The 54,299-nt window shown below is 68.1% G+C and carries 63 protein-coding genes and 1 pseudogene (2 of these 64 cut by a window edge); 15 read left to right on the top strand and 49 right to left on the bottom strand.

Annotation, left to right across the window (positions count from 1 at the left end; translation table 11 throughout):
• From ACTWPB_RS07470 to ACTWPB_RS07360, 23 genes are all read right to left on the bottom strand, one after another.
• On the bottom strand, window positions 1-629 hold the 5' portion of the coding sequence (locus tag ACTWPB_RS07470; protein ID WP_446224947.1) for an AAA family ATPase. It extends 676 nt beyond the left edge of the window; only the first 629 of its 1,305 coding nucleotides appear in the window; it begins with the start codon at window positions 627-629; the stop codon falls past the left edge of the window.
• Window positions 626-1,489 (bottom strand): helix-turn-helix domain-containing protein, encoded by an 864-nt coding sequence (locus ACTWPB_RS07465; RefSeq protein WP_446224946.1) that lies wholly within the window; start codon window positions 1,487-1,489, stop codon window positions 626-628. The genes ACTWPB_RS07470 and ACTWPB_RS07465 overlap by 4 nt, the downstream gene beginning before the upstream one ends.
• Complete coding sequence (locus ACTWPB_RS07460; RefSeq protein WP_446226257.1) at window positions 1,486-1,839, bottom strand: ECF-type sigma factor; 354 nt, start codon at window positions 1,837-1,839, stop codon at window positions 1,486-1,488. Before ACTWPB_RS07460 ends, ACTWPB_RS07465 begins: the two co-directional genes overlap by 4 nt.
• 68 nt (window positions 1,840-1,907) lie before the next feature.
• Window positions 1,908-2,645, bottom strand: a complete 738-nt coding sequence (locus ACTWPB_RS07455; RefSeq protein ID WP_446224945.1) for a hypothetical protein — start codon at window positions 2,643-2,645, stop codon at window positions 1,908-1,910.
• Window positions 2,642-3,004, bottom strand: coding sequence for an HNH endonuclease (locus ACTWPB_RS07450; RefSeq protein WP_446224944.1), 363 nt, complete (start codon window positions 3,002-3,004; stop codon window positions 2,642-2,644). The genes ACTWPB_RS07455 and ACTWPB_RS07450 overlap by 4 nt, the downstream gene beginning before the upstream one ends.
• A complete protein-coding gene (locus ACTWPB_RS07445) occupies window positions 3,001-3,363 on the bottom strand; it encodes a hypothetical protein (RefSeq protein ID WP_446224943.1) in 363 nt (120 codons plus the stop codon). The genes ACTWPB_RS07450 and ACTWPB_RS07445 overlap by 4 nt, the downstream gene beginning before the upstream one ends.
• Complete coding sequence (locus ACTWPB_RS07440) at window positions 3,360-4,022, bottom strand: hypothetical protein (RefSeq protein WP_446224942.1); 663 nt, start codon at window positions 4,020-4,022, stop codon at window positions 3,360-3,362. The genes ACTWPB_RS07445 and ACTWPB_RS07440 overlap by 4 nt, the downstream gene beginning before the upstream one ends.
• On the bottom strand, window positions 4,019-4,867 hold the full coding sequence (locus ACTWPB_RS07435; protein WP_446224941.1) for a PD-(D/E)XK nuclease family protein: 849 nt from the start codon (window positions 4,865-4,867) through the stop codon (window positions 4,019-4,021). Before ACTWPB_RS07435 ends, ACTWPB_RS07440 begins: the two co-directional genes overlap by 4 nt.
• Window positions 4,860-5,078 (bottom strand): hypothetical protein, encoded by a 219-nt coding sequence (locus ACTWPB_RS07430; RefSeq protein ID WP_446224940.1) that lies wholly within the window; start codon window positions 5,076-5,078, stop codon window positions 4,860-4,862. Before ACTWPB_RS07430 ends, ACTWPB_RS07435 begins: the two co-directional genes overlap by 8 nt.
• A complete protein-coding gene (locus ACTWPB_RS07425) occupies window positions 5,056-5,253 on the bottom strand; it encodes a hypothetical protein (protein ID WP_446224939.1) in 198 nt (65 codons plus the stop codon). The genes ACTWPB_RS07430 and ACTWPB_RS07425 overlap by 23 nt, the downstream gene beginning before the upstream one ends.
• A complete protein-coding gene (locus ACTWPB_RS07420; RefSeq protein WP_446224938.1) occupies window positions 5,250-5,678 on the bottom strand; it encodes a hypothetical protein in 429 nt (142 codons plus the stop codon). Before ACTWPB_RS07420 ends, ACTWPB_RS07425 begins: the two co-directional genes overlap by 4 nt.
• Entirely contained in the window at window positions 5,675-6,064 is a 390-nt protein-coding gene (locus ACTWPB_RS07415) for a hypothetical protein (RefSeq protein ID WP_446224937.1), read from the bottom strand. The genes ACTWPB_RS07420 and ACTWPB_RS07415 overlap by 4 nt, the downstream gene beginning before the upstream one ends.
• Entirely contained in the window at window positions 6,057-6,341 is a 285-nt protein-coding gene (locus ACTWPB_RS07410; protein ID WP_446224936.1) for a WhiB family transcriptional regulator, read from the bottom strand. The genes ACTWPB_RS07415 and ACTWPB_RS07410 overlap by 8 nt, the downstream gene beginning before the upstream one ends.
• The gene (locus tag ACTWPB_RS07405) at window positions 6,334-6,531 is read right to left on the bottom strand and encodes a hypothetical protein (RefSeq protein WP_446224935.1); all 198 of its coding nucleotides are present in this window, start codon (window positions 6,529-6,531) and stop codon (window positions 6,334-6,336) included. Before ACTWPB_RS07405 ends, ACTWPB_RS07410 begins: the two co-directional genes overlap by 8 nt.
• The gene (locus ACTWPB_RS07400; protein WP_446224934.1) at window positions 6,531-6,809 is read right to left on the bottom strand and encodes a hypothetical protein; all 279 of its coding nucleotides are present in this window, start codon (window positions 6,807-6,809) and stop codon (window positions 6,531-6,533) included. Before ACTWPB_RS07400 ends, ACTWPB_RS07405 begins: the two co-directional genes overlap by 1 nt.
• Window positions 6,806-7,057, bottom strand: a complete 252-nt coding sequence (locus ACTWPB_RS07395; protein WP_446224933.1) for a hypothetical protein — start codon at window positions 7,055-7,057, stop codon at window positions 6,806-6,808. Before ACTWPB_RS07395 ends, ACTWPB_RS07400 begins: the two co-directional genes overlap by 4 nt.
• On the bottom strand, window positions 7,057-7,293 hold the full coding sequence (locus tag ACTWPB_RS07390; RefSeq protein ID WP_446224932.1) for a hypothetical protein: 237 nt from the start codon (window positions 7,291-7,293) through the stop codon (window positions 7,057-7,059). Before ACTWPB_RS07390 ends, ACTWPB_RS07395 begins: the two co-directional genes overlap by 1 nt.
• Window positions 7,290-7,520, bottom strand: a complete 231-nt coding sequence (locus ACTWPB_RS07385) for a hypothetical protein (RefSeq protein WP_446224931.1) — start codon at window positions 7,518-7,520, stop codon at window positions 7,290-7,292. The genes ACTWPB_RS07390 and ACTWPB_RS07385 overlap by 4 nt, the downstream gene beginning before the upstream one ends.
• Window positions 7,517-7,906, bottom strand: coding sequence for a hypothetical protein (locus ACTWPB_RS07380; protein ID WP_446224930.1), 390 nt, complete (start codon window positions 7,904-7,906; stop codon window positions 7,517-7,519). The genes ACTWPB_RS07385 and ACTWPB_RS07380 overlap by 4 nt, the downstream gene beginning before the upstream one ends.
• A 68-nt stretch (window positions 7,907-7,974) precedes the next feature.
• Complete coding sequence (locus ACTWPB_RS07375) at window positions 7,975-8,280, bottom strand: hypothetical protein (RefSeq protein ID WP_446224929.1); 306 nt, start codon at window positions 8,278-8,280, stop codon at window positions 7,975-7,977.
• On the bottom strand, window positions 8,277-9,014 hold the full coding sequence (locus ACTWPB_RS07370) for a phage antirepressor (protein WP_446224928.1): 738 nt from the start codon (window positions 9,012-9,014) through the stop codon (window positions 8,277-8,279). The genes ACTWPB_RS07375 and ACTWPB_RS07370 overlap by 4 nt, the downstream gene beginning before the upstream one ends.
• Window positions 9,011-9,157 (bottom strand): hypothetical protein, encoded by a 147-nt coding sequence (locus ACTWPB_RS07365; RefSeq protein ID WP_446224927.1) that lies wholly within the window; start codon window positions 9,155-9,157, stop codon window positions 9,011-9,013. Before ACTWPB_RS07365 ends, ACTWPB_RS07370 begins: the two co-directional genes overlap by 4 nt.
• Window positions 9,154-9,393 (bottom strand): helix-turn-helix domain-containing protein, encoded by a 240-nt coding sequence (locus ACTWPB_RS07360; RefSeq protein WP_446224926.1) that lies wholly within the window; start codon window positions 9,391-9,393, stop codon window positions 9,154-9,156. The genes ACTWPB_RS07365 and ACTWPB_RS07360 overlap by 4 nt, the downstream gene beginning before the upstream one ends.
• 130 nt (window positions 9,394-9,523) lie before the next feature.
• Here ACTWPB_RS07360 and ACTWPB_RS07355 point away from each other — a divergent pair, with 130 nt between their 5' ends.
• The 3 genes from ACTWPB_RS07355 to ACTWPB_RS07345 all read left to right on the top strand — a co-directional run bounded on the left by ACTWPB_RS07355 (window position 9,524) and on the right by ACTWPB_RS07345 (window position 11,330).
• On the top strand, window positions 9,524-9,793 hold the full coding sequence (locus ACTWPB_RS07355) for a helix-turn-helix domain-containing protein (RefSeq protein WP_446224925.1): 270 nt from the start codon (window positions 9,524-9,526) through the stop codon (window positions 9,791-9,793).
• Window positions 9,794-10,227: 434 nt separating this feature from the next.
• Window positions 10,228-10,539 (top strand): helix-turn-helix domain-containing protein, encoded by a 312-nt coding sequence (locus ACTWPB_RS07350; RefSeq protein ID WP_446224924.1) that lies wholly within the window; start codon window positions 10,228-10,230, stop codon window positions 10,537-10,539.
• Between the two features lie 56 nt (window positions 10,540-10,595).
• Window positions 10,596-11,330 (top strand): hypothetical protein, encoded by a 735-nt coding sequence (locus tag ACTWPB_RS07345; RefSeq protein WP_446224923.1) that lies wholly within the window; start codon window positions 10,596-10,598, stop codon window positions 11,328-11,330.
• Between the two features lie 43 nt (window positions 11,331-11,373).
• On the opposite strand, the gene ACTWPB_RS07340 is transcribed toward ACTWPB_RS07345, so the two are convergent.
• The 3 genes and pseudogenes from ACTWPB_RS07340 to ACTWPB_RS07330 form a co-directional block, all read right to left on the bottom strand.
• Window positions 11,374-13,053 (bottom strand): recombinase family protein, encoded by a 1,680-nt coding sequence (locus ACTWPB_RS07340; protein WP_446224922.1) that lies wholly within the window; start codon window positions 13,051-13,053, stop codon window positions 11,374-11,376.
• A gap of 289 nt (window positions 13,054-13,342) precedes the next feature.
• Window positions 13,343-13,786 (bottom strand): annotated as a pseudogene (locus tag ACTWPB_RS07335) (DUF4131 domain-containing protein); the annotation flags it as partial.
• A gap of 639 nt (window positions 13,787-14,425) precedes the next feature.
• Complete coding sequence (locus ACTWPB_RS07330) at window positions 14,426-15,439, bottom strand: ComEA family DNA-binding protein (protein ID WP_446224921.1); 1,014 nt, start codon at window positions 15,437-15,439, stop codon at window positions 14,426-14,428.
• A gap of 179 nt (window positions 15,440-15,618) precedes the next feature.
• Here ACTWPB_RS07330 and ACTWPB_RS07325 point away from each other — a divergent pair, with 179 nt between their 5' ends.
• On the top strand, window positions 15,619-16,581 hold the full coding sequence (locus ACTWPB_RS07325) for a DUF2332 domain-containing protein (protein WP_446224920.1): 963 nt from the start codon (window positions 15,619-15,621) through the stop codon (window positions 16,579-16,581).
• Between the two features lie 5 nt (window positions 16,582-16,586).
• Here ACTWPB_RS07325 and lexA read toward each other — a convergent pair whose 3' ends face one another.
• From lexA to ACTWPB_RS07265, 12 genes are all read right to left on the bottom strand, one after another.
• Entirely contained in the window at window positions 16,587-17,237 is a 651-nt protein-coding gene (gene lexA / locus ACTWPB_RS07320; protein WP_446224919.1) for a transcriptional repressor LexA, read from the bottom strand.
• A gap of 33 nt (window positions 17,238-17,270) precedes the next feature.
• A complete protein-coding gene (locus tag ACTWPB_RS07315) occupies window positions 17,271-17,765 on the bottom strand; it encodes a GNAT family N-acetyltransferase (RefSeq protein ID WP_446224918.1) in 495 nt (164 codons plus the stop codon).
• A 72-nt stretch (window positions 17,766-17,837) separates the two neighbouring features.
• A complete protein-coding gene (locus ACTWPB_RS07310) occupies window positions 17,838-18,680 on the bottom strand; it encodes a DegV family protein (RefSeq protein ID WP_446224917.1) in 843 nt (280 codons plus the stop codon).
• Between the two features lie 3 nt (window positions 18,681-18,683).
• Window positions 18,684-20,363 (bottom strand): diglucosylglycerate octanoyltransferase, encoded by a 1,680-nt coding sequence (gene octT / locus ACTWPB_RS07305; RefSeq protein ID WP_446224916.1) that lies wholly within the window; start codon window positions 20,361-20,363, stop codon window positions 18,684-18,686.
• Window positions 20,353-21,012, bottom strand: coding sequence for a histidine phosphatase family protein (locus ACTWPB_RS07300; RefSeq protein ID WP_446224915.1), 660 nt, complete (start codon window positions 21,010-21,012; stop codon window positions 20,353-20,355). The genes octT and ACTWPB_RS07300 overlap by 11 nt, the downstream gene beginning before the upstream one ends.
• Window positions 21,009-21,425 (bottom strand): ribosome silencing factor, encoded by a 417-nt coding sequence (rsfS, locus tag ACTWPB_RS07295; protein WP_056821472.1) that lies wholly within the window; start codon window positions 21,423-21,425, stop codon window positions 21,009-21,011. Before rsfS ends, ACTWPB_RS07300 begins: the two co-directional genes overlap by 4 nt.
• A gap of 46 nt (window positions 21,426-21,471) precedes the next feature.
• On the bottom strand, window positions 21,472-22,113 hold the full coding sequence (nadD, locus tag ACTWPB_RS07290; RefSeq protein WP_194828710.1) for a nicotinate-nucleotide adenylyltransferase: 642 nt from the start codon (window positions 22,111-22,113) through the stop codon (window positions 21,472-21,474).
• A gap of 44 nt (window positions 22,114-22,157) precedes the next feature.
• Window positions 22,158-23,234 (bottom strand): hypothetical protein, encoded by a 1,077-nt coding sequence (locus tag ACTWPB_RS07285; RefSeq protein WP_446224914.1) that lies wholly within the window; start codon window positions 23,232-23,234, stop codon window positions 22,158-22,160.
• A gap of 161 nt (window positions 23,235-23,395) precedes the next feature.
• Window positions 23,396-23,737, bottom strand: coding sequence for an MmcQ/YjbR family DNA-binding protein (locus ACTWPB_RS07280; protein WP_446224913.1), 342 nt, complete (start codon window positions 23,735-23,737; stop codon window positions 23,396-23,398).
• A gap of 11 nt (window positions 23,738-23,748) precedes the next feature.
• Window positions 23,749-25,140 carry a vWA domain-containing protein gene (locus tag ACTWPB_RS07275; protein ID WP_446224912.1) on the bottom strand — a complete coding sequence of 464 codons (1,392 nt, stop codon included), beginning with the start codon at window positions 25,138-25,140 and terminating at the stop codon, window positions 23,749-23,751.
• A gap of 2 nt (window positions 25,141-25,142) precedes the next feature.
• On the bottom strand, window positions 25,143-26,021 hold the full coding sequence (locus ACTWPB_RS07270) for an AAA family ATPase (RefSeq protein WP_378922548.1): 879 nt from the start codon (window positions 26,019-26,021) through the stop codon (window positions 25,143-25,145).
• Complete coding sequence (locus ACTWPB_RS07265) at window positions 26,018-27,283, bottom strand: glutamate-5-semialdehyde dehydrogenase (protein ID WP_446224911.1); 1,266 nt, start codon at window positions 27,281-27,283, stop codon at window positions 26,018-26,020. The genes ACTWPB_RS07270 and ACTWPB_RS07265 overlap by 4 nt, the downstream gene beginning before the upstream one ends.
• Here ACTWPB_RS07265 and ACTWPB_RS07260 point away from each other — a divergent pair.
• From ACTWPB_RS07260 to ACTWPB_RS07215, 10 genes are all read left to right on the top strand, one after another.
• A complete protein-coding gene (locus ACTWPB_RS07260) occupies window positions 27,282-27,452 on the top strand; it encodes a hypothetical protein (RefSeq protein WP_446224910.1) in 171 nt (56 codons plus the stop codon). The two genes, ACTWPB_RS07265 and ACTWPB_RS07260, sit on opposite strands and share 2 nt — an antisense overlap.
• Before the next feature lie 104 nt (window positions 27,453-27,556).
• Window positions 27,557-28,423: a ribokinase gene (locus tag ACTWPB_RS07255; protein ID WP_446226256.1), complete on the top strand. Its 867-nt coding sequence runs from the start codon at window positions 27,557-27,559 to the stop codon at window positions 28,421-28,423.
• Window positions 28,424-28,503: 80 nt separating this feature from the next.
• Window positions 28,504-29,721: an RtcB family protein gene (locus ACTWPB_RS07250; protein ID WP_446224909.1), complete on the top strand. Its 1,218-nt coding sequence runs from the start codon at window positions 28,504-28,506 to the stop codon at window positions 29,719-29,721.
• A 141-nt stretch (window positions 29,722-29,862) separates the two neighbouring features.
• Complete coding sequence (locus tag ACTWPB_RS07245; RefSeq protein WP_446224908.1) at window positions 29,863-31,986, top strand: RecQ family ATP-dependent DNA helicase; 2,124 nt, start codon at window positions 29,863-29,865, stop codon at window positions 31,984-31,986.
• Window positions 31,987-32,061: 75 nt separating this feature from the next.
• A complete protein-coding gene (locus tag ACTWPB_RS07240) occupies window positions 32,062-32,451 on the top strand; it encodes a hypothetical protein (protein WP_446224907.1) in 390 nt (129 codons plus the stop codon).
• Between the two features lie 216 nt (window positions 32,452-32,667).
• On the top strand, window positions 32,668-33,627 hold the full coding sequence (gene ligD, locus ACTWPB_RS07235) for a non-homologous end-joining DNA ligase (protein WP_446224906.1): 960 nt from the start codon (window positions 32,668-32,670) through the stop codon (window positions 33,625-33,627).
• 254 nt (window positions 33,628-33,881) lie between these two features.
• On the top strand, window positions 33,882-34,832 hold the full coding sequence (locus ACTWPB_RS07230) for a D-isomer specific 2-hydroxyacid dehydrogenase family protein (RefSeq protein ID WP_446224905.1): 951 nt from the start codon (window positions 33,882-33,884) through the stop codon (window positions 34,830-34,832).
• Window positions 34,833-35,186: 354 nt separating this feature from the next.
• Window positions 35,187-35,918 carry an ESX secretion-associated protein EspG gene (locus ACTWPB_RS07225; RefSeq protein ID WP_446224904.1) on the top strand — a complete coding sequence of 244 codons (732 nt, stop codon included), beginning with the start codon at window positions 35,187-35,189 and terminating at the stop codon, window positions 35,916-35,918.
• Window positions 35,919-35,954: 36 nt separating this feature from the next.
• On the top strand, window positions 35,955-36,329 hold the full coding sequence (locus ACTWPB_RS07220) for a hypothetical protein (RefSeq protein WP_446224903.1): 375 nt from the start codon (window positions 35,955-35,957) through the stop codon (window positions 36,327-36,329).
• The gene (locus ACTWPB_RS07215) at window positions 36,326-37,945 is read left to right on the top strand and encodes a hypothetical protein (RefSeq protein ID WP_446224902.1); all 1,620 of its coding nucleotides are present in this window, start codon (window positions 36,326-36,328) and stop codon (window positions 37,943-37,945) included. The genes ACTWPB_RS07220 and ACTWPB_RS07215 overlap by 4 nt, the downstream gene beginning before the upstream one ends.
• A gap of 557 nt (window positions 37,946-38,502) precedes the next feature.
• Here the strand turns inward: ACTWPB_RS07215 and proB are convergent.
• From proB to ACTWPB_RS07170, 9 genes are all read right to left on the bottom strand, one after another.
• The gene (gene proB, locus ACTWPB_RS07210) at window positions 38,503-39,618 is read right to left on the bottom strand and encodes a glutamate 5-kinase (protein WP_446224901.1); all 1,116 of its coding nucleotides are present in this window, start codon (window positions 39,616-39,618) and stop codon (window positions 38,503-38,505) included.
• Between the two features lie 106 nt (window positions 39,619-39,724).
• Complete coding sequence (gene obgE, locus ACTWPB_RS07205) at window positions 39,725-41,188, bottom strand: GTPase ObgE (RefSeq protein WP_062985264.1); 1,464 nt, start codon at window positions 41,186-41,188, stop codon at window positions 39,725-39,727.
• A gap of 92 nt (window positions 41,189-41,280) precedes the next feature.
• On the bottom strand, window positions 41,281-41,547 hold the full coding sequence (gene rpmA, locus ACTWPB_RS07200) for a 50S ribosomal protein L27 (RefSeq protein ID WP_056821498.1): 267 nt from the start codon (window positions 41,545-41,547) through the stop codon (window positions 41,281-41,283).
• A gap of 24 nt (window positions 41,548-41,571) precedes the next feature.
• Window positions 41,572-41,883: a 50S ribosomal protein L21 gene (rplU, locus tag ACTWPB_RS07195; RefSeq protein WP_056821499.1), complete on the bottom strand. Its 312-nt coding sequence runs from the start codon at window positions 41,881-41,883 to the stop codon at window positions 41,572-41,574.
• A gap of 262 nt (window positions 41,884-42,145) precedes the next feature.
• Window positions 42,146-45,313 carry a translation initiation factor IF-2 N-terminal domain-containing protein gene (locus ACTWPB_RS07190; RefSeq protein ID WP_446224900.1) on the bottom strand — a complete coding sequence of 1,056 codons (3,168 nt, stop codon included), beginning with the start codon at window positions 45,311-45,313 and terminating at the stop codon, window positions 42,146-42,148.
• A 522-nt stretch (window positions 45,314-45,835) separates the two neighbouring features.
• Window positions 45,836-46,252, bottom strand: coding sequence for a nucleoside-diphosphate kinase (ndk, locus tag ACTWPB_RS07185; RefSeq protein ID WP_266298471.1), 417 nt, complete (start codon window positions 46,250-46,252; stop codon window positions 45,836-45,838).
• A gap of 108 nt (window positions 46,253-46,360) precedes the next feature.
• Entirely contained in the window at window positions 46,361-46,756 is a 396-nt protein-coding gene (locus tag ACTWPB_RS07180) for a DUF4233 domain-containing protein (RefSeq protein ID WP_446224899.1), read from the bottom strand.
• A complete protein-coding gene (gene folC / locus ACTWPB_RS07175) occupies window positions 46,753-48,123 on the bottom strand; it encodes a bifunctional tetrahydrofolate synthase/dihydrofolate synthase (RefSeq protein ID WP_446226255.1) in 1,371 nt (456 codons plus the stop codon). Before folC ends, ACTWPB_RS07180 begins: the two co-directional genes overlap by 4 nt.
• A gap of 107 nt (window positions 48,124-48,230) precedes the next feature.
• Window positions 48,231-50,909 (bottom strand): valine--tRNA ligase, encoded by a 2,679-nt coding sequence (locus ACTWPB_RS07170; RefSeq protein ID WP_446224898.1) that lies wholly within the window; start codon window positions 50,907-50,909, stop codon window positions 48,231-48,233.
• Between the two features lie 298 nt (window positions 50,910-51,207).
• Between ACTWPB_RS07170 and ACTWPB_RS07165 the strand changes: the two genes are divergently transcribed.
• Complete coding sequence (locus ACTWPB_RS07165; protein ID WP_446224897.1) at window positions 51,208-51,906, top strand: AAA family ATPase; 699 nt, start codon at window positions 51,208-51,210, stop codon at window positions 51,904-51,906.
• A gap of 9 nt (window positions 51,907-51,915) precedes the next feature.
• On the opposite strand, the gene ACTWPB_RS07160 is transcribed toward ACTWPB_RS07165, so the two are convergent.
• Window positions 51,916-52,863, bottom strand: coding sequence for a diacylglycerol kinase family protein (locus tag ACTWPB_RS07160; RefSeq protein WP_446224896.1), 948 nt, complete (start codon window positions 52,861-52,863; stop codon window positions 51,916-51,918).
• Window positions 52,864-52,939: 76 nt separating this feature from the next.
• Window positions 52,940-54,299: the 3' portion of an FAD-binding oxidoreductase gene (locus ACTWPB_RS07155; protein ID WP_446224895.1), read on the bottom strand. Its footprint extends 269 nt past the window's final position; the window shows 1,360 of its 1,629 coding nt (coding positions 270-1,629); the start codon falls outside the window, past its right edge; the stop codon is at window positions 52,940-52,942.

Genomic DNA, 54,299 nt, shown 5'->3' with positions numbered 1-54,299 from the left:
ATGCAGCAGGCGAGCTGGCTACACAGGACGGTCTTGCCGCCACCCTCCGCGCCCGTGAGGACGATGCGTTCCATCCGCTCGAGCAGGCCGGGAATGATCCAGGACCGCAGATCCTCGATGGCGAGGAAGTCGCCCATGGGCATCGGCGGGGGCAGCGTCAGGTCCGCGGTGCGTCGCTCGGCATCGTCGCAGGCGCGGCGCACCTCGGCGATGGCCGCGGCGATATCGGCGGGATCGTCGCCGGTGGTCCATGCCGACTCCATCCGCTGGGCCAGGCGGGTACCGATCCCGGACAGTGCACGCGCGGTGGCGAGGTTGCGCAGCCGGTCGACGAGCATCGGCACCGACGCCGGAAGCGCCGCTACCTCGTGGCACTTCATCAGCTTCATCACGTCGACCCGGTGCGGGACGAGCCCGCGTGACTGCGCCTCCACGAGGACTGTCTCCGGGGTGACAGGGCGATCGGTGGTCAGCAGGCCGGTGATTACCGCGGCGATGTGGCGGTGGACCGGGTTGAACCAGTCGTCAGCCAACAGCGACACGAACAGGTCGCGGTGCTCGGGCGAGTTCATCGCGGCACCGAGGATCGCCTGCTCGGCGGTCAGGTCGTAGGACTGTGCGTCGCTCATTCCTGCCACGCCCGACCCGACTCGATGGCCCCGGCCTTATGGGTGCCGACCAGTCGACTGGTCGCCTTGAGGCGCAGCTGCTCGTACTGGCGGCGGAACGTGGCCATGGAGCGGATGTTCGCGCGCCAGAACGGATCGTCCTGGCACCAGTCGATGAGCCGCAGCGCCTTGTCGAGCTTGTAGCCATCGCGGTCGAGGAGCAGGCGAGCCTCACGACGCCAGGCGGTGGTGATCGTTGGAGGCTTGCACCCGTTGTCGATCATCCGGTCGGCGAGACGGTTGCAGAGGGCATCCACGTCGGCTCGGTCAGGCTCTGCCGACTCTTCCTTCGGCGGCGTCGCCGACGAGAGTATTTCTATTGGAACTACTTCTCTAAGAACGTGCGTCACCGGTGGCCCTACCCGTCCGGTCACCGGTGTCCCTACCCCCGCGTCACCGGTGTCGCTACCCGACGCGGGTGTCCCTGCTTCCGGGAGGGGTTCGTCGTCGGCCACGGGGGTGGGGACACCGGTGTCGCTACCCGACACCGGTGACGCGGTTTTCAGGACGTAGCCGCTCGGCGCACGCACCGAATGTTCGGCGTCGCGGGTGAACGAGTAAGACGACCCGGCCGCGTTCGCCCACCGTGCGTGCACCGTGATGGCACCGGCTGCTTCCAACTCTCGCAGGGCGCGGTCGATGGACTTCACCGATGTGCGCAGCCGGGTGGCCAGCTTGGTGCGCGACTCTCGGGCGAAGCCGGTGGACTTGTCCGAGCGTCGGCGCAGCACGGCCCACAGACGGAAGGCACGGTCGGAGATCTCGGCGTCGATCACCCACTCGGGGACGACGGCGAAGTAGTTGTCGGCGGCGAGGTTCACGCGCACTCCCCGAATTCGATTCCGGGAGTGCCGGCGGCGCGGCCGATGGCCTTCTTCACGCCCGAGGCAGACATGCCGACAACCTCGCCAATCTCGGCGTTCGTCATGCCGTACTGGCGAGCGAGCGCCAGGTATCGGGCGCGATTGACGTTGAGGAGTTCTTGCTGCCGTCGAACCTCATCGAGCATGGCTACGAGATGAGTTTGGGCCTGGTCGTGCGAAGTGTCCCCGAGCACAGATAGCATGGGGTCACCTCCCTTCCGCGGTGATGCGTGGTTGGGGGCTAGGCCTCGATCGGTGTTACCAGCACCGGCCGGGGCCGCTTTCGTATTCGTTTGTCCCGCCAGCATACCCGACCGATCGCCCTGAATCCTGGTGCCGCGCACCAATTTCTGTGAGGTCAGCGATTCATCAGCGATCACTCGGCAACCGCCCGTCGGTACGCGGTGAGCCTGCAATGAACGCCCCAGAACGTGGCGTGATGGGGAGCGCGGCTGATCTCGGTCCACTCCGCGGCGAGCTGGTCGTGGAAGATCTGGTCGCCGGTGCACCCGCCGTCCCCTTCGCCCGCGTAGATCACGAGGTCGCCGGCATAAGCTGCGAGCGCATCGGTAGCCATCGCGGTGCCGTAGGGCGGCCACACCAGCAGCAGAGCCCGATCCGGATGCAGCGCAGCGGTATCAGCACCGCCGTGCTCCACCGGCGAACATGAGTTCGGAAACGTCCATGTTCCGTTGTCGACCGCGGCAATCTGCACGCCGAGCTGGCGCAGCTGCCACGCCCAATAGCCCGCTCCCGCCCCGATCTCGACCACGTCGCGGCCTTCGAGCAGGTCGAGCATCCAGGCCAGGTCTGCTGGGGACGGGATCGACCAGGCGAACACGGTCTGCGGCTCACGATGGAGCAGCGACGGCTTGCCCTCGCCGTACCCTTGGTAGCTCTCGACCGCCCACGGGTCGCCGTAGGGCGCCGTGTCGCGTGGCAGGAGACGCACAAGCTCCCAGTACGGATTGTCTGTCGTCTTGCCGCTGTCGCACTCGGTGTCGGCGAGACGCGCGAATGGTTCGGTGGCGTTGGCGGCGGCGTACAGCGCGGACAGATCGGCGGTGGTCGTCTCGATCTTGTTGCGGCCCTGGTAGTAGGTGATCGCGGTCATGCTGTCGCCTCCTTCGGCGCGGGAACCAGGGAGCCGTCATCGCCGAGCAGGACGACGCCATGGAGCACTGAGTGGATGGGGATCTCGGCCGGGTTGTGGCGGCGCAGCACCAGCCAGCCCCCTTCCATCGCCGACGCGCGGTAGGACTCGACCCATTGGTGGCATCCACCGCACAGCCGAACGAGGTTGGGTGGGCGGTTGATCCACTCGGCGCGCGAACCTCCCATCTGGCGAGGCACCCGATGGTGGGTCTGTCCGCCCGCGTGGAGCAGCCAGGCGCAGCGCTCGCAGCGCAGACCAGCACGAGCAAGGACCAGCTCCAGGACGGCACGAGACGGGCCGGTGTTGCGGCGCTTCATGATCCGTACGCCCCCGATCCGGACAGGGCGATCTCGCTCCGGACGGTGGCCGAGAACGTGCGGCCGACGTCGATGCGGGTCTGCAGCGTGCGGCTGGTGCGTTGAAGTCCGCGCACCAGTGCCTCGGCAACCTCGGCGGCAAGGCGAACCTCGTGGGTAGCGTTGACTGCCATCGCCTTGCGAGCGTCGACCGAGCCCTCGGCGCGCAGGAATGCCTGTGCTTCGGCCAGCTTCGCCGCTTCCTTGGCGTTGACCGCGGCGACATCGGCTTCGTTCAGCTCGGCAGTCACGGCGTCGAGCTGACGGGCCAGCTCGGCCAGGTGGTGGACGACCGCGTTCGGCGTGGTTGGCGCGCTCACTTGCCCTCCTCGTAGTGCGCGATCAGCTCACGGATGGGATCCGGGTTCTGCGACTTGGCGAGATCGCCGTGGCCGAGCTCGGCGAAGCGAGCTACCGCCAGGGCAGGGTCGATTCCCCGGTCGTCAAGCAGGGCGCGCAGTTCCGTGCGGGCGGCATGCGCGGCCTGCGCGGCAAGGTCGGCCGCGCTGGGCGGTGTCCCGCGCTTCTGCTCGGCCTCGTGCAGGTCGCCCTTGTGCCACAGGTCCAGCGCCGCACCGAACCGCATGGCTGCGTTACGCAGTGCGTCGCCGATGGCTTCCTTGATCGCGTTGCCGCCGGACTTGCCGTCGGCGTCGCCGTACCCGTAGCGGGTCACGCCGCACACAGTGAGTCGAATCCACAGCCCGCCGTTACGATCGAGCCGCGGCAATCCGGTGTCATCCATCGCGACCGGTTCCCACGTCCACATCGGGTCGACGTCGAGCAGGCGATCGGTGAGTGCGGCGTGGCCGACGTAGTTCAGGTGCATGGCGGGCAGCCCGTGATAGCCGCCGCACTGACGGCAGTCGGCCTTCGGTGATTCCTTCTTGTAAGGCTTCGGGAGCTGTGAGACCTGGTGGTCAGCGAACGGAAGCCGCATCAGCTCGAGGCCTGTCGGCTTGATCATCTGCTCGGTCACGCGAACGCCTCCAACTTCGGCATCCGACGGGCTTCACGCACGGCGAGAGCGGTCTTGGCCAGCTCCCACCCGCGCGCCAAGTCCAGCGGGTACAACGTGGCGCGGGGCTTGCCGGTGCGGATCGGGACGTGGATCAGCACGCCGTGCGCCAGGTCGATATCGACATGGAGCGGGGAGCGGGCGCCGGTCTCCTGGTCGTAGCGTTCGCTGTGCGCGTAGATCGCGGTCTGGATGGTGACCTTGAGCGGATAGTCGGGGTCAGCCTTTCCCGACTTGATGTCGGCGATCACCACCCGGCCTGTCCCGCGATGGCGGAGCAGCCGGTCGTAGGAACCCGCGGACTGGACTTCGTCGGACACGACGAACCCTTCGGCGTCGATCACTTCCCACGGCGCCATAGCCTCGCTGTACCTGTCCAGCCACGGGATCAGCGGCGGCGGAACGAATTCGGGCGTCTTTCCCGCGTCGATCTGCTCGGCGAACGAGTGGAACGAGGTACCCAACCCGGCGGCTTCGCTCGCGCCGGCCATCTGCTGGGCGCGCTCGACCAACGGTTTGAGTTCGCGTTTGGCCTCAGGCACATTCCACGGGTCGCGATGTGCCGACGCGAGGGCGGCGATCTGGGCGTACAGCGACGGGTCACGGACCACGCCGATGGTGGCGTTCGCGCACTGCCAGGCGGTGAGGTTGGACTTGTCGTCCAGGGTCTCGGCCAGCGTGGAGACGCGGGTGTAGCCGACAGCATTGACGGGGGTCTTGCGACCGTCCTCGTAGCGCAGCGGGCCACAGTCTTGGCTGACCCAGGGCCTGCCGTAGAAGTCGCGCTTGATGCTGTAGTCAGTCATTGCCAGCCTCTCGGGAGTGGGCGGCCATGAGCCGCAACGCTTCTGCCATGTCGACCGCGTCGGCGGCCGTGTGGCTGGTGCAGTGCATGAGGTCGGAACCGTCGTAGCCGCGGACCAGGACACGACCGGTTTCCTCCAGGGCCAGCTCGGTGGAACTGGTGCCGTCGGCCCAGGTCTCGCGGTAATCGTCAGCGCCAGGAACGGCGGGCATCGGCCACCTCCTTCACTGCGTCGATGACGGCGAGGGCGAATGCCTCGGCCTGCGCGGCGGACAGGGTTTCGCGGAACGCGGGCAACTCCCGGTCGTATCCTTCGATCGCGATCCGACCGTCAGGCTCGACCGACACCGCGAGGTGGTTCCAGGAGGAGCCGAAGGTGCGACTCATAGCGCCCCCAGCAGGTCGAGGAGATCGGTTGGCTCGGCGGCGGCCGTCGTGCGAGGCCGGTAAGCGGCCATCCGCACGCGGTGCTTCTCCCACACCGGTCCGGCCTCGGCCTCGCGAGCGGCGTCGAGCAGTTGCGCGGCGAGGTGACGTGCCTCGGCCACCGTCAGCTGCCGCTTGAACAACGCCACACCGACGATGTCGCTGGCCTTTCCGACTGCCAGCTCGGCGACGCCAGCCACCATCCATGACAGCCCGGTGCCGTTCCATGCTGCGTCGCGCGCGATGTTGACGACACCGAGACCGTGGTCGGATGCGATGCAGTGCGCCAGATGTGCGGCGAAGTCGCGGTCGGCCTTGGTGTGCTGCATGCTGACCAGGAACCGGCGGACCAGGTGGCCGTGGACGCTCTCAGTTTCGCGGCTCATGCGGCAGCCTCATCACTGCCGATGTTGCGGAATCCCCAGCGCATCAAGGTCCTCTCGTCGACCCGGTACCCCGACAGCAGCCAGCGGATCGCCGACAGGTGGCCGAGGCCGAGGAGTTCGCGGGCAAAGTTGTAGTCGTGGTGGGCGCACCGGGCCTTGTCGAGGGCGTCGAGCTTCATCCGCCCGCCACCCCAGACGGCAGACGACGGCAGCGGCAGCGGGTGCGAGATCCCGGCAGCACGAGGCAACGACATCTCCACCACCCACGCCGAGTAGTCCTCGTTCGGTTCGGCCAGCACAGTCATGCCCTTTGGCAGGATGCCGAGCTCGGTGTAGGTGTCGCAGCGGATCTTCAGCGCGTGTGTCGTCGACCCGTTGTCAGCCATGAGTCACCGACTTCAGGTCGTCGATCAGCGCCTTCAGCTCCTGGCGGGCGCGGGCGACCGTGCTGCCCGAGGTGGCGGCGCTGTCGCCGAACCACACCCCGGCATGCACACCGCTGGTGATGCGCGATGCCTCTACGGTTTCGGCGCATTCGAGGAGGACGGGGCAGCGCTCGCACACCGCGATTGCGTCCGCTGCCTTAGCTCGGGTGCGGACGAAGAACACGTCGGGGCCGACGGTCGTGCATCGCCCCTGATCACGCCAATGCGGGTCAGCCACGACGGCACTCCTTCCGATCGCAGGTGATGGCGCCGCGCTTGGCCAGCAACATGCCCACGCGCGCCGTGGTGGTCTTGCCGCACCGGGTGCACTGGGCGGCGACCAGCGACGACCGGGCCGCCTCGACGTTGACCTCAGCCAGGCGGTGCACAGCGCAGGACTCGCAGGTGCAGGTGATGATGTCGGCCATTACGCCACCCCCAGCTCACGGGCGATCTGCAGGTCGCGGATGTGGTCGGGGTCCGGGGTGTGGTCGGTCTCGACGGGCTCGCCGTCGTCCTCGTCGTCGCGGTCGAGGGCGGCGATGTAAGCGCGGGTCTCTGCCGTGCCAGCCCATGGCGCGGGCAGCTTGGCCCGCGCCGGGTTGGCGCGCAGGTCAGCGCGGATCAGGACGAGGAGGAAGTAGCAGATCGCCAGCAGGGTGCCGCCGACGATCGCGGCCTGGATGAAGTGGGCGACAGGATTCACTGGCACTCCTTCGACAAGGCCAGGCGCGCAACGGCTTCGGTGAGCAGCGCGGCCAGGGTTTGGGCATCGAACTCGCCGAGGAGCTGCTGGGCGAGAGTGATCATGTGGCTCATGCCGTCCACGTCCCCATCGCATGGGCAGTCGAGGTGCCGGGAGAGCAGCCAGCCGACGATGTGGTCGAGCTGGGCGGAGAGATCGGCGCGGATCTGGTTGTACTCGGCGACCATCGCGGGTTCGGGCCAGCTCATCAGGCACCGCCTTCGCTGTATGGGCTACCGGTCATGGTGTCGCCGATCGTGTTGACGATCCGCTGCACGGTCACCGGGGCGGTCGCCTCGACCAGCTCGCCGAGGCGGGCCTCGATGGCCAGCAGCGCGCCGGCGTTCGCCATTGCCGCAAGGAGGGTCGCCTGCTCGGGGTCGGCGCCGTACGCCCGGCTGAGGTAGTTCACCGCGTCGCGGCGGTGCTTATCGGCTGCGCTCATCGCACACCGCCTTCGAGGCCTGTGACCGAGACGAGCACCGCGGTGCCGTCGGCGCGCTGCTCGATCTGGCGCAGCGTGAACCGGGGGTACGTCGCGGTCGGATAGTCCTGTGGCGCAGGCGGTGCGGGCACGTCCATGGCGTCGATGCGGGCGAGCAGTTCCTTGACGGTCTCGCGCCCCTCGGCGAAGTCGTGGCGGGCGTGGCGCCCGAAGATGCGGAGCTTCATGCCTGCGCCGCCTTCGCCTTGGCCACCTCGAGCTGGGATTCCAGCTGCGCGATGCGCTCGGCCATCGCGGTGACGACCGTGTCGTGGTGAGCCCTGGTCACCGTCGGCTCAGGAGCGGGCTCGGTCTCGATGTGCAGGCGCTCGACCAGCCGTTGGGCCAGGCGGGTCACCGCCAGGTAGTCGTTGTGATCGGTCTTGGCCTGGTGCTCACCCAGCCAGTGGTTGTCATCGTCGAAGCCCTGGAAGTGCAGCGATACTCGGGCGTCGGTCAGGGCGTCGACGACCATCGGGGCCGCTACCTCGGAGGGGTGAGTGGTCGCGGTATCGACGGCATCGGCCAGGTGGTTGCCGATATCGGCGCGAGACTTAGACTGCTGAGGCGTCATGGGTAGACTGCTCCTTGAGTAGATGTGATGCACGGCCGTCGGGATGGACCCCCGGCGGCCGAACTCGTTTACGGGGTGGTGAAGTTGGTGGGCCCTGCCGCGTCCCCTGCGGCAGGGCCTTCCTCACGTCGGGGCTGCACGAGCACCAGGCGTGAGGACGATCGGGGCGTGCCCCGCCGGGAGCTCGACACGGCGTGATGGCCGCGGGCTACACCGACGGGACGCGCCCGACCCGCTTCGGCGGCAAGGGGGTGCGCCGGGCGGGGGTTCTTGGCGAGGTTGCGCACGATGCGGGCGAAGAGCCAGCAGATCGCGGCAGCCGCGAGGCACCAAAGCCCTGCGGCGAGAAGGCCGTAGCCGAGGACGGTGCTCATGCGGATACCGCCGCGCGACGCTTCTCGATCAGCTCGATACCGCGGGGCAGGATCATCAGCGTGTAGTGGGTGCAGGAACCCCACGTGTGGTTGACGACGTGCTCGGTGGCCTGGAAGTGGTGTCCGAACTGGGCGTAGTGGTCGTACTGCACTGCGCCACACGGGGAGTGCCTGACAAAGACGAGGCCCTCGTCGATGAGAAACCGGCGAAGGTCCTTCTCCTTCATGGCCAGCAGCTTCGCCACCTCGCGCACCAGACGAGCACCGCCGGACGCGGTCAGGAAGTCGTCGGCCATCGCGGCCTTCGGTGCCAGCTCGGCGACCTTCTCGGTCAGCTCGGCCACTCGCCGCGCGGACACGGTGAGCGCCTGATGGATCAGTTCGTCGTCCGTGAGCGCCGGTACCGAGGTGTAGCCGCCGGTCTTGCGGATCGCAGGCAGTACCTGGCTGGTGATCCAGCGGCGGAACGTCACGGCGCCTGGCTTGTCGGACCGGATGACGACTTCGTACATGCCAGACTCGGACACCACGGTGACGTTCGGGTTGCCGCGGTTACCCTCCGCCAGGCGGAGGGAATTCACGGTGGCCGGATCCAGCCGTGCGACCACGTTGCTCGGGTTGGAGACGCCGAGTACTGCGCACAGATCGGCGAGGACGAACCATGGTTCGCCGTCGATGACGACGGTGCGCACGGTTGCGCCCTCGTAGATGAAGGGCATCAGGTCGGTGCTCATGCTGCAGACTCCTTGCCGTCGAGGGCGGGCTCGCGGAATGCGTTGCGGATGACGAGGGCCTGACGCTCGGACAGCGGCACCCACTTGGCGCGCTGCGCATCGAGCCAGCGCTGCTCTGCGGGGGTGACCACCGGCGCACTCATGCCGCATCCATGGATGCAGGCTCGGCGCCGTCAATGAGGGAGGACGGGAGGACTTGAAGCGCGCGAGCAATCCGAATCAACTGCCCGACTCGAGGATCGCGAACGCCCCGCTCGAATCGGGTGATGGAATTCGCGCTGACGCCCGAACGGTGCGCCAGCTCGTCTTGGGTGATACCGGACCTAGCACGGGCAGCCCGCAGATTCGCGGACACCCACCCGGTTGAACTGGTCTCCATAAGAGACAGTCAATCACCCAATCGGGTGTACGTCAACACAAAACGGGTGAGTGTCTTCGCAATAATGCGTCTGGGACAATCGCGTGTCCTGGGTTGCCTAATCACCCATTTGGGGGTCACAATCACCCATATGAGCGCAGAAGATGACACCGTCGCGCCCGGGCCGGACCACATCGAGGCGGCCCAGCGGGCGGTAGCGGCTCACCTTCGGGCAGAGCGCGCACGGGCAGACCTGAAACAGTCCGAGCTGGCCGCGGCCGCAGGGTTGAGCACCAACACGATTAGCCGGATCGAGACCGGGTCCCGGGACATGACGCTAAGTCAGCTGTACGCCATCTCGGCCGCTCTCGGCGTCAGCGCCGGCGCCTTCATTGACGCGGCCCAAGCTGCGATGAAGTAGCCCACTCGCCCTGACGCCTCGCAGGTTTGCAGTGACGATAAGGGCTGCCACGCTGTCAAGCCGCGGACCGCGCTGAATCCTCGCCCACCCCTTCGCGTCCTTCATATTTCCGGCTGGAAGGCGTGACGCGACATCCGCTTGAGTGGAAACACCGGCTCCGAGATGCGTCGTTGAATCCGAGCCTGGCGCTGAATCTTTCACTGAGAACCCCTCGCAACGTTCGTCCCGATCGCGACACCCGATCAGTGCACCAATATTTCGAACCCTAGTCCGCTTTATGTTTCAAGTACACAAATATGGGTACGGTTCGCGTAACATTTCGGTAACTGCGGCATATCCCATGGGTTGCCACGCGACTATGCCAAGATGCTGAACAGTCATATGACTGTGCGCATACACACGAGGTCACGATTCTACGAGAGGCGTGTGACAAGTTGGACCAGCCGAAGGACCGCCGCCGGAGACTACGTGTCGCACATGCCATTACGATTCAGGCGCACCGCGAAGCAGCTGACCTAACTCAGCGCCAGCTAGCGAAGCTGGCCGACATCCCGCTGAGCATCTTGCGCAACATCGAGCAGGGACACAGGCCAGTCACGGCCCCGGAGATGGATAGCATTGCGCACGCAGTTGGAATAGAGCCGGAAGTCCTCACTATCGAGGGTCGCCAACTTATCGCCCGCGGCGAAATCCCTGATCGCGCACAGCGAGCCGCCGATGTATGGCGAACTGCGCTCGGTGACTGAAAGATTCCCACGCGATTGCCGATCAATAACTCGACTTTCCCGTTAGCCTACGAAAGATGATGTACGTCGTACTCCTCGTGACCTTGTTGGCCGTCCTTGTGCGCCTGACGCTTCGACACGACGCAGACCAAGAGACGACGTGGGCATTCACCGCAGGGTTGATCGCACTCGTCGCTGGCTGCGTACTCGGCACCGAATATGTCGGAGACCACGGAATCGACAGGGCCGCGCCAAACCTGTTCGGCGAGAACATCTCCGACCTACTGCGAAGCGTGTACCTCATCGCCGGGTGCGCGTGCATCGGCCTGACCGCGCTGCACGGAATCTACGGAGAGTGGGCACCAGACTCCCTGACCGACTACCGCCGACGATGGCTCATCACCTGCGGGGTGGCCGGCCTCATCCTGATCGTCACATCGCGGGCAGGGCTGGCCCGCACGATCCCTGTCAGCGACGAGCTCGAGCTCCCCGATATCGCCAGCGGAATCTACAGCGCCACCTTCTACGCCATGGCAGCGGCGACCGGAGGCCTGATCGCCACCGCTTCAGTGCTGACGATCCGCCTCGACGGGTGGCGAATCGTGCCTGTCGCCACAGGCCTGGTTGGTGTGCTCGGTGGCAGCAGCGCGGCTGTCACACTCCTCCTGCTCCTGATGCATCGCGAGTGGCTGGCGGTGAATCACGCCGCGGTTACCACCGGATGGGCGCTGCCGCTGATCGGAATCCTCACTGCGGCGGGGTTATGGGGGATCATCCGCGCAGCGGTCGTGGCGAGGAGGCAAAGCACCTGACCCTCGCCGCGCACAGGCTGATCGAACTTCCCTGGATTCGAAGTCAACTCCCATCGCTGAATATGACAGCGCGCGTCGGGCTCAGGCTGCGGCGGACGATGTCGTAGCGTTTCTGCCCATCTCGCTCCAGCTCGATGATGCGGACCCTCTCTTCGAGGTCGGCGGTTTGCAGGTACGCCTGCACCTCCCGCACCCGGAAGTCGATCGGGTCTCCACCCTCGGCGAGTGGGACCGGAGGCGGCAACTTGGTCGGCACCGGCTCATCCGACCCAACCCACCGCAGGTGGACACGACGAGGATTCAAGACGCGGGTGCCAACGCCGCCCCGGAACAGTCGCACCTCTACCAACGCCCTCACCACCGATCGCCTGTCCGTCATCGCCAGCTCCTCCCACTTCGCACCCGCCTGTGGACCGGCAAGCTCGGCCACCAGCGGCGACGGAATCGCGGCCCGCGCACGACGTTTGGCAGAGGCGATCTGAGGCATCAGCTTGCCTTCCAGCCGTGCGAGCGTGGCAGGTGAGATCGATCCATCTGCGGCCTGGTCGATCAGGCTGTCGAGTCGGGCCTGCAGGGCGCGCTCCTCGTCGAACGCCGCCGCGGCTACCTCGTCACCGACAGTCAGGAGCTTGAGTACGTCAGGTGACTCCAGTCGATCAAGTACTGCCCGCTCCACCAACTTCTCGACCGGCCGGACTAGAGCAGCCGTACAGAAGTTGTCACCACACGTGAGCCCCTTTCCCGGCTGGCCGGACTTATCTATCTGCCCCCGCCGGATCACAAGCCCCCCGCCGCATTCTCCGCACAGCCCGACCGGCGCAGTCAGGAGCCAGACAGGCGTCACGCCGCGGTGTGTCACCCGCGACGAATCGTTGAGAATTGTCTTGAGTCGTTCATGCTCGTCGATCGTGAGGATTGCTGGCCAGGTGGCTGGCCCGGTTACCTCCCCTCGGGTGACGCGCAGCGCGGCGTAGGTCGGGGAGGTGATCAGGGTGCCGATCGTGTTGGATCGCCACCGTCCCGGGTTCCCTTTATTCGGTCCGGTCCGAGCAGGTCGGGGCGCTGCGATGCCAGCCTCGTTCAGGCGGACGGTAATCGAGTGGACCGACTCCCCCGCCAGGATGCGGCGGGCGATGTCACGGACCACGACAGCGTGCTCCTTGAAGATCTCGCGCCCGATCGACTTGCCGGTGCGCTCATCACGGATGATCTTGTACCCGTAAGGAACTTTCCCATGCGGTCTGCCATCGGCCGCGACCTTGCGCATGTCGCGCATCACGCGCTTGCGGGTCTTCTCCACCTCGTACTCATCTTCGATCGCATCCTGAGCCGTCCGCTTGCGATCATCTGGGTCGCGCATGTCGTAGATGCGACCGCCGTACATCCACAGGGCGCCCGCCTCTTCGAGCGTCTCGCGTAGCTTGATGTGCCATTTCAGTTGGCGCGTGGACCGCGACGACTCCCAGGTGATGAGCATTCGTTGCTTGGTCGACTTCTGCCGCAGCAACTCCATTGCACGCTCATAATTGGGGCGGGCCTTGCGCGAGTACCGGGATGCGCCGATGTCGTCCTCGATCAAGGTCTCGATAATGTTGACACCCCGCTCCGCACACCATGCGACCGACTCGTCTACCTGCTCTTCTGTCGAGTCGCTGCTGCCGTCGCGGTCGTCGGATACGCGAGCCAGGATGATGGCCTCGATATGGCTCCAGTCCAGTTGCATGAGGCGATGCTACATCTGGGTATTGACAATTCGCCCCACTGACAACACAAAGGTGCTGCAGCCCAGCAACTTCGAACGCGTCCCGCACTTCTTCGGACAGCGCGGTGGTATCGCCGACAACGAGCGCGGGCAGCAGCCCTGCCGCGGCGGGTGGCAGTGCCATGGCGGATGCGTCGACCAGATCCGTTCGGATGCTCGCCGCGAGCCGTTGCCACCACGGCGGCTCGCCGATCCGCTTCGGCGCATCGGTTACGTGCAGCGTGGCAACAGTCAGATCCGCGCGGTTCGGCTCGCTGACCTCGGCCCGGAACCGTACCAGCTGTCCAGGCGACAGCTCGGCCCATTCGCTACCCTGCGCGAGCACCACGATCGAACCGCCGGCCTGCGTCCACTCCTGGCCCTGACCGAACTCGCGCAGACCTGCCCGAACAATCCACCGCCGCTCGCCACCGAACCCACCGGCGCGCATGGGCTTCGCATCGTCGGTGACGACCGCGAACACGTTCACCGATCGACCGAACGACTCCCGCAGCGGGTGCGACTGGACATGATGCTCCTGCCAAGCACCCGCAGCCCCGAAGCCTGCCCCGAGCAACATCGTCGCCAACCCGGTCACCGCGACAACCCGCCATCGCTCCCGCCGATGCGCCATCGCCCACAGCAGCACCACCCACAGCCCGATCGCCACCACCACGGCACCAACCGCCAACGCCGATCCCGCAACCCACCCCATGGTCACCGCGACGATCGTTGCCACCCAACACCCGAGCGCCGCAGGCACCAGCCGCATATCGAGCACCTGCTGCCCAGGCTCCTCCTCCCTCACCGCTCCGTGCTGCTTCGCGCCTGTCCGCCAACCCTGCGCCCGTTTTTCCACTGCCACCGGCAGCCACGCCGACCACGTCCGTCGACTTTGCCCCGACTCCTCCTGCGACCTGCCCTCCCGTTCCGCCGTACCCGTCCGTGTGTGCCCCTGTGCCGCTGTCTGTTCAGCCCCCACGCGTTGCACCACAGTTGTTGCTCGGTGCCGTGCCAACGCCTCCCGCAACGTTCCCTCGCCCGGCGCGACCCTCATCCGTCAGCCACGTCGTCATATCCGGGCGTACCACTGCCCGCGCCTCCCGCAGGCCGGTCTGCGGCACAGCAGGTTTCGCCCAGCGTGCTCAGACATGTCGGCCCGACGATGTCGTCCGATCGGGGCGCGCAGTCCTCCGACGCCTGCAAGGTCTGATCTGTGGCGTGCTGAGTCCCGTGCCGCGCGCACAGCCACACCGGGCAGCTCATGCCATCGCCTCCACACATGCGGCACTCCGGTGATAATCGCCAGCGGTGCGCGAACTTTCACGCTCGCCGCTGCGATACGTCCGAAAGATCATGTCGTCACCAGGTCGCGCAATCGGGCCAAGCGAGCGGGGCCGATGCCGTCGACCTCGCCGAGTTGAGCGACGTCGGCGAAGCGACCGTTGGTCGAGCGCCACGCGAGGATCGCTTTGGCGGTGACCGGGCCGACGCCTGGTAGCGCGTCCAGTTCCGCTTCGGTGGCGGTGTTCAGATCGATGCGAGATTTGCCTGTCGTCCCGCCGCCGGAGCTGGGGCCTGCGGTACTCGAACCCACCGTGCTCGACCTTGCCGTGTTCGAGCTCGCGTTGTTCGGGCTGGCGGCGGGTGCGCGACCCGCGCCGATCATGATGCTGCCGAGGCGGGGTTGTCCGACTTGGGGGTCGGTAGCGCCGACGACAACCTGGTCGCCGTCGGAGAGCCGTTGGGCCAGGTTCAGGCCCGCCAGGTCAGCGCCTTCGCTGGTGCCGCCTGCCTTCTCGAGTGCGTCGGCGATCCGAGAGCCGTCCGGCAATCGGTGCAGCCCTGCCCGTTCGACCAAACCGACCACACTGACGACAACATCAGCGCTCGCGGTCGGGCCCTGACCGGCTATCGCCGCCGGCACGGTGGTCGGGCCTGGCTCAACCGCAATGCTTTCCGCCCGCAGTACCGGCACCGGCGGCACCGCCCGGGCAATGGGCTGATCGCGCAGCACCATCACGCCGGTCAGCACCACCGCGATGACGCCGACCAGGCCGAGCACCAGCACACCGCGACGCCCCGGATCCAGCCGTGCTTCACGAAAGCGCTCGGGCACCAGCCGATTTCGCCCACGCGAGGCACCGTCGTCGAGCCACCCCGGCGCCGCGACCGCTCCCGCCGGCCCCGACGACGGTGCGAGTTCGTCGTCGTCCCAGTGCCCTGCGTCGTCATCAGTGCGCGAATCATCCGTCCCGGAACCCATCCCGGACTCGCGCAGCGGCTGACGGCTCGGCCGCTCTCGCTCGCGGACCGCCAGGCCACCCAGCCGCTGCCGTACCCGCTCGTGCTCTTCGTGTCGTGACATGGCAGCGACGTTATGCCGACGCCGACCTGACGAACCCACGCTGACCTGGGCCGGAAAGAAGCCTGTGGATAACTCCTGCCCTGTGGATAACTCACCGCTCAGCAGACCTCGCACCCGGGATCCGGCCTGCCCGAATAGATACCGTGCGCTCATGGCCGATTCGACGTATTCAAGTACCCATGGATCTCGCACAACGATTCCGCGACTTCGCACTCCGCGAGGCGCGCGACAATTCCGCGCTCTATCACCGGCGAGCACTGGATATCAGCACCGACCCGGTGGTGCTGGCGCTGATCGCCCAATTGCCCACGGACAAGCAGCAACCCAACCTGATCCTGGCTGCCGCGCGAGTGAACGGTGCGATCGCGGTTCCCTACAGCGAGTTCAGCGAACAGCTGCGGGAGAACTGGCCGGCGATCTCGGCCACGGCACTGACCCGGCGGACCCAGACGAACGAGGCGGGCCGGGCGGCGACCTTACTGCCGGTGCTGGCCCGGCTACCCGGACCGCTGTCACTCGTCGAGGTGGGTGCCTCGGCCGGATTGTGCCTGTACCCGGACCGTTTCAGCTATCGGTACGACGCAGCCGCGCTGGATCCGCCCGACGGTCCGTCGCCGGTTGTGTTGACCTGCACGACAACCGGTCCGGTGCCGATCCCAGACCAACTCCCCCGAGTCGTCCATCGAGCGGGAGTGGATCTGAATCCGCTCGATGCCGGCGACAAGGACGACCAGCAGTGGCTGTCTGCCCTCGTCTGGCCGGGTCAGGACGAGCGGCTGGCTCGGCTGCGCGCGGCCTGTTCGATCGCCGCCGCGGATCCGCCGACCATCGTGGCCGGCGACCTGAACGAGCAGATCACCGAGTTGGTGCACGCGGCACCGCACGACAGCACGGTAGTGGTTTTCCACAGCGCCGTGCTCAGCTATCTCTCGCCGCGGGCGCGGGCGGACTTCCGGGCAATGGTGCGGGAGCTGCCCTGCCACTGGGTTTCGCAGGAGGGCCCCGGGGTGCTCGCATCGCTCGTCGACCGGTTGCCGGCGCGCGAGTCGGCGGCGGCTCAGCTGGTGCTCGCTCTCGACGACGAGCCGTTGGCTTTCGCCGGGCCGCACGGCCAGTCGCTGGACTGGTTCGGCCCGGCGTAGCGACCTCAGATTCGGCGCATCACCGACACGACACGGCCGAGGACGACTGCTTCGTCGCCGTCGATCACGGAGTAGGCGGGGTTGCGCGGTTCGAGTTGGACGTGACCGTTGCGGCGGCGGTACACCTTGACCGTGGCTTCCTCACCGATCATGGCGGCGACGATATCGCCGGAGTTGGCTTCGCGCTGACTGCGGACCACGACGAGGTCGCCGTCGCAGATCGCGGCGTCGATCATCGAGTCACCGCGCACCCGCAGGCCGAAAACCTCACCGCGGCCGACCAGTTCACGCGGCAGGGTCATGACGTCGTCGGGGTTGTGCTCGGCCAGGATCGGGGTACCCGCGGCGATGTCGCCGACGACGGGCACCGACACCGAGGCGTCGGAATCGGCGGCGGGTCCGCCGCGCAGGAACAGGCGCACGTCGATGGGACGGGCCATGGTGGCGGCGCGGCGCAGGAAACCGTCCTCCTCCAACGCCTTCAGGTGTTGGGAGACCGTGGATGTGGAGCGCAAACCCACCGCGTCGGCAATCTCCCGAGTGCTCGGTGCGTAGCCGTGGGCGAGCACCGAATCCCTGATCACGGCGAGGATGTGTTGCCTGCGAGGAGGCAGGTTCGCGGCGTCGAGGTGGTCGAAGTCGTCGTATCCGGTCATCGGGGAATCGTAGATCCACACCCGATCACCACTTCAGTGCAGGTTCCTCGCGAAACAGTTCGACAGCGGCAGGACGTGATAGGGCGCGAACAGCGGAATCCGGTGGTAGCCACTGCGCTCGTAGAACCGCACGGCGTCGGGCTGCAGATGCCCGGTTTGCAGGATGATCCGCGGCCGACCGGCCGCGCGGACGGATGCTTCGGCCGCTTGCAGCAGCGCGGTCGCGGTTCCGGTGCCGCGGTAGGCGGGGCGGACGAACATCCGCTTGAGTTCGAGGTCACCGGCGTTCCAGCGCAGTGCGGCGTGCCCGACAGGCTCCGCACCCGCATACGCGACGAACGTCTGGTGCACGGTCGCGCTGTCGACCGAGATCGGCGAGGGACCGCGCCGGGTGAGCTCGAGGTGCGCGTAGCGGGGACCGACCTCCGCCGACATCTCCGCGCGCAGCATCTCGGCATCCGGGTCTTCCCAGCCGACCACGAGGACCCGCGGCGAAAGATCAGTCTTGGGGGAAGTGTTGCCAACCATGACAACCACGGTAGGCCGCGGATCATCGCCACCGGACGGGTTGGCCTCAGCGAGATTCTGAACCGGCACCGCTCAGACACATCCGCCCGGCAACACCGCGACGGCGAGTGCGCCGACACCGAGGTGCACGCCGAGTGCGGGACCGAACTCGGCAACGTACAGTTCCCGGACCTCGGGCAGCTGCTCACGCAGTTGCGCCGCGATGTTTTCGGCGGCCTCGGGCGCACCGAGGTGCTGAATGCCCAGGGCCGCACCGTCGGAGGCGGCCGCGTCTACCGCGGCGGCTACCAGCTTGGCGTAGGCGCGCGATCTGGTTCGCACCTTCTCGCGCATTTCGAGCTTGCCCTCCACCAGCTGCAGCAGTGGCTTCGTCACCAGTTCGCTGCCGAAGAACGCGGCGGCACTGCTCAGCCTGCCGCCCTTGCGGAGTTGCTCGGTACGGTTGACCAGGATGAACGTGCGAGAACGGGTCGCGGCCGCCACCGCGCACTCGTAGACCTCGTCCAGCGCCTCACCGGCCACCGCCCTGCGCGCGGCGGCCAGTACCGGCAGACCGGTGGCCAGACCGGCACCGAGCGAATCGACAACGCGCACACAATCTTCGGCACCCATGTCGCGCACCGCCTGGCGACCCGATTCCCAGGTCGCCGACAACCGGCGCGACAGGTGCACCGCGACAACCCCGTCACCATCGCTGTGGCTCAACGCGCGTTCGTAGGCTTCACGCAGTTCGCCGGGCGAAGCGGCCGAGGTGGTGACCGAGTCCGCCGTGTAGTCGATCTCGATCGGGTCGACACCCTCCCGGATCTCGCGCTCACCGACGAGCACATGCAACGGCACCACTTCGATACCGAGCTCGGCGACGAGATCGGCGGACAACCCCGCCGCCGAATCGGTGACCACCACAACGGCCACGGACTACCGGACCTCCTGCAGCGCCTTGGTCATCGCCGTCGCCACTGCCGCGTGCCCAGCCCAGCCCCAGTGGATGCCATCCGGGTTCGCGGACCCCGACTCGATGTCGTCACGCACGGCCTCCCCGAGGTCGACGAGCGGCACCGAGGTGCGACCGGACCACGCCTGCAAGGCCTTGACCGCCCGTGCCCGGCCCCGGTGCACCCGCCCGTAGGCGTCGCACTTGTGCACCGACGGCAGCACCGCCACGACGGGCAGCTCCGGACGCAGATGGTTCAGCGCGGTACGCGACTGCTCCAGGTAGTCGACGCTCACCTTCGGCGGAAGGGCAACCGGGCGACCGAGTTTCGACAGCTTCGGCTGCAACCAGTTGTAAGAGGCTCGCACGCCACGGCGCAACCGCGGCGGACGGATGTAGCGGATCATCTCCCGCAGCGCGGTGGGCAGCGGGGACGGCAGGGTGTCCATGCCGCCGACCGCGAACACGACCGCCCCGGCGCGCGGCACCGCGGCCCACACCCGAGGATCACCGATCAGCGCCCAGTACGCATCGCGACAGGTCCAGCCGATCCGCGCGATCAGCTCGACATCCCAATCCAGCTCCGCGGCGACCATATTCGGCCAGATCCGCGGATCGTCGGCAGGCAGCCCACCCTTGGGACCGTAATAGGCGAGCGAGTCGGCGATCACCAGCAGCACAGGGCGCGGTGCGGCGGACTCGACTGGCCGGGGCGATCCGGATTCCTGGATGAGCAAAGACCCGGCAGTTGCCTCGGCCACCGATTCACCTTGCGGTGCACCAGAGTTCGTGGACGCTTCGACGAGATTCGTGTCTGTGGCCGACGACGTCAGCAGGCTGTCCACGGAGTCGAGGTCACCGTCCAGGCGTGCAGCGGGGGGATCGGCCGGCGCCTCGGCAGGGCTGATTCCGTCGGCGGCAGCCTCTACCACAACCGAAGGAGCTTCGGAATCGTCGGCCGAGGTAGTGACATCGGCGTCGGACAGAACCGGATCAGTTGCTTCCGGTCGGAGTGTTTGCGACACAGCCGGATCGAGCGGTCCGTCGGTATCGGCCACTTCCGCCGAATCCTGGACGGGTACGTCGCCGACGGGAGCCGAGGCATCGGCCGCGGCGATATCCGCATCAGGCTGGTCGGTATCCCCTTGCACAACAACGGAGTTCACGTCGCCGAGCTCAGCTTTCGAACCATCACCCGAGACGACCTCGGCCGATGCTGTGACATCGGAAGCCTCGTTATCAGCCTCCTGCACGGAACTCGAAGCGCTGTCGGCCACATCGAGTTCACCCTCGGCATCGTCACCGATCGAGGTCACCACGCTGTCGGGGCCGACGCTGCCGTCGGAGGAATCATCGACGGCTGGCGATTCGGAATCCGCTGTCCCCGAGCCGGACTCGACGGCGTCTGCCGCCGAGTCGACCGGCTCGGGTTCAGCGACGGCCGGCGGGGGGAGCGGGCCGAACAGGGCATCGGGCAGCGATCGTTCGCTACGCGCGGTGACCTGCTTGAAGAGTTCGTCCGGTACCGAACGGATCGGCTCCTCGCGCTCTGCGCGAGCGGGTGGCGGACCGAAAAGCGCGTCCGGCAATTGCCGGCCGGCTTTGGCCGTCACCTGCTGGAACATCTCATCAGGTACCGATCGGACAGGCTCTTCATTGGACATCGGGAGCTACCTTCGCCGCTGCGTTCCAAACATCGAGGCGCCAGCCGGGTCGGTCGATATCCGGGCCGTGACTGGAAAGCTGCACCCAGCTGGTATTGGCCAGCCCGCCGAGGGCAGGCCAGTTCTCCGGTGGCAGTTCCAGCAACGCGGCCGTCAGAGCAGCGATCAGCCCGCCGTGCGCAACCAGGATGATAGTCCGACCGGGCCAATCCTGCCGCTCGTTGTACAGTTCGCGCACCACAGGCAGCGCCCGCGCACCGACCTCGAGCTTGCTCTCGCCACCGGGCGGTGTGTAGGTGGCGTCGAGACGCCACTGCACCCGCGCGCCGGGGTAGTCGGCGTCGACTTCGAGGTGGGTCAGGCCTTCCCAGTCACCCAGGTTGGTCTCGCGCAGCCGCCGATCGGTGATGACAGACAGATCGGTGATGTCACCGAGCGCCTGCGCGGTTTCCTTGGCCCGACGCAGATCGGAGGCGTGGATCGCGATGGAGTTGCGTGAACCCAGTTCGCGCGCAGCCTCTTTGGCCTGCTGGCGACCGAGTTCGGTGAGATCGGTGTCGATCTGGCCCTGCATCCGGTCGGCCGCGTTCCATTCGGTCTGCCCGTGCCGCAACAGGATCAGGTTGCGCACATGGGCGTACTTGCTCACTCGTTGATTCCCTCTACCTGCGCGTCGTCGTCCGCGGCCGGAGTCGGGAGTGCGGCGATGCCCTCGACGGGAACCGCCGGGCAGTCACGCCACAGGCGCTCGAGTGCGTAGAAGTTACGCTCGTCGTTGTGCTGGACGTGCACGACGATGTCGACGTAGTCGAGCAGCGCCCAGCGACCCTCACGGGTGCCTTCGCGACGGACCGGCTTGTGGCCGGCTTCGCGCAGCTTGTCCTCGATGTTGTCGACGATCGCGTTGACCTGGCGCTCGTTGGGCGCCGACGCGATGACGAAGCAGTCGGTGATCACCAGCTGCTCGGAGACGTCGAGCACGACGACATCGGTGGCGAGCTTGTCGTCGGCCGCGAGTGCGGCGACCGTGGCCATCTCGATTGCTTCGGTGGAGGCACTCATACGGTCTCCTCCTGGGGGGTCAGACCCTCGCTCATGTGGCTCAACGTCAGCTACCTTCCGTTCCTGCGGGCACATAGAGGTGCCGCTTCGATATGTACTGCACCACGCCGTCGGGGACGAGGTACCAGACCGGCCGACCAACCGCGGCGCGGCGGCGGCATTCGCTCGACGAGATGGCCAGCGCGGGGATCTCGACCATCGTCACGGCGTCGGCGGGAAGGTCCCGCAGATGCTCCTCGAGATGATCGGTGTTCAGTTCGTAACCCGGTCGGCTCACCCCGACGAACTTCGCCAGTTCGAACAGTTCGGTCCAATCCTGCCATGTCAGGATGTTGGCCAGCGCGTCCGCACCGGTGATGAAGTACAGCTCGGCGTCTGGGTGTGTGTTTTGCATCTCGCGCAGGGTGTCCACCGTGTAGGTGACCTTGTTGCGTTCGATGTCGGCCCGGCTGACGGAGAACCTCGGGTTGGACGCGGTGGCGATGACGGTCATCAGGTAGCGATCCTCGGCGGGGCTGACCTGCTTGTTGACCTTCTGCCACGGCTGGCCGGTCGGCACGAAGATCACTTCGTCGAGCTCGAACCGGTTCGCGACCTCGCTCGCCGCGACCAGGTGGCCGTGGTGGATCGGGTCGAAGGTGCCGCCCATGACGCCGAGCTTGCGACGCGGCCGAGCTGTTTCGTGCATGAGGTCTGAGCTTAATCCGGCCGACCGGACCGGGGCGGACCGGACTACTCCGGGCCATCACGGCGCTCGCGAGATCCCGACGCCTGCGCGCACATCTGGGCGAACTGGGCGCGGGTGCGTTTCAGCTCTTCGACGAGGTGCGCGACCGGCTCGGCGGCGACCCGGCGATTCAGTTCGGTCAGCAACACATCGATCGTCACCCACCATGGTCCGCGCACCAGGCCCCTTGGTCCGCGCAGTTGCAGCCAGGCGGCGGCGCGCAGGCAGCGGGCCCTCGGCACGATCTTGTCCTGTTCGCCCCACAGCCCCGCAGCACGCAGGTAGCCGCCGAGCGCCTCGGACTCCTGCCCACAGCACTCACGCGCGACCGCGGCCGACCACACGAGGTCGGCATGGCGGCGGCGCTGCGCGGGCGAACCGGCGATCAGCCGCGCCGCCTCGGCGAACTGCCACGCGGCCTGGCGGTAGCGGCCGAGGTGGTTCAGCGATTCAGCGAACTGGGCGCGCACCAGCGCGAGCTCGGCGGGCGGGTAACCGACAGCCCCACTCAGCAGTGGGCGGTCGAATGCCATCACCGCCTCGGCATGTTTGCCTGCCCGATGCCAGGCGCGACCGGCGACCAGCCACAGGTGGACTGAGTCGGCCTGGGAGATCGGTTGCCAGCAGGCCGCTGCCGAGGCGGCGGCCTGAGCCACCTCACGGTCGCGACCCGGCTGGGCGGCGACGGCGGTGACCAGTTGGGTGCGCATCGCGGCGAGTTCGCGCCCGCACAGTTCACCGGCACCGACGACCAGCGCCCGGCGCAACTGCTCCTCGGCCGCGCCGGGCGCGTCGATCAGTCGCGCCGCGGCAATCCTGGCCAGTCGCCTGGCCGCCCGTGCCCCCGACCCCGGCGCGAGGTGCCGAGCCCCGACGCCGAGCGGACCCTCGGCCACGGCCGTGGACGACCGGGCAACGGAACCGTTCGCCGAACCCGCCGCGGAACCTGAGAAGACTTCTGCGGCCGCGCCCGACTCGGCGATGAGTCGATGCCCGCAAGCTCCCGCTGGGTCGGCCGAACCGGCGGGGACGATGGGTTCGACTCGGGGGCAACCATTGTCGTTCACGAACGGGTCGGTCACCGAGCGGACCACATCCGCGGACCGAGCGCACGGCCCGGCCGCTCTGTCCCTACGTCCGATATCCGTCGATCGGATCGCTCGTCGTCGCGCGACGCCCCTGCCAGCATGGGCGTGATCTTGGTAGTCGGGCCATGTGAGGCGCTTAACGTCGGCTGAAGTGGTCAGGCAGTGGGGCGCTTCGACTTCGGGAGTTTGGCGACGACCGCCTCGTAGGAAGCGTCGATCAATTCGCGCAGTTCGTCGTCGGGCACCGCGCCGCCGACGCGGATGCTGTTCCAGCCGTAGCGGCCGATATAGGCCGACGCGGTGACATCGTCGGGGTAGATGTTGACCAGTTCGTCGGCTCCGATGCGGTCACGCCCGCATTTGAGGCCGATCGACGTGCCGGCACCGAGGAACGCGAACACTTTGTCGCCGACCTTGGCGACGGTGTCGCCCTCCCACGGCTCGTCTTCCCAGGCGCCCGGTTTGGCCAGGCAGTAGGCCAAGACGTCAACACTCATCGTCAGCTCCTTCAGACGGGCAACAATCTGGAGACCACCTCGGTCAGCTGCCGAGCTGACCGGCATTCGTGCATCTCGATCACCGAACCGTAGTCGCGAGCCGCTGAATCGCCTGTCCCCCAGAGGTTTTTGGGTTCGGGATTGAGCCAGTGCGCGTGCCGGGCGGTGCCGACCAGTTCACGCAGGGTGTCCAGTTGCGGGTTGCGGTAGTTGGTGCGGCCGTCGCCGAGCACCAGCAGCGAGCTGCGGCTGGTGACGGCTTCGCCGAAGTTCTCGGCGAAGCTGGTCAGCGCGTAGCCGTAGTCGGAGTGCCCGTCGGCGTCGATGATGCGCGACTCGGTGAAGATCCGGGTCATCACATCGTCGAGGCCCGCGTAGGGTTCGAAGAACCCGGTGACCTCGTCGGTGCGGTCGACGAACGCGAAGATCCGTACCCGCGAGAACTGCTCACGCAGCGCGCTCACCAGCAACAGCGTGAAGTTGCTGAACCCGGACACCGAGCCGGAGATGTCGCACAGCAGCACCAGTTCCGGCCGGCCGGGGCGCGGTTTGCGGTTCACCAGGTCGATCGGCACCCCACCGGTCGACATCGACGCGCGCAGGGTCTTGCGCAGATCGATCTCGCCGCGCCGGGCTCGTTTGCGCCGCACCGCCAGCCTGGAGGCCAGGATCCGGGCCAATCGCTGGGTTCCGCGCCGCAGCTCGGTGAGCTCGCGCTCGGAGGCGCGCAGGAAGTCGGCGTCCTCGGCCTGACGGGCGACACCGTAGGTGGCGACGCGTTCGCGCCCGATCTGTTCGGCCACGCGCCGGTTGGTCTCGGCTTCCACGCTCGCCCGGAACCCTGCGATGCGTTCCCTGGCAATGCGGCGGGCGACCTCGGTATCGCGCTCGCTCGCGTCCGGCGGCAGGCCGAGGCCCGCGAGCACCTTGGCCAGCAAGGACTGGGGCGCAAGATCTTTGAGCGCCTGGTATGCGGAGAACGACGGTCCGCGCGCGGACTGGTACTGCCCGAGTTGCTCGACCACCTGCCCGGCCAGCAGTTGCTGTTGGGGGCCGCTGTCCTCAGCGGCGAGCAGTTCGGCGAGTTGCTCGCGCAGGGCGGCCAGGTCGATCTGCCCCTCGGGGGTGCGCGGCAGGTCCGGAGTCTCGGCGGTGCGATCACCCACGGCGACGGGGAACCACAGGTCGAAGAGTCCGTCGAAGGTGGCGCGATGGGTGGGCCTGCGCAGCAGCGCACAGGCCAGCCCCTCACGCACGGCCTCGCGATCGAGCAGATCCAGCACGGTCAATACCCGGCCGGCGTCGACGGTTTCCGACGGTCCGACCGGCACGCCACGGGCCCGGAGCGCACCGACGAAACCGGCGACGTGGCCACCGAATCCGTGCGGTGCCGGCGCGGTCATGATCAGGCCAGTTTCAGCTCGGCCAGCGCGCGCTGGTGATCGCTTCGATGCTTGAGCACCACGCCGAGCGTGGCACGCACCGTCGCGTCGTCGAGGTCGGCGGCGCCAAGGGCGAGCAGGGTGTTGCCCCAGTCGATCGTTTCGGCCACCGAGGGCAGCTTCTTGAGCTGCATCCCACGCAGCACGTGCACGACCCGCACCAGTTGCTCGGCCACGGTGCTCGGCAGCTCCGGTACGCGGCTGGCCAGGATGCGGCGCTCGAGGTCTTCGTCGGGGAAGTCCAGGTGCAGATACAGGCAGCGGCGCTTGAGCGCCTCCGACAGTTCCCTGGTGGCATTCGAGGTGAGCACCACGAATGGCTTGCGGGTGGCGGTGATGGTGCCCAGTTCGGGCACGGTCACCGCGAAATCGCTGAGCACTTCGAGCAGCAGGCCTTCGATCTCGACATCGGCCTTGTCGGTCTCATCGATCAGCAGCACCGTCGGCTCGGTGCGCCGGATGGCGGTGAGCAAGGGGCGCGAGAGCAGGAACTCCTCGGTGAAGACGTCGGCTTTGGTTTCAGCCCAATCGTTTTCACTCGACGCCTGGATCCGCAGGATCTGCTTGGCGTGGTTCCACTCGTAGAGCGCGCGCGCCTCGTCGACGCCCTCGTAGCACTGCAGGCGGACCAGTTCGGCGTCGGCGACCTGGGCCACCGCACGCGAGAGTTCGGTCTTGCCGACACCGGCCGGGCCCTCGATGAGCAGCGGTTTACCCAGCCGGTCGGCAAGGAAAACCGAAGTGGCCGTTGCCTTGTCGGCCAGGTAGCCGGTGGTGGCGAGCCGGTCGATGACATCGTCGACCGAGGTGAAGATCGGTTCCTGTACGAGAGTCACGATCACACCGGCCGAGTCTGGCCGTCGCCCCACACGATCCACTTCGTGGAGGTGAGTTCGGGCAGTGCCATCGGGCCGCGGGCATGCAGCTTCTGGGTGGAGATGCCGATCTCGGCGCCGAAGCCGAACTGCTCACCGTCGGTGAACGCGGTGGACGCGTTCACCATCACCGCGGCGGCGTCCACCCTGGCGGTGAACTCGCGGGCGGCGGCCAGGTCGGCGGTGACGATGGCCTCGGTGTGGCCGGTCCCCCAGGTGTTGATGTGTTCGACGGCGGCATCGAGGTCGTCAACGACCTTCAGCGCGATATCCATGGTGAGGTACTCCTCACCCCAGTCGGCATCGGTGGCCGGGACCTGGCCGGGCAGATCGCCGTGGATGGTGACGCCCGCGTCTTCGAGTGCCTTGCTCAGGCGGGGCAGCGCGGTCTCCGCGACGGCGGCGTCGATGAGGACGGTCTCGGCGGCATTGCAGACGCTGGGGCGGCGGGTCTTGGCATTGAGCACGATGGCTTCGGCCATGTCCAGGTCGGCGGCCGAGTGCACGTAAACATGGCAGTTGCCGGTACCGGTCTCGATGGTGGGCACCTGCGCGTCGCGGACGACGGCGTTGATCAGGCCCGCACCGCCACGCGGGATCACCACGTCGACCAGGCCGCGGGCCTGAATCAGGTGGGTGACGCTGGAGCGGTCGTTGCTCGGCAGCAGCTGCACGGCATCGGCCGGGACACCCTGCGCGACAAGGGCTTCGCGCAATACCTCGACCAGCGCGGCGTTGGAGTTCGCAGCCGAGGACGACCCACGCAGCAGCGCCGCGTTGCCCGACTTGAGGGCGAGACCGAAGGCGTCGACGGTGACATTGGGCCGTGCCTCGTAGACCATGCCGACCACGCCGAGCGGGACCCGGGTCTGACGGATCTCGAGGCCGTTGGGCAGGGTGGAGCCGCGCACAACGCCGCCGACCGGGTCGGGCAGCGTGGCGACCTGACGCAGGCCAGAGGCGATGCCGTCGATGCGGGCCTCGGTGAGCCGCAGCCGGTCGAGCAGGTTCTCCTCGGTACCGGCGGCTTGCGCGGTCGCGATGTCGGCGGCATTGGCCGCGAGCACGCGATCAGCGGCGGCGAGCAGGGCGTCGGCCGCCGCGTGCAGTGCATCGTTCTTCTGCGCCGTAGTCAGCTGAGCCAGCACACGGGACGCGACGCGAGCCCTGCGGGCGGCGTCGTGCACCGCTGCGCGGATGTCCAGCTCGGGGGTCACTTCTACCGTCATGGATATCAGCGTACGCAGTCCACCTCTCGCCCTCGACGCCACCCGGCACCCGGAATACGGCTCCGACCGGCGGCGGGACCGAGTTGTCCACAGGTTCGGCGACGCTGTCGACGCAGTTATCCCCAAGGACTCCGACGCAGGTCATCCGTACGGCGGGCACACCCACTGACCGTCGTCCCGACGAGCCACCGCACCCTCGACGGCAAGGGGACACCGCCGCCCGACCGCGCAACGGTGGCGCCCGCCGCCGCTAGATTCAGCGTTATGGATCGCATCGATTCGCCGACCGTCGTAGTACTGGGCAGCGTCAATATGGACCTGGTCACGACAGCCGCGCGCAGGCCCGCACCAGGCGAGACGGTGCTCGGGTCCGACTTCGCGACAGTCCCCGGCGGGAAGGGCGCGAATCAGGCGATCGCGGCGGCACGGTCCGGCGCGCGGGTGCGGTTTCTCGGCGCGATCGGCGATGACACGTTCGGAGCGGAACTCACGGCGACGCTGTTGGACGCGGGTGTCGATACCACCTTGCTACGCAGGGTCGATGGACCCAGCGGGATCGCCTCGATCGTCGTCGACGGCACCGGTGAGAACAGCATCATCGTGGTAGCGGGAGCCAACGGGCAGCTGACCGAGCTGACGGCCGCCGAACTCGCGGCGATCGCGGCTGCCGACATCCTGTTGTGCCAGTTGGAGATTCCGATCGACACAGTGCTCACCGCCGCCCGGCATGCTCGCGCGTCGGGCACTGTCGTCGCGCTGAATCCCTCACCGGTTCAGTCGTTGCCCACCGAACTGTGGACCGCCGTCGATCTAGCGATCGTGAATTCCCTGGAATCCGAACAGTATTCGGTCGAGTTGACACAGGTAGCGCACGTGGTGCGCACGCTCGGCGGCGCCGGGGCGGTGTATCGCGGCGAGGAGGAGACCGAGCTCACCGTCGCGGGACTCCCCGTCGAGGTGGTCGACACGACCGGCGCGGGCGACGCGTTCACCGGCGCACTGGTCGCCACCTGGAATCAGGGCGCGTCTACCGCACTGAACTGGGCGAATACCGCCGGCGCCCTGGCGACCACCCGCCTCGGCGCAAGCTCATCGATTCCATCGAGTGCACAGATCGCGGCGGCACTCACCACCAGCTGACCACCCACCACGGCGAAAATCAGGTGCGCCACCTCCGTCGCGCCCATACCGTTGGTCCTTCATCAAGGAAAGGACCGACCATGTTTCCCGTCGAGCTGCGCGGTACGCGAGCGCAGACGCTCATGTGGGCCAACGAGCACGAGATCGAGCAGTCAGCACTGCGCCAGCTTCGCAATATCGCGAACTTGGAGTGGGTGTACGGACTGCGCGTGATGCCCGATGTGCACCTGGGGAAAGGGGCGACGGTCGGGTCGGTGATCGCGATGCGTGACGCGGTGGCGCCTGCCGCGGTCGGGGTGGATATCGGGTGCGGGATGGAGAGCGTGAAAACCGATCTGACCGCCGCCGATCTGCCGGATGACCTGCGCTCGTTGCGCAGCCGGATCGAGCGCGCGGTACCGGTCGGCTTCCAGGCGCACAAGGACGCCGTGAACGTGACGAAGCTGGAGTTCGCGGGTTCCCACGGACAGGCAGCAGTCCGCGCCAACGGCTGGGCACGGTTCTGGCGTTCGTTCGCCGAGCTGCATCCCGGCGTCTCGGCACTGGAGTCCAAGGCGCACAAGCAGATCGGATCGCTGGGCGGTGGCAATCACTTCATCGAGGTCTGCCTCGACCAGGACGAGACCGTCTGGATTCTGTTGCACTCCGGTTCGCGCAATATCGGCAAGGAACTGGCCGAGCGGCACATGGCGGTGGCGCGTGCGCTGCCGCACAACCAGTCGCTGCCGGATCGGGATCTGGCCGTCTTCGTCTCCGGGACAGCGGAAATGGACGCCTACCGGCGTGACCTCAGCTGGGCGCAGGAGTACGCCGCGCGCAATCGCGCGGTGATGCTGTCGCTGGTGTGCGGTGCGGTGCGTGACGAATTCGCCGGGCGGGAAGTGCGTTTCGACGAGCCCATCTCCTGCCACCACAACTATGTGGCCGAGGAGATCATCGACGGCGTGCCGATGCTGGTGACCCGGAAGGGTGCGGTGCGAGCCGGATCCGGTGAACTCGCGCTGATTCCGGGATCGATGGGTACGCGGTCGTATGTGGTGCGGGGCAAGGGGAATCCCGCTTCGTTCCAGTCGGCCTCGCACGGTGCGGGGCGGCGGTTGAGCCGCTCGGCCGCCAAGAGGCAGTTCACGGTCGCCGATCTGGTCGCTCAGACCGAGGGCGTGGAATCGCGCAAGGACGCGGGCGTGGTCGATGAGATCCCGGCCGCGTACAAGGACATCGATCAGGTGATCGCGGCGCAGGCCGATCTGGTCGATGTGGTGGCGACGCTGCGTCAGGTGCTGTGTGTGAAGGGCTGATTCATCGTCGGCGCAGGGTGCCGCCACACCCGCGCCGACGAGCCGGGTTTTCGCCGTCGAATGATGCGACAGCCACCCGAACGCGGCGAGCCGTCTGTGTTGCCCATCGAACCTGTCGGACGTGTGCGGCACGATAGGCGCATGACCTCACCCGCAGGCAACGATGTGCTCGACCTGACGGCTCCCGACCTGCGCGAACGAGCCGAGGAGCTGCTCCGCGAGCTTGCCGGGCCCGATGCGCGGTTGCGGGAGGATCAGTGGATCGCGATCGAAGCGCTGGTGGTGGCGCGCAGGCGGGCGCTGGTGGTGCAGCGGACCGGGTGGGGAAAGTCGGCGGTGTACTTCATCGCGGCCAAGTTGTTGCGGGGGGCCGGGCGTGGGCCGACGGTGATCGTGTCGCCGCTGCTGGCGTTGATGCGCAACCAGGTGGCGGCCGCCGAGCGGGCCGGGGTGGTGGCGGCCACGATCAACTCGGGCAATGTCACCGAGTGGGACGAGATCCATCAGCGGGTGGCCGACGGCGAGGTCGATGTGCTGTTGGTGAGTCCGGAACGGTTGAACAATCCGGACTTTCGCGATCAGGTGCTGCCCCGTCTGGCCGCCGACGCCGGGCTCGTCGTCATCGACGAAGCGCACTGTGTGTCGGACTGGGGGCACGACTTCCGCCCCGACTACCGCCGGATTCGCACGCTGATCGCCGACCTGGGATCCGATGTGCCCGTGCTGGCGACCACCGCGACCGCCAACGACCGGGTGGTCACCGATGTGGCCGGGCAGATCGGCACCGACACGCTGGTGTTGCGCGGCACGCTGGATCGTGAGTCGCTGCACCTGTCGGTGGTGCGGTTCGACGACGCGGTGCAACGCACGGCCTGGCTGGGTGAACAGCTGAACCGGATGCCTGGCTCGGGCATCATCTACTGCCTCACCGTCGCCGCGGCCAACGATCTGGCCGATCTGCTGAATTCACACGGCCACACTGTCGCCGCCTACACCGGCCAGACCGACCCCGCCGAACGCGAGGTACTCGAGGCCGCGTTGCTGAACAACGAGGTCAAGGCGCTGATCGCGACGTCGGCGCTCGGGATGGGCTTCGACAAGCCGGATCTCGGTTTCGTTGTGCACGTCGGGGCCCCGTCCTCGCCGATCGCGTATTACCAGCAGGTCGGTCGCGCGGGCCGCGGCACCGAGCGCGCCGAGGTCGTCCTGCTGCCGGGCCCCGAGGACGCGCGGATCTGGAGTTACTTCGCCTCCGTCGCCTTCCCGCGTGAGCACATCGTGCGCTCGGTGCTCGCCGCGTTGGATACCGACCGGGCGTTGTCGACGGTGGCGCTCGAACCGCTCGTCGAGCTGAACCGATCGCGGCTCGAGATGGTGCTGAAGGTGCTCGATGTCGACGGTGCCGTGCGGCGGGTGCGCGGCGGGTGGCTCTCGACCGGCCAGGACTGGATCTACGACACCGAGCGCTACGAGAGCTTGGCCGCGGCCCGCGACGCCGAACAGCAAGCGATGATCGACTATCAGTCGACGGCTACGTGCCGGATGACCTTCCTGCGCCGCCAACTCGACGACCCCGGCCTGGCCGGGCCGGCGACAGCCGACCTCGATTGCGGCCGCTGCGACAACTGCACCGGCACCCGCCCCGACACCACCGTCGACGACGCCGCGATCGCCGCCACCCGAGCCCGCCTCGACCGGCCCGGCCTCGACCTCGCCCCCCGCAAACAGTGGCCGAGCGGCATGGCGAAATTGGGAATCCCCTTGTCGGGCAAGATCTCCGGCGGCGCCGAAACCGGCCGCGTACTCGGCCGGCTCACCGATCTCGGCTGGGGTATGCGTTTGCGCACCCTGCTCGACGCCCCCGACGCACCGGTACCCGACGCGGTCTTCGACGCCTGCATCGCGGTGCTCCGCGACTGGACCTGGAACACCCGTCCCACCTCGGTGCTCGCCCTCGAATCCCCCCGCTACCCCCAGCTCACCACCAGCCTCGCCGCACGCCTGGCCCAGATCGGCAGGCTCGACAACCTCGGCACCCTCCACACCAGACCCGACCGCCCCCCGGTCTCGGCGGCGAACTCCGCCCACCGCGTGGCCGGGCTGTTCGACTCCTGGGAGGTCCCCGACCTCTCCGGGGTCGATGGCCCGATCCTGCTCGTGGACACCCTCACCGACACCGGCTGGACCATGACCGTCGCCGCCCACGCCCTGCGCACCAGCGGCGCCGACGCTATCCTCCCCTTCGCGCTGGCGACCCCCACCTGACCCGCCCACACACCAAAAGCCCAACACGCCGCCCAGATTGTGTGCGCCCACCATCACCAGTGCTTGAATGCGCCTATGACCAGGACCACATTTGCTCGAACCCTGATGGCCGTTGCCGCGGGCTGTGCGGCCGGATTCACTGTCTTGACCGTTCCCGCCCAGGCGTCGAACGAGAACCCCCTCGACTGCGCCGGCGTCCCCGGCGCTCAGGCCGCCGCCGACCGCGAGAGCGCCATCCGCGGCATCGCCATCACGCCGCTGTGCTTCAGCGGCGGCCTCTACAGCGGCGTTCACGCAGGCATCCCGCTGGCCGTGCTCAACCCGCTGACCATGCCCGGCACCGCGAGTGTGTGTGTCGCGGAACGCGAAACCGTCGAGGCGGCAGCCAGATTCGAATGGACCGACCGGGTCCATGTCATGCCGATGTGCATCCAGAACCGGGCGTTCGGCGTCTACGAACTGTAGTTCCGCCCCGAACGTAGCGGTCCGCACGGAGTCGATCCGTGCGGACTCTTTTGCCTCTTGTTTTATACGTATACATCTACTTATAGTGAGTCCTGTTCCTGATGTTCCGCTAACTACACGCCGCCGGCCGAGAACAGCCGCTGGTAGCGAACAGCCGCACTACGACGCAGGTCCGCTCCCCGTCGGGAGCGGGCCTGCTCGTCTATCGTTGGGCGGGTGGCCAAGTCTGCGGCGCCCGCGATCGAACTATCGGTGGGTGAGCACACGGTGCGGGTCAGCAATCCCGACCGCGTGTACTTTCCCGAGCTCGGCGTGACCAAGCTCGACCTGGTGCAGTACTACCTGAGCGTCGGGGACGGGATCGTCAACGCCTTGCGGGATCGCCCCTGCATGCTGCACCGATTTCCCAAGGGGCTACCCGGTGGGAAGGTGCACCAGAAGCGGGTGCCCGCGGGTGCGCCGGACTGGATTCCGACGGTGCGCGTGCATTTTCCGCGCTATGGCAGGCATGCCGACGAGCTGTGTGTGCACAAGCTCGCGGACGTGATCTGGGCTGTGCAGATGTCCACGGTGGAGTTCCATCCCTGGAATTCGCGGGCTTGTGATACCGAGTCGCCCGACGAATGGCGCATCGACCTCGATCCGATGCCGGACTGCCCGTGGTCGCGGGTGCAGCGGGTCGCCGGGGTGGTGCACGAGGTACTCGACGAGCTCGGAGCCATCGGCTGGCCGAAGACCTCGGGTGGGTCCGGGCTGCATGTGTATGTGCGGATCGCGCCGGAGTACGGGTTCGGGCAGGTCCGACGGGCGGCGCTCGCGTTCGCGCAGGAGGTGCAGCGACGCGCGCCCGAGGATGTGACAACGGCCTGGTGGCGCAAGGACCGCGATCCCGCGCAGCTGTTCGTCGACTACAACCAGAACGCGCGCGACCACACCATCGCCGCCGCCTACTCCGTGCGGGGTGTACCGGAAGCGACCGTGTCGACCCCGGTTCGCTGGACCGAGATCGACGACATCGCGCCGCGCGACTTCACCATCGCGACCGTGCCTGCGCGATACGCCGAGCTCGGCGACCTACAGGCCGACATGGACCAGGCTGTCTTCGACATCGCACCCCTGCTGGAACTGGCCGATCGGCACGGCGTCGAAGAGCCCGTCGACCTCGACGAATCGTGAGCCGTCCCGGCTGAGGCCACCCGAGACCGCGAGGCGGCGGACCGCGGGCCGATGAGCGTCACGACCAGCCGATCGCCGTGCGCACCAGACGAAACCGCGGTCGAGGACCGCGCGCCGGGACGGGACAGGGAGGGTGCGGCGGCGCCGTCGACAGCGACGAGGAAGAATCAGAGTCCGGTACCGCGCGCGGGACCGATGACAGCGCTCGAGCCGCGCAGTGCGGCGCAGACAGCCGATCGACCCAGGAGGTCTCTGTGCAGGAATCCGCGACCACGATCGCGATCGCCCCGGATCATTCGGCGCCGCGCTTGCTCGAGAAAGCGGTCGTCGGAGCGGGCGCTCGGGTCGGTGAGCTCGCGGAAGCCGACGCACTGATCTGGACCGGTGAACCCGGCGATTTTCCGGCGACCCTGCCGTCGTCGGTGCGCTGGGCGCAGTTGCCCGCCGCGGGGATCGAGGACTTCTTCGACGCGGGCGTGTTCACCGCGCATCCCGACGTGCTGTTCACCTCCGCGGCAGGGGCGTTCTCGCACAGTGTCGCCGAACACGCGCTGATGATGCTGCTGGCCGGGGTGCGGTATCTGCCCGAGCAGTTGCGGGCGACGTCGTGGCAGCAGCGCGAGTTCTTCCCGCACATCGGGTCGTTGCGCGGGAAGACCGTGACGATCGTCGGCGCGGGTGGGATCGGGTGCGCGTTGATCCCGATGCTGGCTCCGCTCGGCGCCCATGTGATCGCGGTGAACCGGTCGGGACGCCCCGTGCGCGGTCACGGCATTCCCGCCGATGTCGAGACGGTGCCCACCGATCAGCTCACCCGGGTGTGGTCGCATACCGATCATGTGGTGGTCGCGGCACCGGCGACGGCGCAGACCCGCCACCTCATCGGCGCGGACGAACTGTCCAGGCTCAAGCCCTCGTCGTGGGTGATCAATGTGGCCCGTGGCAGCCTGATCGACACCGACGCACTGGTCGACGCACTGACCCGCGGGTTGATCGGTGGCGCCGGACTCGACGTCACCGACCCGGAACCGCTGCCCGACGGGCACCCGCTGTGGACCTTGCCGAACGCGATCATCACTCCGCACGATTCCAACCCGCCACAGCTGCGGTTGGCGGCGTTCGCCGATCATGTCGGCGCGAATGTGGCGCGGTTCGTCGCGGGTGAGCCGTTGGCGGCGATTATCGAGACCTCGCGGGGTTACTGAGGGATCCGGCTGCTCACCCAGCGGCGATCCGGCTGCGTATCGTTCGTCGCCGTAGTAGGTCTTCGGGCCGGAATCGTCACCACACGCGGCCGCGGAGGTAAAGACGAGCGGCCGCCGGCGCCGTCGTGAGTATTCGCGCGCGCCGCCTGATATCGGACATGACAGCTCCCTTCGACGGGGTCAGTCCTGAACGTAGAAGGGTTGGCCGACCCGAGCGTCCGCCGAAATACTCAACTGAGGTGCTCATCAGCGGCAAAGATTCCATTCGGAGGTATGAGGGTTGATCGGCACGCCGGAATCGGACACCGCGGGTTAGGCTGTCCCCGTCCTGGTTCGGTAAGGATGGGATCGGCAATGGGATGGACCTTCACCGCTGACGAATTCGCGCACGTCTGGCGGGAATCGGGTCAGGACCGCATGCCGTTTCCGCTGCGCGTGCTCGAGTCACCGCACACCGAGAACGACGCGGCCCGATTACGCGCGGGGCTGCACGACCGACTACCCGGGGGCGACCCCGACCTCGCCGCCTGCCTGCGAATCATCGCCGAACCGCACGCCAGGATCGTGCTGGTCGGCGGCGCCCATACTCCCGGCAGCGAAATCCGGCTACTCGCCTGCGCGGTCTACGACCACGCGGTGCTGGTAGTGCAAGATCCGAGTACCCGGCCCGATTACGGTGGCAGCGTTCGTGTTTCGATCGGGCATAGTGCGGGGATCGGCGCCCGCGTAGCGGCTTGTCTGCCCGATACCCCGCCCGGACGCGAACCCGCGCGCGAGGCCGCGACCGACGCGGTGCGCGACGAGGAAACCGTGCTCGCGACCCATCCCGCCGTGCCACGTATCCAGCGATTATTGCGCAGGCCGCACACAGCCGAGGGCCACATTCGCATCGAAACCGGGCTCGACCGTCCGGTACCGAACCCGCCGGTGCACTACAGCTGGATCGACGTGGCAGGCGATGGTCGCTACCTGCTACGCGCGGGCGAAACCGTGCACGTGGTGCCCGCGTCCACTGGGCAACTCGCCGCGCAGTTACAGCGCAGGTTGGTGCCGGCGCACAGTTCGCACAGCAGAAGGTCCGGCTAACCTGGACTCCACCGCATCATCTGGAGGGGAGACGCGATGACGATCGAGAGCAGCAGAGCCGATATCTCCCGGTTCCGCAGTGCCGCCGCGGCGGGGACACTGACGTTCGATCCCGATGCCGCGCGCCGGTGTGCCGACCTCTACGAACAGCAGGCCGAGCACCTCGCCCAGCTGCGTCAGGGGCTCGAGAACGCCGCCGAGACAGCGGGGTTCGGCGGGTTCGTCTCCGCCCAGCAGTTGCAGGCGGGCTTCGCCCACAAGGCACGCGACGCCGCCGAACTGCTCGACCGCTATATCGAGGCGGCCTACCGGATGAAAGAGGCGTTCCTGCTCAGCGCCGGCCTCTACGAGGAAGCCGACGCCGCCGCGGCCGCCGCCCTGCGCGCCGTCGATACGAGGGTGCGCGGATGAGCACCGACCCCACCTACATCAGTGCGATGGAACATTTCGAATCCATGCCGCACGAACAGATCTACACGCGCGCCCAGCAGATCGATGCCGGTGCCATTCTCGGTGCGTCGATGACCTGGCTGGAGACCGCCGCTACCCTCACCACCTCGATGCCGCTGACCAAATCCGGCGCCGACCGGGTGATCAACGACACCGGCTGGTCCGGCACCGCCGCCGATGCGGCCGCCGCGAGTACCCGCAGCTTCGCCGCCTCCATCGACGAACTCGCCGTGGTGATGGCCGAAGTCGGCGCTCGTCTCGGTGGTGTCGCCGCGGCCGCCGAGGCGGTGAAGCTGGCCGTGGTCGCGCCGGGCGGGTCGGGGCCGATCGGGGCGATCGCCCGTCTGCTCGAGTCCGCGCAGGTGATCGACGCGCAGATGGCGGCCGAGGCGCTGCGCCAGGAAGCGGTGCTGGCGATGAACATGATCTACAAGCCGGCGTATTCGCTTGCCGGAATCGGTGTCCCGGCGTTGCCCACCGCACCGGGGGAGACGCCATCGCCCTCGGACCGAGGTGGTTCATCCTCGCCGGGCAACGGGTCGACTCCGAGCCCCGGCACGAACCCCTCCGCGCCACAGGACGATACGCCGGAGTCGGCGCAGGAACCGGAATCCGGCGCGGCGCCCGGTGATGCACCGGCACCAGGCGCCACTGTGACGCCAGGCGAAGACCCCGCACCCCGAACTCCCGCACCGTCGGAAATCCCTGCGCCCCAAGGTCAGGGCTCCACTCCCCAGCCTCCGACACCCGAGACCCCCGCCCCCACTACCGAAGTGCCCGCGCCGTCTACCGAACCACCCGCTCCCACCACCGAGCCGCCCACGCCATCTTCCGAATTACCTGTGCCCACCACCGAAGCGCCCGCGCCGTCTACCGAACCACCCGCTCCCACCACCGAGCCGCCCGCACCATCTTCCGAACCACCCGCTCCCACCACCGAAGCGCCCGCACCATCTTCCGAAGCGCCCGCACCCACCACCGAAGCGCCCGCACCATCTTCCGAAGCGCCCGCACCCACCACCGAAGCGCCCGCACCGTCTACCGAACCACCCGCTCCCACCACCGAGCCGCCCGCACCATCTTCCGAACCACCCGCTCCCACCACCGAAGCGCCCGCACCATCTTCCGAAGCGCCCGCACCCACCACCGAAGGACCCGCACCCACTACTGAAGTGCCTGCGCCATCCACCGAACAGCCCGCTCCACAGAGCCAGGGCCCGACCATTCCACCGTCGAGTTCGCCCAGCGAGGCACCCGCTCCCCCGCTCACGCAGCCGAACCAGCCACCAACACAGCAGGATTCGAATCCGCCGACACCGAAGCCCCCGACCGTAGAAACCCCGCGGCCGACCGAAGCCCCCGCACCGACATCGGAACAACCGGCCTCACCGGCACCACCCGGCCGCCAAGCGCCACAACCACTTCCGCTACCAGGCATGCCCGACATGTCCGACCCGGGCGGACAGCCCGGTGTCACCGGCCCAGTTCCCGGGTCCGACGTGTCACCGTCACAGCCCGCCACACCCAAGGCGCGGCCGCCCGAGACCGATCAGCCCGGAGTAGTCCCGCAGCAGTAGATCGCCGAAGCCGGTACGTCAGCGAGCCTCTCCCTCGGAGTACCCGGGACCTCCCAGCCACACCCACAAACCCCAGGCCAGCCACCCCGCACACCAGCCACACCCACATCCCTTGGGCCAGCCCCGCACACCAGCCACACCCACATACCTTGGGCCGGCTACCCGCACCAGCCACACCCACTACATTGGGCCGACTACCCGCACCAGCCACACCCACATACCTTGGGTCGGCTATCCGCACCAGCCACACCCACTACATTGGGTCGGCTACCCACACCGGCCACGCCCACATACCCTTGGGCCGGCTACCCGCACCAGCCACACCGTCAAACCTTGGGCTGCCACCCGCCACACCGTCAATCCTCGAATCCGCCATGACCGCACTCCCAGCCACCACCCGCGACCCCTAGGAGCGGCGGCCACGAAGTGGCCGGTCCGCGGCCGGGTCGCCGGTCAGGCGCCGGTGCGCAGGCGACGAAGGAGCAAGCACCGGCGCCTGACCGGCGACCCCTTGGGGCCGCGGACACGCGCGCGCCAGCGCGCCAATAAACACAGCGTCAGACCTTGACCAGATCGTCCGCGTGGATCACCGGACGTTGCATCGTGTCAGGGAGATCAGTCGTCGAGCGGCCGAGCATGGAGGTGAGTTCGGTGCTGTCGTATTCGATGACGCCACGGGCGACGACCTCGCCGTCGGGGCTGACCAGGTCGACCACGTCGCCGCCGAAGAAGCGGCCGCGGATGCCGGTGATTCCCGCGGCCAGCAGGGAATGGCGCTGGGCTACCGCGTCGACCGCGCCTGCGTCGAGCATGACCGCGCCACGGGGGTCGGCGGCGTGGCGGACCCAGAACTTACGGCCGGACAGGCGGATCGGGCGGGCGGCGAAGGCGGTACCCACCCTGCCGTCGGTGAGGGCCGACGAGGCATCGGCGGCCGAGGCCAGCAGGACGGGGATGCCCGCGTCGGCGGCGAGGCGGGCGGCGGAGAGTTTGGAGGCCATGCCGCCGGTGCCGAGCGCGCCACCGCTGCCCGCGATGACACCGTCGAGGTCGGCGCTGCCGCGCACCTCGGGGATGAAGTTGGCGGCACCCTTGCGCGGGTCACCGTCGTAGAGCCCAGCCACATCGGACAGCAGGATCAGGGCGTCGGCACCGACCAGATGCGCCACCAGGGCCGCGAGGCGGTCGTTGTCGCCGAACCGGATCTCCTCGGTGGCGACGGTGTCGTTCTCGTTCACCACCGCGATCGCGCCGAGCGAACGCAACCGGTCGAGGGTGCGCTGAGCGTTGCGGTGATGCTCGCGGCGGGCGAAATCGTCGGCGGAGAGCAGGACCTGGCCGACGGTGCGGTGATAGCGGGCGAACGACGTACCCCAGGCATGAGCGAGGGCCAGCTGGCCGACGCTGGCCGCGGCCTGCTTGGTCGCCAGGTCCTTGGGCCGCTTCGACAGGCCGAGCGGTGCGAGTCCCGCACCGATCGCGCCCGAGGACACGACCACCACATCCGAACCGGCCCGCATCCGCGCTTCGACCGCGTCGGCCAGCAGATCGAGTCGGCCGGTGTCGAGCCCGCCTTCGAGGCTGGTCAACGCCGACGAACCGATCTTCACCACGACGGTGCGCGCCGACACGATCGCCGCGCGTCCCTGACTCAGCTCCGAACCCACCTGCATCGTTCAACTCCCTGCACCACGATCACCGAGCTACCTCGCCAACCCATCGCAGTATGCCGATCCAATGGTCTTGTCCGACAGCGAATTTCGCCGGACGCGACCACTCTCACTCTTTTCGTTCGCCGTTTTCGTCGAGCAGACCACGCCGCGCCTGCGAGGCGAGCTTGCGCTCGGCCGCACCGATACGGTCGTTGGTCTCCAGTCGCAGGTCGGTACCGCGGCCGGTCGGCTGCATATCGACACCCGCCGAGATCATCGGCTCCCATTCGAAGGTGACACCGGCGATGGTGACCGGGCAACCCGGCTGCGCACCCTGCTTGACCAGCTCGGCTTCGACACCCAACCGCGCCAGCCGGTCGGCCAGATAGCCGACGGCCTCGTCGTTGTTGAAGTCGGTCTGCCGGATCCAGCGCTCGGGGCGAGTGCCGCGCACGATGAAGCCACCCGCCTCCTCCGGGTCGGCGATGACGCTGAAACCGGTCTCGTCGGTCGCGATCGGGCGGATGATGGTGCGCTTGGGCGCGGCCTTGGGGTGATCCTCGCGATACTGACGAACCATGTCGGCCAGCGCGAAAGTCAACGGGCGCAGGCCCGCGCGGCTCACGGCGGAGATCTCGAACACCGGCCAGCCACGTTCGGCGAACTCGGCGGACACCATTTCGGCCAGCTCGGCCGCATCGGGCACGTCGGTCTTGTTGAGGATCACCACGCGCGGGCGGTCGGCCAGATCGCCGAGGCTGGCGTCACCGGACAAAGCGGGCTTGTAGGCGGCGAGCTCGGCTTCGAGCGCGTCGACGTCGGAGACCGGGTCGCGGCCGGGTTCCAGGGTCGCACAGTCGACGACGTGGGCGAGCACCGCGCAGCGTTCGATGTGGCGCAGGAAGTCCAGGCCGAGGCCGCGGCCTTCGCTGGCGCCGGGGATCAGGCCGGGCACGTCGGCGATGGTGAAGGTCGTGTCGCCGGACAGCACGACGCCCAGGTTGGGAACCAGCGTGGTGAACGGATAATCGGCGATCTTCGGCTTTGCCGCGGACAGCACCGAGACCAGCGACGACTTGCCCGCGGACGGGAAACCGACCAGTCCGACGTCGGCGACCGACTTCAGCTCGAGAACGACATCGACCTCGTCGCCCTCTTCACCGAGCAGCGCGAAACCGGGCGCCTTGCGGGCCTTCGACGCCAGCGAGGCGTTGCCGAGGCCACCGCGGCCGCCACGGGCGATGATGAATCGGTTGCCCGCGCCGACGAGGTCGCAGACCACCTTGCCGTCGTCATCGACGACGACCGTGCCGTCGGGGACCTGCAGCACCAGATCGGCGCCGTTCTTGCCCTCGCGGTTGCTGCCCTCGCCCGGCTTGCCGTTGCCTGCCTTGGCGTTGGGGTGGAAGTGGAAATCGAGCAGGGTGTGGACGTTGGCGTCGACCTCGAGGATCACGTCGCCACCGCTGCCGCCGTTGCCGCCGTCGGGCCCGCCGAGCGGCTTGAACTTCTCACGATGCACCGAGGCGCAACCGTGTCCACCTCTACCGGCACGAACATGCAGCACGACGCGGTCGATGAATTTGGACATGGATTGATCATCCTCCTTGTGCACCAAAGAGCGGGTCAGGGAATCAACCCTGACCCGCTCTGGTGTCTGTGGGGAGCGAAAGCTCCAGGCGGTCAGGCCTGGACCGGCTCCGGTACGACGATGTTGACGGTCTTACGGCCACGCTTGGTGCCGAACTCGACCGCGCCCGCCTCGAGGGCGAACAGCGTGTCGTCGCCACCACGGCCGACGTTCACGCCCGGGTGGAAGTGGGTTCCACGCTGACGGACCAGGATCTCGCCCGCGCTGACCTTCTGGCCGCCGAAGCGCTTCACGCCGAGGCGCTGTGCGTTCGAATCGCGGCCGTTCCGGGAGCTGGATGCGCCCTTCTTATGTGCCATTGCTTCGTCTCCTCGGGAAAATTCTTACTTGATGCCGGTGACCTTGATGACCGTCAGCGGCTGACGGTGACCCTGGCGCTTGTGGTAGCCGGTCTTGTTCTTGAACTTGTGGATCCGGATCTTCGGGCCCTTGGTCTGGTCGATGACCTCAGCGGCCACGGAGATCTTGGCCAGCTTGTCGGCGTCGGTGGTCAGATCGGCGCCGTCGACGACGAGAACCGGGGTCAGCGCCACGGCGGTGCCGACGGGACCCTCGATCTTCTCGACCTTCACCAGGTCACCGACCGCGACCTTGTACTGCTTTCCGCCGGTCTTGACGATTGCGTACGCTGCCATCGGTCGGCTTCCTCCACTCACATTGGTCCTGCACATGTCCACGCCGCAGCTGCGACGCGTATTCCTGGGCTCATCCCCGCAAGAGCGGGGGAAGAACGTTTGCTGCCTGCGGTATACACCCGGCCTGTTCGGCCAGATGCTCAATCACTGGGCAGCGACCGACCTAGGTTACCAGAGCGGTATCCACTCCCCCAATTCGGCCGGTCAGGGCCCGAATCGAGGGCTTGCGTGCGCGGACGAATCCGCGCACGCAAGCGTCGGGTTACTTCGGTTCGGCGGCCGGAGCGCCCGCGGGACGACCCACGGCGCGACGGCGCGGCTTGCGTTCCGGGACGACCACCGGCTCCGCGGCGAAGTCCACGACAGCCGCTGCGGGCGGCTGTTCATTCGCCGTCAGGACGAACACGGCTCCCGTGCTGTCCGGTGCGGGCGCTGCCGTCGACCGGGCTACGCGACGCCTACGAGGTGCCCGCGGTGCGGGTTCCTCGGCGGCCGGAGCCGGTTCGGGCTGTGACGTCTCGGGCTGCGCGGCCTCGACGACCGGAGTCTCGGCGACCGCGGCGGTATCGGCGGGCGCCGCGCTCACCACTTCCTCCTCGACCTCGGCGGCCTCGGGCTCTGCCTCCCCGGAGATGACCCCGGTGAGCGGACCCTCGGTGCTCGGCTCGGTATTCGCGGCAGCGGCACCACGACCCGACCGGCGCGACCGCGACCGTGAGCGCGACCTGGTCGGCTCGGCGGGCGCTTCCTCGACGACCTCGGTGTGCTCGTCGGTGTGCTCGTCGTCGTGATGACCTGCCATCGCCAGCACCACCGGGTGGGCTCGCTTGACCGCGATGTCCTCCTCGGTGTGTTCGGCGGCCGGGGCGGTGCCGTTGGTCGCCGGTGCCGCGGTGGCGGCGGGCTTGTCGCGGTCCTTGCCGCGGCGACGGCGCGAACCGCCCTCCTTCGAACGCGGCTCCTCGACGCCGGACCCGGCATCCACCGGGTAGGAGTGCACGAGGATCCCGCGACCGTGGCAGTGCTCACAGGTGGTGGAGAACGCCTCGACCAGTCCGGTGCCCAGCTTCTTGCGGGTCATCTGGACCAAGCCCAGCGAGGTGACCTCCGATACCTGGTGCCGGGTGCGGTCGCGGCCGAGCGCCTCGGTGAGACGACGCAGCACCAGGTCACGGTTGGATTCGAGGACCATGTCGATGAAGTCGACGACGATCATGCCGCCGATATCGCGCAGCCGCATCTGGCGCACGATCTCTTCGGCCGCTTCCAGGTTGTTCTTGGTGACGGTCTCTTCGAGGTTCGACGAGCCCGAGCCGGTGAACTTGCCGGTGTTGACGTCGACGACGGTCATCGCCTCGGTGCGGTCGATCACCAGCGTGCCGCCCGAGGGCAGCCACACCTTGCGATCGAGGGCCTTGGCCAGTTGCTCGTCGATCCGGAACGCGTCGAACACGTCGACACCGTTGTTCTCGTGCCGGTTGACCCGCCCCAGCAGGTCGGGCGCCACGGTGCGGACGTAGGTCTCGACGGTGCTCCACGCGCGGTCACCCTCGATGACCAGTTTGGCGAAGTCCTCGTTGAACAGGTCGCGGATGACCTTGACCAGCATGTCGGGCTCTTCGTAGAGCGCCTTCGGTGCGTTGGTCTCCTTGGCGGCGGCCTCTTCGATGGTGCGCCAGGCGGCCTGCAGCCGCTCGACGTCGCGCGCCAGTTCGGGCTCGCTGACACCCTCGGACGCGGTCCGGATGATCACCCCGGCGTCGGACGGGACGATCTCGCGCAGGATCTCCTTGAGCCGCTTGCGCTCGGTATCGGGCAGCTTGCGGCTGATCCCGGTGGAGGTGCCACCGGGCACGTACACCAGGAAGCGACCGGCGAGCGAGATCTGGGTGGTCAGGCGGGCGCCCTTGTGCCCGACCGGGTCCTTGGACACCTGCACCAGCACCTGATCGCCGGGCTTGAGCGCCTGTTCGATCTTGCGCTCGCGGCCACCGAGACCGGCGGCCTCCCAGTTCACCTCACCGGCGTAGAGCACACCGTTGCGGCCGCGGCCGATGTCGATGAACGCCGCTTCCATGCTGGGCAGCACGTTCTGCACCTTGCCGAGGTAGACATTGCCCACCATCGACGCCTGACCGGAACTGGTCACGAAGTGCTCGACGAGGATGTTGTCCTCCAGGACCGCCACCTGGGTGGTGGTCTGGTGGCCCGGCGCGTGTTCGGCGGGGTCGAATGCCTTCTCGCGCACGACCATCACCCGGTCGACCGCCTCGCGGCGGGCCAGGAACTCCGACTCGGTCAGGATCGGCGGACGGCGACGCCCGGCTTCCCGGCCGTCACGGCGACGCTGACGCTTGGCTTCCAGGCGGGTGGAGCCCGAAATGCCCTGCACTTCGTCGGAGTTGCTCGAGCTGGAACGGCCGCGGCTCTTGTTGCGGGGTTCGCGCTCGTGCACGACGGTGTTCGGCGGATCGTCCTCGGTCGCCACCTCGGCGTCGGCGGAGTCACCGCCGACCTTGCGACGGCGGCGGCGACGGCGGCGACGGCTCGTGCCATCGGCGGATCCGTCTTCGTCCTCGGTCTCGGATTCGGTGTCTTCGGCCTGTTCGGCCTCGTCGGTGACCTGCTCGGCCGGCTGCTCGGCCTCGTCGGTGTCGTCGTCCTCGGTGTCGGACTCGTTGTCCTCGCCGTCGGCGGACTGCTCGCCACGACCGCGACCGCGGCCACGACGGCCACGACGGCGGCGACGCGGCTGGCCGTCGGCGTCGTGGTCACCGGACTGATCGGCGGACTCGTCCTCGACCTCGGCGTCGAGCTCCTCGGCCTGCGCGACGGGCTCCGCGACGGGCGGTGCGGCGGGCTCTTCGGTCCGCTGGGGAGTCCGCTCGGCGCGACGGCGCTTGCGGGCTTCCTCGGCGGCGGTGGCGTCCGGCGGGAGGAACAGCGGCATACCCACCGAGGCGGGCGCCTCGAAGGTCACCGGTTCGGCCCGCACGGGGGTTTCGGACACCCGGTGGGTGAACAGATCGGTGTGCGCGTCCTCGCGCATCGCGGCGAACACCTCGTCGGTGCGCGCGACGTGCGGCGCGGAGAACAGCGACGCGGGCGCCGCTGACGTGTCGGCCGGCTGCTCGGCGACAGGTGTGGACGCGGCACGTTTCTTCGCGCGCGTCGTGGGTGCGGGTGCTGCGGATTCGTCGGGGGCGCCGGGTTCGGCGTCAGCGGCGGCGATCGCGTCGCGCACCGTTTCGGCGACCGAGCGGTCGACATTGGATTGAACGCTGCGCGCCTCGGCGCCCAATTCTGCCAGTTTGGCCAGGATGCGTTTGCTGGTCACTCCCAACCGTTTGGCCAGTGCATGAACTCGAATTCGCTCCGGCAATTGATCGGCATCCTGTTGTGTTGTGTCCAGCGGCTCTTTTTCGGCCACGAAGTCTCCTCGGGCCCCCGGGCGCGTCCATCCCCGGTACGGGAGTGACGCGGCCGACGCGGGGGCATCGTCCGTGCACCTCGTACCCGATGGTACGAGGGTCATCTGGTCTCGCCCCGCGTGTCCGGTCGCACCTTGATCGATCGTCTGGCGCGCCAACCGGTCACACGGCGCCTGGCTGTACGGCGTGGCACCGCGCTTTCGAGCGCTCATCCAGCGTGCCTGCGCGGGCAACCCCAGCAACAGGGTCGTCCGTGGCAGCGATGATCGGCATCAACCGCGGTGTCATCCGGTCATGTCCGACACCGCGTCACGTACCTGCGCGACAGGTCGGCGTCGAACACATCCATTGTCAGTATCCCATACGGTTCGCGCGGGGATCGCCATCGGCGCAACTCACGCGAACTCCGCCCCGCTCACGACCGTCGTTTTACCCGGCGGATCCAGCGAGCGAGGGCGACCCGGCCGAGCGGAGTCCGATACCGCCTGACCGGGTGTCCAACTACTGCTGACCGATGCGGGTCAGGCGGGAAATTCGGGGAACCAGAGGGCGATCTCGCGCTTGGCGGACTCGGGCGAGTCGGATCCGTGGACCAGGTTGAACTGGGTCTCCAGGCCGAAGTCGCCACGGATGGTGCCGGGCACGGCCTTCTCCACCGGGTCGGTGCCACCGGCGAGCTGACGGAACGCCGCGATCGCGCGCGGGCCTTCGAGCACGGCCGCGACGACCGGGCCGGAGGTGATGAATTCGATGAGCGAGCCGAAGAAGGGCCGCTCGGCATGTTCGGCGTAGTGCTCGGCCGCGAGTTCCGCGGACACGTTCTTCAGCTCCAGCGCCTGGAAGGTGAGGCCCTTGCGCTCGATGCGCGCGAGGATCTCGCCGGTGAGGCCCCGGGAGACACCGTCCGGCTTGATGAGTACCAAAGTCTGCTCAGTCACGGGGTAACCCTAGCGTCGGCCGGGTCAGCACGCCGATCGGGCCCTCGAGCCGTCAGGGCTTCGGATGGGTTCGCTGGCTGGGGAGTAGGCCTGCGTACCCGGCAACCGTCAGGGCTTCTTCTGGGTTCGCTGGCTGGGGAGTAGGCCTGCGTCCATGCGTCGCTGGACGTCCGAGCGCAGGATCAGGATGAACGCCCATACCGCGATGAACACCACCGCGATCACGCCGATCGACAGGTGGATGAACGTGCCCGCGAGCAGCAACACCTGCAGACCCAGGTTGAACGGGATCGCCCACGGCTTGCGCTGCACACCCGCGCCCAGGATCATCAGCAGCGAGAGCACCACAAGATAGGTCCCGGAAATCCAGGTGACACCGCCGCCGACATCGGCGACCACCGGCAGCGCCAGCAGGACCACGATCGCCTCGAGGACCAAGGTCCCCGCCATGACCCCGCGCAGCCCCTTCCACGGATCGTTGGCGGGCGGAGGCACTTCACTCATGCCGGAGCCTTTCCGAACAGGGCGCGCGCCGCACCCGCGGTGACGACCGACCCGGTGACGATCACACCGGCGCCGGAGATCACGTCGCCCTCGTCGCCCGCCTGCTCGGCCAGCGCGATCGCCGACTCCAGCGCGTCGGGCAGCGTATCGGCGGTGATCACCCGTTCATCGCCGAAGCGCTGCACGGCCAGGTCGGCGAGGGTGTCCACATCCATGGCCCGTGGTGAACCGTTGCTGGTGACGACGATTTCGTCGAAGACCGGCTCGAGCGCGTCGAGAATCCCGGCCGCGTCCTTGTCGGCGAGGACCGCGACCACCCCGACCAGCTTGCGGAAGTCGAACTCGCCGGTGAGCGTCGCGGCCAGCGCCTGCGCTCCCGCCGGGTTGTGGGCGGCGTCGACGAAGATGGTCGGCGCGTTGCGCATCCGTTCCATCCGTCCCGGGCTGGCCACTGTCGCGAAACCGCTGCGCACGGCCTCGATGTCGAGCTGGCGATCCGCGCCAGCGCCGAAGAAGGCTTCCACGGCGGCCAGCGCCAGCGCCGCGTTGCGGGCCTGGTGCTCACCGTGCAACGGCAGGAAGATCTCGTCGTAGACGCCGCCGAGTCCCTGCAGGGTCAGTAGCTGCCCGCCGACGGCCACGGCCCGTTCCAGCAGCCGGAACTCCGCGCCCTCGCGGGCCACCGCGGCATCCTCGGCCACGGCCCGGCGCAGCAGCACGTCCATCACCTCGGGCTCCTGCTCGGCGATCACCGCGACGGTGTCGGTCGGGATCAGCGCCTCGGGGGCGCGCTTGATGATCCCGGCCTTCTCCTTGGCGATCGACTCGAGGTCGGGACCGAGGTATTCGGTGTGGTCGAGGCCGATCGGGGTGATCACCGCGACCTGCGCGTGGATCACATTGGTGGCGTCCCAGGTGCCGCCCATGCCGGTTTCCACGACGGCCACGTCGACCGGAGCCTCGGCGAACGCGGCGTAGGCCATGCCGGTGAGCACCTCGAACTTGCTCATCGCCGGGCCGTCTGATTCGGCCGAGCGCTGGTCGATCATGCCGATATACGGTGCGAGCTCGTGATAGGTCGCCACGTAGCCGGCCGGCGAGATCGGCGCGTTGTCGATGCTGATCCGCTCGGTCGCGAGCTGCAGGTGTGGGCTGGTGATCCGGCCGGTGCGCCGGTGCAGTGCGGTGAGCAGGGCGTCGATCATCCTGGTCACCGAGGTCTTGCCGTTGGTGCCCGCGATGTGGATCGCCGGATAGTTGTTCTGCGGGTTGCCGAGCAGATCCATCAGGGTGGCGATCCTGGTGAGCGACGGCTCGATCTTGGTTTCGGGCCAGCGCTTGTCGAGTTCGGCCTCTACCAGGGCCATTTCGGCGAGGTCGACCGGTGACGGCCCGGTGTTGCGCTGGGCCGCGTGGTAGTCGCTGCCGCCGAAGTCGGCGCCTTCGGGGTCGAGGTCACCGGGGCCCATGTCGCTCACTTGGCACTCAGCTCCGCCAGGCGGGCGCCGATGCGCGTCACTTCGGCCGCGGCCACATCACGTCGCCCGGTGATCTTGTCGACGACCGGCTGCGGCGCCTTGGCCAGGAAGGCCTCGTTGCCGAGTTTGGCCGTCGTGGTGTCGAGGTCCTTCTGCGCGGCCGCGAGATCCTTTTCCAGCCTGCGGCGTTCGGCGTCGAGGTCGATCGCGCCGGAGGTGTCGAGCTGCACGGTGACGGTCGCGGTGGAGAGCCGGACCTGCACTTGCGCGGTGGTGGCGAAGTCGTCGCCCGGTTCGGTGAGGCGGGCCAGGTTGGCCACCGAGTCGGCGAACGCGCCGAGTCCGGCCTCGTCGATCCCGACGAGGGTGGCCTTCACCTTCTGCTTGTCGGCCAGCCCCTGGTCGCCGCGGAACCGGCGGATCTCGGTGATCAGCCGCTGCGTATCGGCCACTCGCTCGGCCGCGACTTCGTCGGTCGCGATGCCACTGGCCTGCGGCCACGGGGCGATCACCACCGATTCGCCGCCGGTGAGCGCCTTCCACAGCGTCTCGGTGACGAACGGGATCACCGGGTGCAGCAGGCGAAGCACCGCGTCGAGCACGCTGCCGAGCACCACCGCGGTGGCATCGGCGCGCGCGTCGGATTCGGCGAACTGCACCTTGGACAGCTCCAGGTACCAGTCGCACAGCTCGTCCCACGCGAAGTGGTAGAGCGCCTCGCAGGCCTTGCCGAATTCGTAGGCGTCGAAGGCGGTGTCGACCTCGGCGCGGACCGCGTCGAGCCGGTCGATGATCCAGCGGTCGGCGTCGGTGAGGGTTTCGCGCGGGGGCAGCTCGCCGGTGCGCGCGCCGTTCATCAGCGCGAACTTGGTGGCGTTGAACAGCTTGGTGACGAAGCTGCGCGAGGCCAGCGCGTGCGCGTCGCCGACGGAGAGATCGCCGCCGGGCTGGGCGCCGCGGGCCAGGGTGAAGCGCAGCGCGTCGGCGCCGTAGGAGTTGATCCAGTCGAGCGGGTCGATGCCGTTGCCGCGCGACTTCGACATCTTCTTGCCGTGCTGGTCGCGGATCAGGCCGTGCAGGAACACGTCTTCGAACGGGACCTGCTTCTGGCCGCCCTTACCGGCGGTGAGCACCGGATCGTCGCTGACGTACATGCCGAACATCATCATCCGGGCCACCCAGAAGAACAGGATGTCGTAGCCGGTGACGAGCACGCTGGTGGGATAGAACTTCGAGAGCTCAGGGGTCGAGTCGGGCCAGCCCATCGTCGAGAACGGCCACAGGCCCGAGGAGAACCAGGTGTCGAGCACGTCGGGGTCCTGCACCCAGCCCTCTGGTGCTTGCTCACCCGGACCGAGGCACACGATCTCGCCTTCGGGGCCGTACCAGATCGGGATGCGGTGGCCCCACCACAGCTGACGCGAGATGCACCAGTCGTGCATGTTGTCGACCCAGTCGAACCAGCGCGGTTCCTGGCTGGCCGGGTGGATCTTCACCTCGCCTTCGCGCACGGCGTCACCGGCGGCCTTGGCCAGGGTGTCGACCTTGACCCACCACTGCATCGACAGGCGCGGCTCGATCGGCTCGCCGGAGCGCTCCGAATGACCGACCTGGTGCTTGTAGGGGAACTTGCGGCCGGCGATGCGACCTTCGGCTTCGAGACGCTCGCGGATCTTGACGCGGGCCTCGAAACGGTCCATGCCGTCGAATTCGGTACCGCTGTCGGCGATCCGGCCCGTCTTGTCCATGATCGTCGGCATCGGCAGGCCGTGGCGCAGGCCGAGTTCGAAGTCGTTGGGGTCGTGCGCCGGGGTGATCTTCACTGCGCCGGAACCGAATTCGGGGTCGACGTAGTCGTCGGCGACGATCGGGATCTGGCGCCCGGTGATCGGGTGGTAGAGCGTGGTGCCGATCAACGCCTGGTAGCGCTCGTCGTCGGGGTGCACCGCCACCGCGGTGTCGCCCAGCATCGTCTCCACGCGGGTGGTGGCCACGATGACGTGCGGCTCGTCGTCGTTCAGCGAGCCGAATCGCATGCTCACGAGCTCGCCGTCGACCTCTTTGTGGTCGACCTCGAGGTCGGAGATACCGGTCTGCAGCACCGGCGACCAGTTCACCAGTCGCTCCGCGCGGTAGATCAGCCCCGAGTCGTAGAGCCGTTTGAAGATCTTCTGCACCGCGCGCGAGAGACCGTCGTCCATGGTGAAGCGGTCGCGGCTCCAGTCGACGCCGTCACCGAGGCGACGCATCTGTCCCTGGATCTGCCCGCCGGACTCGCGCTTCCAGTCCCACACCTTGTCGATGAACAGCTCACGCCCGAAGTCCTCCTTGGACTTCCCGTCGACGGCGAGCTGCTTCTCCACCACCGTCTGCGTGGCGATACCCGCGTGGTCCATGCCCGGCAGCCACAGCACCTCGTAGCCTTGCATCCGCTTGCGGCGGGTGAGCAGGTCCATGATCGTGTGGTCGAGCGCGTGGCCCATGTGCAGGGTGCCGGTGACGTTCGGCGGCGGCAACACGATCGAGTACGGCGGCTTGTCCGAGGCAGCGTCGGCGGCGAAGTATCCGGCGTTTACCCAGCCCTCGTACAGGTCGGCCTCTACCTCGCTGGGGTTCCAGCTCTTGGGCAGGGCATCGGCACGATTACGCGAGTTGTCAGGGGCTGCGCTGGTCACGTCCCAATCCTAAGGGGAGGCGGCAACCAGCTTCTTCCCGCCTACCCCAGCACAAAAAAAGACGGAATCTTCGGTGGATGAGGGACACCGAAGACTCCGTCTACACCTGTGATCGTACCGGCGATCAACCCCGCCGAGCAGAATCCATATGGAATTCTCAGCTTCGGCCTTGCGCTGGCAGCAAGGCCTGTGACGCGCCACGACGACACGCGGAAACCCTTGTGCCCCAAGCCTCGAACCCGAAGATCCGGGTAACCCCCGATTGCCGTTTTACCCGATTTACCGGACCCTGGGGAGGGTGACGCCCCCGCTCGATTCCTCGTCCCCAGTTCCCGCATCGGCTTCGAGGATCATCACCCCGGTCGCCCTGGTGGACCTACGCGCCAGCGAGGTCGAAGAACTGCGCTACCCGAGCACCACCGTCCTGGTCTTCGCCGGTGTGCCCGGCGCGGGAAAGTCCACCGCGCTACACCGCTTCTTCGGCGCGGGCCCCGACGCCGAATATCCGGTGCGCACCGCGTCCGGCGCCCTGGTTCTCGACTCGAACCACACCCGCAATCGCCTGCGTCATCGCCTCGGCTGGGCGCCGTACTCGCTGTGGCGCCCGCTGGTCCATCTCGCGCACTACCGCGCGATCCGCGACGCACTCCGCGCCAACGACGGCCCGGTCGCCATCCACGACTGCGCGACCTTCCGCTGGAGCAGGCGACTGATCACCCGCTGGGCTGCGCGGGGGCACCGCGAACTGCACATGGTGCTCATCGATGTCCCCGCGGAGCAAGCCAGATCCGGTCAGATCAGCCGAGGAAGAAGCGTCAACAGCGTCGCGTTCACCGCGCACTGCCGCCGGTGGGAAGCGATGATGGGCTCCCTCGGCGCCCGCGACGCCGCGCACCCGCCGAACCCGGATCCGCAACCGCTGTCATCGACCTCGGTGGTGATCATCGACCGTCCGACGCTGCACGCGGTGTCGCGCATCGCCTTCGACGCGGCCTGACCGAGGCGCTCACGGCACCAGCACGCTCAGCGCCCCCGGCATCGCCTGCACCGTCACCGGCAACATCCCCGCGGGCTCACCATCGGCTGTCGCGTACCCGCCCTCGGCGCTGACCGTGATCCGCCGGGCCCGGTAGCGTTTCGTCGCGGGATGGTCGATCCGTTTGCCCGCCGACAACGCGGGCAGCAGCCGCGCCATCTCCAGACGCGACACCGCACCGACCACCGTGATGTCGAGGTAGCCGTCGTCGGCGCGTGCTTCCGGACACACCAGCATCCCGCCGCCGTAGGTGCGGGTGTTGCCGATCGGCGCCATCACCGCGTCGGTCAGGATCACCACGTGTGAGTCGGGCGGATTGTCGAGTGCACCGGGCGCCAGGCCCGACATCTCGATCCGGAACGGCAATGTGTAGCCGCGCATGAGCTCGACCACAGCGGCCGCGGTGTAGCGCAGCGGGCCGCGTGGGTAGCGCATCGTGTTGGCGCGCATGGTTACTCGCGCATCGAACCCGGTGCCGACCACGGTCGCGAACCAGGTGGGTGTGGCGTCCGCCGATTCGATCCGCCCCAGATCGATGGTCCGGGTTCGACCGCCGAGCACGATCCCGACGGCGGCCCGCGGGTCACCGGTGGGTATGCCGAATTCCCGCGCCAGGTCGTTGCCGGTACCCGCGGGCACCAGCCCGAGCGGTACCCCGCTGTGCGCGACCGCGGCCAGCAGCACGTTCATCAGCCCGTCACCGCCGACGCAGATCACCGCATCCGGCCGGTTCTCGCCCGCGACAAGCGTCCTGACCTGCGTCACCGACTCGTCCGCACTCGGCGCCCGCACCTCGACCACGTCGACATCGCGGGCCAGCAGTTCGGCCAGTACCGCCTCGGCGACACCGTCGCCACGGCCCGACCCGGAATGCGGGTTCGTGACAACCACTACGCGCCGCACCGAATGTTCGCTCACGACTCCACCTCGCCGGCGCTCGGCTCCGTCGTGCGCGATCGCGCGCTGCGCATCTGGTTCGCTCGCCAAAGCTCTCTCACGGAACCAGCTTCCCAGGGTTGAGCACGCCGGCGGGGTCGAGTTCGCGCTTCACCGCACGCAATACCCGAACCCCCAGGTCACCGATTTCGGCGCCCATCCACGGACGGTGGTCGGCGCCGACGGCGTGGTGGTGGGTGATGGTGCCGCCCGCGGCGACCATCGCGTCGCTCGCGGCGGATTTGGCGATGCGCCACTGCGCGATCGGATCCTCGAGCTGTTTGGCGACGACGGTGAAGTACAGCGACGCCCCGGTCGGGTAGGTGTGCGAAATGTGGCACATGACCAGCGCGGGTGTGCCCTGCGCACCGAGCGCGTCCATCAGCGCGCCGGTGACCTTCACCTTGAGATTCACCAGATTGGCCCAGCTGGTGGCGGTTTCGAGGGTCTCGCACAGCACTCCGACGTCGAGCAGCGCGTCACGCAGGTAGGGCGCGGCGAAGCGGCCGTGCTCCCAGTGCTGTGCGGGCGCCTCGCCGAGCGCGGTACCGCCCGCGGCGGCGAGCAGCTCACTCGCCTCGGCAGATCGGGCGGTGACGTGGGCCCGGCTGCCCTCGAAGGTGGTGATGGCGAGGCAGCCCGAGACCGGGTTGCCGCCGACATCGGCGGAGCGGGCCAGGTTCATGCCCGTTTCGGCCTCGTCGGACAACCGCATCACCGTCGGCGCGGCACCGGCCTGCACCACACTGCGCAGCGCGGCGGCTCCGGTGGCGAAGTCAGGGAACGACCAGGCTTGGTAACCAACGGTTTCCGGCACGGGATGCACCCGCAAGGTGACCGAGGTAATGATGCCGAGTGCGCCTTCGGACCCGACGAACAGCTCGCGCAGGTCGGGTCCGGCCGCCGACGCGGGCGCGCGACCGAGGTCGAGGGTGCCCTGCGGGGTCGCGATCACCAAGCGTTCGACCATGTCGTCGAACCGGCCGTAGCCCGCCGACGCCTGACCCGACGACCTCGTCGCGGCGAACCCGCCGATGCTGGCGAATTCGAAACTCTGCGGAAAGTGCCCGAGCGAGAGCCCGTGCGCGCCGAGCAACTCCTCGGCCTGGGGACCGGTGAGCCCGGCGCCGAGGGTGGCGGTGCCGCTGGCCGGATCGACCTCGGTGAGCGTGTCGAGCCTGCGCAGATCGAGCGCGATCACGGTGCCGAACTGGCCGCGCACCGGATCGACGCCACCGACCACGCTGGTTCCGCCACCGAACGGGACAACGGCGATGCCGTGTTCGGCGCAGTACTCCAGCAGCGCGAGGACCTGTGGGTGACCGGCGGGGAAAATGACGGCGTCGGGCGCGTCCTGCGGTGCGCTCGCGCGGCGGCGCAGCAGATCGGGGGTGCTCTTGCCGCCCGCGTGGCGCAGC

Source organism: Nocardia sp. IBHARD005, from assembly GCF_052814245.1.
Note: the sequence above shows the minus strand (reverse complement) of the source record. Positions and strands in the feature narration are given on the sequence as shown.

Coding starts and splice junctions, on each gene's coding strand:
- ACTWPB_RS07460 (WP_446226257.1), bottom strand. CDS start 1,839: ATGCTGGCGGGACAAACGAATACGAAAGCGGCCCCGGCCGGTGCTGGT.
- ACTWPB_RS07455 (WP_446224945.1), bottom strand. CDS start 2,645: ATGACCGCGATCACCTACTACCAGGGCCGCAACAAGATCGAGACGACC.
- ACTWPB_RS07450 (WP_446224944.1), bottom strand. CDS start 3,004: ATGAAGCGCCGCAACACCGGCCCGTCTCGTGCCGTCCTGGAGCTGGTC.
- ACTWPB_RS07435 (WP_446224941.1), bottom strand. CDS start 4,867: ATGACTGACTACAGCATCAAGCGCGACTTCTACGGCAGGCCCTGGGTC.
- ACTWPB_RS07430 (WP_446224940.1), bottom strand. CDS start 5,078: ATGCCCGCCGTTCCTGGCGCTGACGATTACCGCGAGACCTGGGCCGAC.
- ACTWPB_RS07425 (WP_446224939.1), bottom strand. CDS start 5,253: ATGAGTCGCACCTTCGGCTCCTCCTGGAACCACCTCGCGGTGTCGGTC.
- ACTWPB_RS07420 (WP_446224938.1), bottom strand. CDS start 5,678: ATGAGCCGCGAAACTGAGAGCGTCCACGGCCACCTGGTCCGCCGGTTC.
- ACTWPB_RS07415 (WP_446224937.1), bottom strand. CDS start 6,064: ATGGCTGACAACGGGTCGACGACACACGCGCTGAAGATCCGCTGCGAC.
- ACTWPB_RS07405 (WP_446224935.1), bottom strand. CDS start 6,531: ATGGCCGACATCATCACCTGCACCTGCGAGTCCTGCGCTGTGCACCGC.
- ACTWPB_RS07395 (WP_446224933.1), bottom strand. CDS start 7,057: ATGAGCTGGCCCGAACCCGCGATGGTCGCCGAGTACAACCAGATCCGC.
- ACTWPB_RS07390 (WP_446224932.1), bottom strand. CDS start 7,293: ATGAGCGCAGCCGATAAGCACCGCCGCGACGCGGTGAACTACCTCAGC.
- ACTWPB_RS07385 (WP_446224931.1), bottom strand. CDS start 7,520: ATGAAGCTCCGCATCTTCGGGCGCCACGCCCGCCACGACTTCGCCGAG.
- ACTWPB_RS07380 (WP_446224930.1), bottom strand. CDS start 7,906: ATGACGCCTCAGCAGTCTAAGTCTCGCGCCGATATCGGCAACCACCTG.
- ACTWPB_RS07375 (WP_446224929.1), bottom strand. CDS start 8,280: ATGAGCACCGTCCTCGGCTACGGCCTTCTCGCCGCAGGGCTTTGGTGC.
- ACTWPB_RS07370 (WP_446224928.1), bottom strand. CDS start 9,014: ATGAGCACCGACCTGATGCCCTTCATCTACGAGGGCGCAACCGTGCGC.
- ACTWPB_RS07365 (WP_446224927.1), bottom strand. CDS start 9,157: ATGAGTGCGCCGGTGGTCACCCCCGCAGAGCAGCGCTGGCTCGATGCG.
- ACTWPB_RS07360 (WP_446224926.1), bottom strand. CDS start 9,393: ATGGAGACCAGTTCAACCGGGTGGGTGTCCGCGAATCTGCGGGCTGCC.
- ACTWPB_RS07355 (WP_446224925.1), top strand. CDS start 9,524: ATGAGCGCAGAAGATGACACCGTCGCGCCCGGGCCGGACCACATCGAG.
- ACTWPB_RS07345 (WP_446224923.1), top strand. CDS start 10,596: ATGATGTACGTCGTACTCCTCGTGACCTTGTTGGCCGTCCTTGTGCGC.
- ACTWPB_RS07340 (WP_446224922.1), bottom strand. CDS start 13,053: ATGCAACTGGACTGGAGCCATATCGAGGCCATCATCCTGGCTCGCGTA.
- ACTWPB_RS07330 (WP_446224921.1), bottom strand. CDS start 15,439: ATGTCACGACACGAAGAGCACGAGCGGGTACGGCAGCGGCTGGGTGGC.
- ACTWPB_RS07325 (WP_446224920.1), top strand. CDS start 15,619: ATGGATCTCGCACAACGATTCCGCGACTTCGCACTCCGCGAGGCGCGC.
- lexA (WP_446224919.1), bottom strand. CDS start 17,237: ATGACCGGATACGACGACTTCGACCACCTCGACGCCGCGAACCTGCCT.
- ACTWPB_RS07315 (WP_446224918.1), bottom strand. CDS start 17,765: ATGGTTGGCAACACTTCCCCCAAGACTGATCTTTCGCCGCGGGTCCTC.
- octT (WP_446224916.1), bottom strand. CDS start 20,363: ATGTCCAATGAAGAGCCTGTCCGATCGGTACCTGATGAGATGTTCCAG.
- rsfS (WP_056821472.1), bottom strand. CDS start 21,425: ATGAGTGCCTCCACCGAAGCAATCGAGATGGCCACGGTCGCCGCACTC.
- nadD (WP_194828710.1), bottom strand. CDS start 22,113: ATGCACGAAACAGCTCGGCCGCGTCGCAAGCTCGGCGTCATGGGCGGC.
- ACTWPB_RS07280 (WP_446224913.1), bottom strand. CDS start 23,737: ATGAGTGTTGACGTCTTGGCCTACTGCCTGGCCAAACCGGGCGCCTGG.
- ACTWPB_RS07275 (WP_446224912.1), bottom strand. CDS start 25,140: ATGACCGCGCCGGCACCGCACGGATTCGGTGGCCACGTCGCCGGTTTC.
- ACTWPB_RS07260 (WP_446224910.1), top strand. CDS start 27,282: ATGGATATCAGCGTACGCAGTCCACCTCTCGCCCTCGACGCCACCCGG.
- ACTWPB_RS07265 (WP_446224911.1), bottom strand. CDS start 27,283: ATGACGGTAGAAGTGACCCCCGAGCTGGACATCCGCGCAGCGGTGCAC.
- ACTWPB_RS07250 (WP_446224909.1), top strand. CDS start 28,504: ATGTTTCCCGTCGAGCTGCGCGGTACGCGAGCGCAGACGCTCATGTGG.
- ACTWPB_RS07245 (WP_446224908.1), top strand. CDS start 29,863: ATGACCTCACCCGCAGGCAACGATGTGCTCGACCTGACGGCTCCCGAC.
- ACTWPB_RS07240 (WP_446224907.1), top strand. CDS start 32,062: ATGACCAGGACCACATTTGCTCGAACCCTGATGGCCGTTGCCGCGGGC.
- ACTWPB_RS07225 (WP_446224904.1), top strand. CDS start 35,187: ATGGGATGGACCTTCACCGCTGACGAATTCGCGCACGTCTGGCGGGAA.
- ACTWPB_RS07220 (WP_446224903.1), top strand. CDS start 35,955: ATGACGATCGAGAGCAGCAGAGCCGATATCTCCCGGTTCCGCAGTGCC.
- ACTWPB_RS07215 (WP_446224902.1), top strand. CDS start 36,326: ATGAGCACCGACCCCACCTACATCAGTGCGATGGAACATTTCGAATCC.
- proB (WP_446224901.1), bottom strand. CDS start 39,618: ATGCAGGTGGGTTCGGAGCTGAGTCAGGGACGCGCGGCGATCGTGTCG.
- obgE (WP_062985264.1), bottom strand. CDS start 41,188: ATGTCCAAATTCATCGACCGCGTCGTGCTGCATGTTCGTGCCGGTAGA.
- rpmA (WP_056821498.1), bottom strand. CDS start 41,547: ATGGCACATAAGAAGGGCGCATCCAGCTCCCGGAACGGCCGCGATTCG.
- rplU (WP_056821499.1), bottom strand. CDS start 41,883: ATGGCAGCGTACGCAATCGTCAAGACCGGCGGAAAGCAGTACAAGGTC.
- ACTWPB_RS07180 (WP_446224899.1), bottom strand. CDS start 46,756: ATGAGTGAAGTGCCTCCGCCCGCCAACGATCCGTGGAAGGGGCTGCGC.
- folC (WP_446226255.1), bottom strand. CDS start 48,123: ATGGCCCTGGTAGAGGCCGAACTCGACAAGCGCTGGCCCGAAACCAAG.